Genomic DNA, 57,671 nt, shown 5'->3' with positions numbered 1-57,671 from the left:
CCGCAAACTGTTCACCAAAGTGGGCCAGCGGCACATGCCCAGTACCGATGGCAACTGGCTGTACCCGAAAGCTAAGGAACTGCTGGAACTGAACGACGGCATTTTCCGTGCGCTCACACCAGCGCCGTTAAGCGGCCGCTTGCGTTTGGGTATCCCTAATGAATTTGCCTCTACCCTACTTCCGGGTTTAATTGGTGAGTTCTCCAAGCGTTATCCTGACGTCTCTCTGGAAGTTACCTCTTCGTTAAGCCGGGATTTACTGCATGCCTCACGCCGTAATCAGTTCGATTTAATCTTGGCGTTAGTGAACCCTGATGCGAAATCTGACGACGGTGAACTGGTGCTGGAAGATGATGTGGTGTGGGTAGGCGATGCTAACCGGCCTTTTGTAGGCGAAAACATTCCGCTGGTGCTTGCACCAGATGGCTGTATGTATCGCAGCCGGGTTATCGACGAATTAAAACAGCAAACCCGTTCCTGGAAAATCAGTTATACCAATGCGGATTTGAGCGGTCTGGTGGCGGCTATTCAACAAGGTTTAGGCATTACCGCCCTCGCCCGCTCGAGTATGCCGGAAAACCTCACCGTGCTGAAAGACAACCGACTCCCCCATTTAGGCAAGGTGAACATTTGTTTGTTTAACCAAAGCATTCAGCATCCCGTGGTAAGCCGCACACTGGCAGACTTCATCAAAAGCCGGTTACAGGGGTAGTCTACAGCGGCCCGTTTACAATGCGTTTTTGTGTAAATGGGTGAACGTGAATAAGCACTGAATAGCGATCTGAATTGGATGAATTGTCGTTAAAGTGGAATGACTAAACGGTCTGTATTTCGGCCGTTTTTTTGATCCTCGTGGTACCCATCCCGATTTATGACGCTTTGGTGACACTTTTATGACTTTCAGCCTTGATCACCGACTGAAAATATTTACACTTCGCATTCCTTTTTTTCCGTCCTCAAGTTGCTCCATGTCTGCTTTTATATGTAAACGTTTAACTGCCCTATTTCTCATTATCTCTTTTAACGTGTCTGCATCGGGCTTATCTGATGCGCTCGCTAACTATGACGGTAAGGGCCTTATTTTCGAAAGTGACGACGGCCAATACCTGATGCAATTGCGCGGACGTGTACAAACTCGCTTTGCAAATCCTGGCCTTGGTCAGCCGAACGATCCCGGTGACTTCATTCGTGAAAGTGGTAACCAGTTTGACGTGAATCGTGCCCGCCTCAAAGTAGGTGGTCATATGGTGCGTGACTGGCTGAAATACTACTGGGAATACGAGGTAGCCGACGACCGCACACTTAATGCCACTATCATGGTGGAAAAATACGATGCGCTGAAATTCAAAGTAGGCCAATGGAAAGTGGAATATTCCCGTGAGCGCAGCGTAAGCAGTGGCGGTCAGCAAATGATGGATCGCTCCATTATCAACCGCATTTTCACCATCGACCGCCAACAAGGTGCCTCGGTGTACGGTCATCTCGATGGCGGCGGTGTGCTGAACATGAATTATTGGGCGGGCGTTTACACCGGTTCAGGCCGCGGCGAATACAATAACCATGATGGGGAGAACTTGTATTCGGGTCGCTTGCAGTGGAATTTTCTTGGCGAAGAAGTGGGCTTTAAAAACAGTGACATTAAACGCTCTGAAAAACCCAAAGCGGCACTGGCTATAGCAGGCGCAAAGTACCGCAGCATTTATACTCGATTCTCTTCATCCGGTGCCGGCGCATTGGATAATGTGGATATTGGTGAATCGGCCGGCCAGTATGACGTGAAGCAATACGTTATTGATGCGGCCTACTTTTACCAGGGCTTTAATGCGCAGGCTGAATTTCACGAAAAGTCAGTTACCGACAGAATAAACGGCGGTATGAAAACTCGCCTGACCGGTTACTACGGACAGGCTGGTTACTTTGTGCATGAAGCGTTTGATTGGTGGCCAGCGCCATTAGAAATTGCCGTGCGCTATGCCACCTACGACCCGAACACCGCCGATAATGCCGACGAATTCTTCGAGAAGTCGCTGGCGCTCAACTGGTTCATTCGCGGTCACGACAACAAGGTGACCGCTGAAGTTAGTCATATCAGTATGGAACAGTCAGACATTGAAGTGGGCGACCGCACCACCTGGCGCTTGCAATGGGACGTGAGTTTCTAAGCCATCGTGCTTAAACGGCCTAACGGCTTATCCAGACTTTCCGGGGGCTCGGTAAACCAGGCCGGGCCCGATTCAGTCATGTATAAACAGTCTTCTAATCGCACGCCAAACTCACCCGGAATATAAATACCCGGTTCGTTCGACAAACACATGCCTGGTGCGAGTTTGGTGGTTTCTCCGTGTACGAAATTTACTTTTTCGTGGCCTTCCATTCCAATACCGTGCCCGGTTCGGTGAGACAACCCCGGTAATGCGTATGCAGGCCCGTAACCCAAGGTTTCGTAATATTCGCGTACCGCATCGTCTACTTTGCCGGTTGGCGTGCCGTTCTGCGCTCTTTCAAACGCAATTTGCTGACCTTTATGCACGGCATTCCACACCTCGCGCTGTTTCTTCGACGGCTCGCCGAACACCCAGGTTCGGCTGATATCTGACTGATACCCGTGCACAGCACAGCCACAGTCCATAAGTACAGTTGACCCTTCGCTGATCACTTGCTTTTGACTGGTACCATGAGGGTAAGCGCTGGCTTCGTTGAACAGTACCAGGCCCCAAATGGATGAACCGCCTAATTGCTGCTGTGCGGCAGCCATAATTTGTTTAACATCACTTTGCGCCATACCAACTTCGAGTTGTGAGTACACATGCTCGTAAGCCTTTAACGTGACTTCGTTGGCTTTATGCATGAGTTGCAGTTCATGGGTACTCTTGTACATGCGGCAGCCCAAAATCACCGGTTCTGCAGGTACATGTTCACACCTTGTCATTTGCGACATCAGACCATTCAGTACGAAGTAACGAACGGTATTTTCAAAACCGATTTTGCCTTTATCAAGATTGCGGGCTTTCAGTGCTTCGTTTACCTGAACAAACGGACTTTCGTGCTCCTGCCACACCCGTACCTCGGCATCGATGGCCAGAGATTCTTTCACGCTCGGGGCTTCAAAAAATGGGGTGACAACAGCTGGCTGACCTTCTTGAGGGATAACCAGCGCCGTAAGACGTTCACTGCGCCACCATTGCATGCCACTGAAATAGGTCATAGATGCACCAGGCTCAATGACGAGCGCACTCAGCCCCTGCTTTACCATGAGTTGCTGGGCTTTTTTAATCCGCGCTTCATGCTCTGCTTTGCTAATTGGCTTTACGTTGCCGGTGATGGGTTGCAGTGCGTTAGATTGTTGCCCGGTGGTGGATACAGATGCGTTTGATGCCAGTGTCGAACCCATGGCAGTCATGGCGCCGAAACCGGCTGTAAGTTTCATAAATGCGCGTTTGTTCATTGGAATTCCCTTTTTAATTTTATACTTTTGTCTAAATTACCTGATATTTTCACGCAGTATACTGGTTGTCTTCTATTGTCGACGAAGCGCGAGTCTTTAGCGTTCAGTTTTGTCACAAATCCTAAACGCGCAACGATAATTATTGTCTTAGGCAATTACCATGGAAAACAAACTGGAAAGCAATCTGAAAGAGGTTAACTCTATTTTGTTGTCTGCCCTGTCCCGCTATTGTGACAACAAACGTCTGTTGATCAAGAGCATAGAGGATGCTTATGATCGTATGTTGGTTGCGGAACTGTACGACACTTCTGTACTAACTATTAAGCTTATTTCTGAGCTTGAGGCAGAGTACGAAATTTTTCATCCTCAAACCCAGAAACGAACGACGGAAGTCGCTGGGGTTTAATGTCCCTTTCGTGCTCGAATTCCTGTTCGGTGGCGCCCTGCTACCACCCCATTGCCTGCGCCAACCACTGACGCTTTAGTCCCGGTAGGGAATCGGTCACCACCAGTCCGGCTCCACGAATGAGTTTTTTCAGTGGATTATCACCCGCAAACAATGTTTTGAAACCGTCCATAGCGGCAATCACGGCAGCGGCATCCGCTTTCCTTGCACGTTCGAAACTACGTAACTGTGCCACATCGGTAAAATCCACATCTTGCTGTACACACGTTTTCAATGTGTCAGCCAATGCGAAAGCGTCGCGCATTCCCAGGTTCACGCCCTGCCCAGCAAGGGGATGGATAGTATGCGCAGCATCGCCAATGATCACTACACCGGGTTTCACCCATTGTCTGGCATAACGCATGGTTAGCGGAAAAGACATACGTTCACTGTCGAGGCTCAATAGACCCAACACACAGTCGCTGGTCGCCGTTAGGCGGTGGCTGAATGTCGCGTTATCCAGAGCGAGAATGTCTTGCGCCACTTCGTTACGTTGAGACCACACAATGGACACTTCATTGGGGTCCGCCAACGGCAACAAGGCCAATGGCCCGTCGGGTGTGAAAACTTGTCTGGCACATTGGCCATGGGGCTTTTCGGTGCGAATGGTGGCGACAATGGCAGTGTGGCCATAATCTTTAAATGCCAGCGGAAACTGGGCGTGTTGACGAATGTAGGAATTGGCGCCATCGGCCCCCACCAGCAATCGACAGGCAATCACTTCATCGTTATTCAGCATCAGCATGGTTTCACGCTGACCAGTGAGCACTTTGTCTATTGTCGCCTCGATCAATTTTACCGACGCTTGCTGCGCTACTTTTTCTGCCAGGGCGTTAGTGAGCAATTGATTCTCAATGATATGACCAAGCTGGGGCGCGGGGAGATCGTCGTGGCTGAAATCGATACGACCGAAGCTGTCTTTATCCCACACGCTCATGGTTTTGTAAGGGCTTAGACGGTTGCGGGGCATGCGTTCCCACACGCCTATGTCGGTTAATACTTGCTGATTCGCGCCGTTTATTGCACTTACGCGCAATGTGGGAACTTCCGGCATCGCTTGTTCGAAAGGCTGGTTGCTGATCACGGCCACATTGAGGCCACTGCCGTCTAATGCCGACGCGAGGCTTAATCCCACCATGCCACCACCAACAATGGCGATATCCACATTTTCCACTTACTTCTCCTTAAGCGCCAGGCGCAAATCCAGTGGTTTGTCTGACAAACGCCTGCTTCAACGACGGACAATTGTCCATGGCGACCAGTCCCACATTCCGAAGCCCGATAAGGCCACGGTTATTATTTGAAAATAAACGCACTAACCCATCAGTAAGCGTAATAGTGGCTTGCTTGTCTTTACTTCGGCTTTGCTGATATTCCCGCAAAACAGAAAACGCGCCAGGGTCGTCGGCTTTTGCCAAGGTTTTCACTAGGCCTATTGCATCCCGTAAACCAAGGTTGAAACCTTGCCCGGCAATGGGATGAAGTGATTGCGCCGCATTACCACACACCACCGCACGGTGCGTCACGGGCGCGGTCACTTGTTTAAGTACCAGCGGATAAGCGCTACGTTCACCGACTTGCGTAATAGCGCCCTGTCGCCAGCCAAAAGCTTGCTGCAATAATCGTTTAAAATCGTTATCGCCAAGCGACATAACGTTATCCACCTTTTCAGGCGGCACTGTCCATACCACAGAAAACCCCTGATCGTTTTCTTGTCCGCTCGCCAGCCCAGGGTCATAAGGTAAAAAAGCTAATGGCCCCTGTGAAGTGAAACGTTCGTAAGCTTTATGATTATGCGGTTTCTGGGTTAACGCATTAACAATGATGGCAGTTTGGCCGTAATCGTCTTCCTGGCGTTCGAATCCAAGCTGTTCATCCAGCCCCGAACGTCCGCCGTCTGCCAGCACAACTAATCGGGCCGACACTTGTTGCCCATCGCTAAGTGATAATAAAACACCATCCTGCTTACGTTCTACCGTATCCACAGTGAGGGGGCAAAGCAGCGTAAAGTCATCGGTGTCGGGAGCAATTTGAAGCGCCGCCCCAAGTTGATGCAACGACACCACTTTACCAAAGTGGTCTACATGAAAATCGGCCGCGTCGAGCTGACACAAACCTGCAGCCCCTTTATCTGATACCTGAATATGACGAATAGGCACGGCACCGGCATGACTAACGTCGATACCAAGGCTGCTGAGCTCATCAACGGTGCGTTTCGCCAAAGCGATAACGCGGGCGTCGAAGCCAGGATGATGGGCCGACGCTGAATACTGATTGGCTTCGACAAGTGCCACGGAAAAAGAAGTATGGGCAAGCAAACCGCGGGCGATAACATGACCCACGGCCCCGCCACCCACAATTACGATATCTGTCTGGATCACCAGTTAAGACTTCCTCATTAATGCTTCAATCTGGTCGATTTCTTTTGGTACATCAGATGTGATTACGTCTGCCCCGGTAGCCGTGATCACCAAGTTATCTTCGATTCGCACACCTATGCCGCGATACTGCGCATCCACATCGGCATCTGGGGCGATGTAAATACCTGGCTCGATAGTGATCACCATGCCTGGCTGTAGGGGCCGCTCTTCGCCATCCAGACGATAATCGCCCACGTCGTGCACATCCAGGCCGAGATAATGCCCAATGCCGTGCATGAAAAATTCGCGATACGACAGCGCCTCAAGATTTTCTGCCACCGAACCAGATAACAGTCCCAGTTTAATCAGCCCTTCGGTGATCACTTCGGCCGCCACATTACCGGCTTCAGTAAGGGTCATTCCTGGGCCGATGCGGTCCAGTATGGCCATTTGTGCATCTAACACCAGTTGGTAAATTTCCCGCTGGGGCTGCGTAAATGTGCCCGATACCGGGAAGGTACGCGTGATGTCGCCAGCGTAGCCGAAGTATTCCGCGCCGGCATCGATCAGGATCAAGTCGCCGTCTTTTACTTCATCGGCGTTTTCGGTGTAATGCAAGATACAGGCGTTGTCGCCACTGCCCACGATGGTGCCGTAAGCCGGACTTCGCGCGCCAGACATGGCAAATTCGTGATGCAGTTCGGCTTCGAGCTGATACTCGAAGCAGCCAGGATGGGCAAATTTCATGGCGCGGCTATGTGCGCGGGCCGATATTTTTCCTGCGGCCTTCATTAGCGCGACTTCACAGGAAGATTTAAACAGGCGCATCTCATGAATGAGTGGCAGGATGTCGTGTAGTGCACTCGGGGCGAGATTTTCTTTGTGCGCGGCTGCGAGAGTCGTGCAAGCGCGCTGTATTTCTGTACTTGCCGCCATATTACCGAACGGGAAATACACATGGTCGTGTCCGCCCAGCCATTCTTTTAACACATGGGACAATTCGTCTGAAACAAACGCTTCGTCGAGAGAAAATTCAGATAACCCGGCATCAGCACCCAGCCTTCTGCCCTGCCAGATTTCAGCTTGTTTATCTTTAGGGCGGAAAACCATAGCCCGGTACGGGTCGGAGAATTGGCTATGATTCGATAACAGCAGCCAGGAGTCAGGTTCGGCAAACCCGGTGAGGTACCAAAAATCGCTGTCCTGCCGGAATGTGTACTCGGTGTCGCGACTGCGGGTCACTAAACTCGCCGCTGGAATAACACAAACACTTTCCGGCTCGCACAATGCAAGCAGACGATGCTGTCGAGCTATAAATTCCTGCGGACTAATCATAACTAATGTACCGATGGTTTATCTTTTTGATCTTCAATGAGTGACTGACCCAGCTCATTGAAACATAGCAGTGCGGAAATCTTCACGTATTCCACCACTTCAAAAAGTGCTCGCTCTGATTCTTCATCTTCCGTCATGGGTTCTTCCATGCGCGCGATGTCAGAGAAGTCCTGCAGCGCTTCTTTTACATCTTCAGAGCATTGCATCATGTCTTGCTGATACAAACCAAAGCCCAGCATAAAGCCCTGTACCCAATTAATCAGGCCCAAACCGCGATCATTAATAGGCGCTTTATCGTCGGGCAGCATCAGACTGAGGGTAAATTCAGCTTCGACCAACTGCTGACATAAGCTATTAAATACATCGGTGAGCATATTTTCCAGCTCCGGCGGGAACGCCGCGCCCTGGTTCAGCGTGTCTTTTAATACATCCAGCCATTTGCGTTCCGATACCGGCATGCCGCCGCTTAACATACCGCAAAGAATACCCTGCAGCTCAGCGCCGTCGGCGATTACATCATATTGCGACAGCGTGTTAGTCACGCGGTCATAATCAAGTTGCTTTTCCACGAAAAAATTCCATTGGTTAATTGCCGCCATGCTAACAAAAAGGCGTATTAAAACCCAGTTTAACCCATTTTCGTGCTCAGCGATTGCGCACTTGAATCAATGCCTCTTTCAACCGCAACCGGAATGCTTTAGGATCGCTCCTGTTGACGATACAATCCTGTTTAATTAAGCACCAAGCTTAACCAGATGGTCAAGATGCGAACCCCTTACCACAACAGGCTTTGAACCAATAATTCAGTGTTTTTTACAAAGTAATGTAAACTTATGCAGGTGATCCGCTTCACGAAGCCTGTCGTTTGATATACTCTGTTGCGCTGTTTTTATAATCTATGTCTTCTGGAATGTTCGCCAGTTCATTCATGTCCCTGGCCGATGCTTTAAACCTAGGAAGATGACATTGTTGCTATTGTGCAAGCTCGGCGCGTATCGAGAAGCCTACGGCAACGACGAGTCTTCCGCCCTGAATCTTTCGGTTCACGGGCGAACGATGAACAGCGGCATTCTGGAAGGCGCCCTCTTTCGACGGAAGTAGAAATGGCAGTTATTAATTTTGGTTCAATAAACATCGATCACGTCTACCATGTAGAGCATTTCGTACGCCCGGGTGAAACCCTGGCCTCCACAAAATACAGTCAGTTACTGGGTGGCAAAGGTGCCAATCAGTCTATTGCACTGGCCTGCGCTGGCGCAGATGTGAAGCACGTAGGTGCTATTCACCAGTCAGATGCCGCTTTTAAACAAACGCTTATTCGCCACGGCGTGGATTGTCAGTATATGGGTTGCGGTGAAACACCGTCTGGTCATGCGATTATCCAAGTCACGCCCAGCGGCGAAAACGCCATTGTGCTGTTTGGCGGCGCCAATCAAACCATTACCGATGCCACCGTACGTAAAGCGTTAAGCGATACTACGTCTGCTGACTGGGTACTGACTCAGAATGAAACCAGCAGCATTGCAGACATTCTTTCACAAGCAAAAGAGAAAGGTCTGAAAGTGGCGTTTAACCCGGCGCCTATGAGCGAGTCGGTTAAGTCGCTGCCTTTGGAATGCGTTGATTTGCTTATTGTCAATGAAACTGAAGCCGCAGCGATTACCGGACAAGATGAGTTTGAAGACATCATCAGCTGGTTTAAAGAGAATTGGAAACAGGGCGAAGTGATCCTGACCATGGGTAAAGACGGTGTGATGATGCTGCGTAAGAGCGGTGACATCATTAAAGTGGATGCTTTCACCGTAGATGCGGTTGATACCACTGCCGCAGGAGACTGTTTTATCGGCTATTTTTTGTCGGCCTACAGTAATCACACCGATGCTAAACAGGCACTGGTGCGTGGCTGTGCGGCATCAGCCATAGCGGTTACCCGGGAAGGCGCAGCGCAATCTATTCCACAACAAAAAGAAGTCGATCGTTTTCTGGCTAAGCATGCCCGATAGTTCACAAGGATAATTATGACTCACAAAATTATTCTCGATACCGATCCGGGTATCGATGATGCAATGGCGATATTTTTCGCCTTCCAACACCCTGAAATTGAAGTGCTGGGCCTGACCACCGTATTCGGAAACGTACCGGTAACCATGTCTGCCCGCAACGCGCTTACCCTGTGTGAACTGGCTGGTGAAGATATTCCAGTAACGCAAGGCGTAGGTATGCCATGGGTTGGACCAGAATCGGGTTATGCCCACTTCGTGCACGGCGACGACGGCTTTGGTAATACGTTCCCGGATGCGTCGAAGCGCGAACTGGACCCACGCAGCTCTGCACAATTTATTGTCGACATGGCGCGCCAGCATCCTGGTGAAATTACCATTGTTGCGATTGGCCCGCTGGGTAACCTGGCATTAGCACTGCGTCTTGAGCCTGAATTACCGAAGCTCATTAAAGGCGTAAGCATTATGGGTGGCGCGGCGTTTGTGCCGGGCAACGTAACCCCGGTAGCCGAAGCGAACATTTGGAACGATGCCCACGCCGCAGCGATTGTTTTTGCAGCCGACTGGAAAGTCACCATGTTTGGTCTGGATGTCACGCTGAAAACGCCATTCACGCCAGCATTTTTGGATGAGCTGGAAGCCCGCAACGACAAACTGGGCGGCTTTGTGAAAAAAGTATCGCAGTTTTATGTGGACTTCTATTCAGCCAACCGCGACGAGCGCGTGTGTTTCTTCCACGACTCGTTCCCGCTCGCTCACCTGGTTCACCCTGAGTACTTTGCTATTACCAGCGGTCACGCCCGTGTGGGTACCGGCGAACTGGATCGCGGTCAAACCGTTATTGCACCGGCTGGCTCTACGCCAAGCCCGCTTTGGAATGAAGCAAACATGGTTGACGTGGCAGTGGATGTTGACCACGAAAAATTGGAACAATTGTTCATCAGCACCTACGCTTTATAAGCTAAGGGGCGATATTTCCATTTTGAAAAGCGCCTCCGGGCGCTTTTTTTGTGACTTAAGGACAATCACGAGGATTTATGATCCAGCCCCCATTACCGGAAAATGAAGAGGCTCGCCTGGCCGAATTACTCAGTTACGGTGTTCTCGACACCCAAAGCGAAGACCTCCTTGATGATATTACCGCTCTGGCCTCGGAGATCTGCGAAACGCCAATCGCGCTGATCAGCTTGGTGGACCCAGACCGTCAGTGGTTTAAATCTAAAGTCGGTTTAGATGTCTGCGAGACCCATCGTAATATCTCATTCTGCGGCCACGCGATTTTGAAAGATGAATTGATGGAAGTGAACGATACCCTGCTCGACAAGCGCTTCCACGATAACCCGCTGGTTACCGGCGAGCCTAACATTCGCTTTTACGCAGGCACGCCGCTTGTTACGCCAACAGGCTACCCGCTGGGCACACTTTGCGCCATTGACCGAGAGCCTCGCACTTTCACCGACTTGCAACGCAATGCACTTGCTACATTAGGGCGTAGTGTTATTGCACACCTGGAATTACGTAAACAAAACCATGTTCTGAAACAGGTGAATACCCTCAAAGCCCGGTACCTGAGCGATATTAGCCACCGATTCAAAACCCCGCTGAAATCGATTTGTACATTCAGCAATTTGTTGCAGGAAGAATCTCGTGCATCGGCATTGCCACCTTTGTTTCGCCATTCACTAGGCCTGATTGAACAAAGTGGCCTCGGCCTGATGCGGGCGGTGAACAGTATTCTTGCTACCGAAGCTGTCGCTGGGGGCGTTGAACACGCCGAAACGGATTACACCCCCACCCGGCCTTTTTTCCATCATATCTTTCATAGCCTGGAAGGATTGGCAAAACAGAAGAACATGAAGTTTCGCGGTAAGCTCAATGGTAAAGTGCCTGAAAACGTGCTTTTGGATGAAACCCAACTGGGCAAAGTCATCATGAAAGTCACGGGTAATGCATTGCAATATTCGCAAAAGAACATGCCCATTGAGATGAGTGTGCATTACTACCACAATGAATTGATCATTACCGTTAGAGACAACGGCCACGGTATGTCTGATGAGCAATTGCTCGCTTTCGTGTCGAACCGACAGGATGGGGCGCTGCCTAAGCTTGTTGAAATAATGCGCGGTAAGCTTAAAGTAAAATCCGCACCGGGCGCGGGCACCTTAGTGACTTTCTCCGTTGTGGTAGAGCCTGTTCACACGAAATCGGCACAAGACAACAGTGAAGAGCCGGATGCTACACCTTCAGATTCAATAAAGAAAATAATGCCGCTACTAATGAAATCGCCACGCATTCTTTTTGTAGAGCAAGACGAGGCACATCAACAGGAAATGGTGACAACCCTGGCAGACGTCCGTTTGCAAGCCGACCTTGCCGACAACGAGCAACAAGCCATGGCGCTGATTGATACACAACCCTACGATTTAGTAATTATGTCGGTGTCTACCTGTAGTCACGCAACACTGGACAGGGTACGCAAGCAGCATCCCTGCACTCCCCTTGTCGCTATAAGTGACGAACTGTTTGTGGATGAAACCAGTAGGATACCTGCCGATCACGTCACCGCCCGGCCGTTGAATGGTGATACACTATCGCCAATCTTAAGCTTTTACCTGATAGCAGATGGCAAGTTTACCCAGTAAAGGATTATCCCGAGGCGATTTGCGCAAGCGCTTACGTACCCAGCGCAACAGCCTGACACCGGAAGCACAGCAAGACGCAGCCCACAAGCTCGCAAAACAGCTCACCAAGCTACCAGAATGGCAGCGGGCGAGTACAGTGGCGGCATACCTTGAAAACGACGGTGAGGTCGGTTTACAGGCGGTGATAAATTCAGCAAATCAGGCAGACAAAATCCTTAGTCTGCCTGTTATCCACCCTTTTAACCGCCAGCATTTGCTATTTCTGCGCTACCACCAAAACACCGTACTCACCCGAAACCGTTTCAATATCCAGGAACCGGTTTTGCGGTGCCCGGACGTGGTGCCCTTTTCCCATCACCAGCTTATTTTAATGCCGCTAGTGGGCTTCGACGCTGATGGGAATCGTTTGGGCATGGGCGGAGGCTTTTACGACCGCGTGCTGGCGCCTTACCGACATAGAAAGAACCGCCCCCTCCTTATTGGTACGGCCCACGATTGCCAACACGTTGATCATCTGCCAATCGAACCCTGGGATTTTCCACTCGATATGGTGATAACGCCGTCACAAGTGTTCAGACCAGCGCGATAATCTTTCACACGCCTTTGGCCCTTGCTCGCCAGGGCTTATAGTGATGTGCAGATTCAGAACAAAAATAAACAGGTTGCGCATTTTTCGGTTAAACTTCAGCAAAACTTTGGAGAAACCCTATGGATCAGAACGCAAAGAAAAAGGCGGTGGCCGAGGCGGCCGTAAAATATATTAAGGCTGACACCATTGTTGGCGTTGGTACAGGCTCAACAGTTAACTTTTTTATCGACGCGTTGGCAGAGATTAAACATACCATTATTGGTGCAGTCTCAAGTTCAGACGCCTCTACCGAACGCCTCAAGGCCCACGGTATTGAAGTGTTTTCGCTGAATGAGGTGGATACACTGGATGTGTATGTAGACGGCGCAGATGAAGTTACCGAACATAAACACATGATTAAAGGTGGCGGTGCAGCGCTGACCCGCGAAAAAATTGTGTCAGCCGTAGCAAAAACTTTTGTCTGTATTGTGGATGACAGCAAACAGGTTCCCGTACTGGGCAACTTCCCGCTGCCTGTGGAAGTCATACCCATGGCCCGTTCTTACGTGGCCCGCGAACTGGTAAAACTGGGCGGTGACCCGGTTTATCGAGAAGGCGTAATTACCGATAACGGCAACGTTATTTTAGACGTTCACAACTTGTCTATTGTTAACCCACGTGAACTGGAAACGACTATCAACGGGATTGTCGGCGTGGTCACCAACGGCATTTTTGCAAATCGCGGCGCCGATGTTGTGCTGGTCGCCACTGAAAATGGCGTACTCACGCTGGATTAATAAATCACAGTCGTTCATCGGAAGACGCTAAAAATTGGCGTTTTCCGACTAAATAGCACTTTTAACCACCAACGATATCTGTTATTTTGCCCGTATAGACGTCCAGATGTCTTTTTGCAACCAACTAACCGAGATGTGAGGCAATGAGTAAAGTATCCCTACCTAAGGACAAAATCCGTATTCTGCTGCTGGAAGGCGTTCACCAGAGCGCGGTGGAAACCCTGGCTAACAATGGTTACACCAACGTGGAGTATCTTAAGACCTCCCTGTCCGAAGAAGATCTCATCGAGAAAGTCAAAGATGTACATTTCATCGGCATTCGTTCTCGCACTCAAATCACCGAAGCCGTGGTTGAAGCAGCGCAAAAGCTGGTTGCTGTTGGCTGTTTCTGTATTGGTACCAACCAGGTTGATCTGGAAGCCACACAAATTCGTGGTATTCCGGTATTCAACGCACCGTTTTCCAACACCCGTTCAGTTGCTGAGCTGGTACTGGGTCAATTAATTCTGTTGCTGCGTGGCGTCCCTGCTCGTAATGCAAAAGCGCACCGTGGTGAATGGCAGAAAAATGCCGAAGGTTCTTACGAAGCGCGTGGTAAAACGCTGGGTATTATTGGTTACGGCCACATTGGTACACAGCTGAGCATTCTGGCTGAACACTTAGGTATGCGTGTACAGTTTTACGATATCGAAGACAAGCTGGTGCTGGGTAACTCGGTACAGATCAAGTCTCTTGATACACTACTGGAAACGTCTGACGTAATTTCTCTGCACGTGCCAGAAACCGACTCTACCAAAGACATGATTGGAAAAGACCAGTTCGCGAAAATGAAGAAAGGTGCCATCTTCATTAACGCTTCCCGTGGAACCGTTGTCGATATCGACGCCCTGGTAGACACCCTGGAAGCGGATCACATTGGTGGTGCGGCAGTAGATGTGTTCCCGGTTGAGCCGAAGTCTAACAACGAAGAATTTGAATCGCCACTGCGTAAATTCGATAACGTTATCTTGACTCCACACGTTGGTGGTAGCACGCAAGAAGCGCAGGAAAACATTGGTATTGAAGTGGCGGGTAAACTGGCGAAATACTCTGACAACGGTTCAACCTTATCTGCAGTTAACTTCCCTGAAGTTTCTCTGCCAGATCACCCAGGCCGTTCACGTCTGCTGCATATCCACGAGAACCGTCCGGGCGTGCTGAACCAAATCAACCAGACGTTCGCAGCGAAAGGCATCAATATCGCAGCACAATACCTGCAAACTGTTGCTGACATCGGTTATGTGGTAGTAGATGTTGAAGCCAACAAAGCGGAAGAAGGTTTACAGGAACTGCAACACATCGCGGGTACCATTAAAACCCGTTTGCTACACTGATCCTTCAGTTAGCCCATTCCCCTTGAAATCCGGTCTTTTGACCGGATTTTTTTGATCTATTAAACGTCAGTCTAACGGCTTTCCTCCCCGCGAGTGTGATCTTTCGCGAATTCCACAGAGTACTTTCATCAATAGTAATAAAACCTATTGCCAAGTGAATGCTGCACGATTTGCTTTGCAGACATACACCTTTAGCAAGGACTGCGAATGCTAAAACACACGTCTCTGTATCTTTCTCTCAGTGCGATCACCTTGTCTGCCTGGCCGGTGATGGCTGCCGATGACATGCCGTTCAACTTAGGTGGACACATTCGGGTTAACTATGGTCACCGCGATTGGCAAGCCCCTGCCATACGCGATGGTTTTGAGTTCGAATCGCTAAAACTCACCATCGACGGCGAATTCGACGACTTCTCATATAAAGCGGATTATCGCTGGTATGAAAACACCGATTTCAACACCGTGCGCTATGCTGATTTAACCTACCACTACGATGAATACCTCGATGTCACCGCTGGTATCACGAAGGTGCCCTTCGGCTTACAGCCCTTTGCGTCAAACAGCTTTTGGTTCTCGGGCAACTACTACCTGGGCTTCGAAGATGATTATGATGCTGGCGTAGTGGCGAAGTACGAACGCAGAAACTGGACCGTTCACGCGGCCTACTTTCTCAATGATGAATATAACGACGCAGCCAAATTTGGACGCTATTCCTTCGATGTGGCAGACGATGCAGAGTATCGCAATCAGGAAGATGGACAGTATAATCTTCGCGTAAATTACGCCGCACACATTATCCCTCGCACCACTACCGATGTGGGGGTGTCATTCCAGCAAGGTGATATTTTTAATTTCGATACCCAGCACAAAGGTGATATGACGGCGTATGCCGTTCACCTTCGTCATAGCCAAGACCCAATAAAAATTGAACTGCAATATCTCGACTACGATTACGACCTCGCTGTCCCAGAGGGACAGTTAACAGATCGGTTAGCCATGTCTTCCTTCGAGGCGCCTTTCTTAATGGCTAGTGCGGGTAAATCGTATATGGCAAACCTTGTCTACACACTCCCCGTAAGCTTCCGCTCGGTGTCTGACATTAAATGCTACAGTGAATACACACTCATTGAGCCCGACGTGGAAAATGGCCGTGACAGCACGCAGTGGGTTAACGGTTGCAGCTTTGGCTGGTCGAAGCTATTTGTTTATGTTGATAGCATTCAAGGAAAGAACATGTGGTTTTCTGGCGGCTCGGGCATTGGGCTCGACTTTGCAGACGACCCGCAAAGCACTCACCGATTAAATATCAGTATGGGGATCTATTTCTAACATGCTTAAATCACTACTCATTAAGGCAAGCTTACTGACATTGGCTCTCATGCCTGCCCTTTCACAAGCTCACACGTGGATGACAATTCGCATCGCCACTACCGAATACGCGCCCTATACATCCTCTGAGATGGAGCATGAGGGCTATATGAATCACATTATCAGCGAAGCCTTTCTGGAAACTGGCGTTGAAGTAGAATTCGTATCCTTAAGCTGGGATGAAGCTTTAGAAGGTGCATTAAGCGGTAAGTTTGATGCGGTGTCTTACGGTAATTATGTTCGAGAGCGGGAAGATGAATTCTGGCACAGCGAACCGATTACCTCTGAAAACCTGGTGTTTTACGCGAATAATGCGTCTGGCCCGCGGATGTGGTCTGCCTTGTCTGACATGAAAGACTTTAAAATGGGGATCACCGAAGACTACCTGTACAACAACGAATTGGCTGCCTACATCAAAGAAGGCAAAAATGTGGTTGAAGCAAAAACCGATGTAGACAACTTTAATGCTCTCATCGACGGCGACATTGATGTATTTCCTATCGATGAGCTAACAGGCTGGTATTTGCTGGAGCGGGATTTCAATGATGCAGAACGTGACGAAATCATCGCTATCGAACCCATTCTTTCCACGGTAACCACGCACTTGTTGGTGCCCAAAGGCCGGGATAATCGCTTGGTGCTGGAGCTTTTCAATAAAGGGCTGCAAGAGCTTAAACGTGACGGTTCTTTGGACAAATTTAAGCGATTACTGCGGGAAGGCTATTATCAAGATCCGAAAAAGCCAGTGGATTTTGACAGACGCTAAACCAAGATTTCAGGCATGAAAAAGCCCGGTTAACCTAAGCAAGGTTACCGGGCTTTTTGCTATTGCTACAACTTAGAAGAAGCTATAAACCAGTGTTACTGCTGTGGCAGTGTCCAGCTTTTCAACACCTTCGTTAACCGTAGAGTTGTGATCAAGCTTAACCGACAACTTCATAGAAAGGTTACCGCTAATGGTAGCTGAAAGCGCTGATTCCGCACGAGATTTAGTATTCTCGCTACCCACCTCGGTACTGACCGTTTGGGTAAATTTAGCGGTATCAGAAATCAACCATTCAAAGGCACCAGAAGCACGAACGATGAAGCTGTTCTGTTCAACGTCTTCCTGTGTTTCAGCCCACGAATAACCCGGACCCACTGAGTATTCAAGAGAGGTTGTATCGTTTTCCCAAAGCTTTTGGTTCCAACCCGCAGCCAATGTTGACTGATAGTTGTAACTGCTGAAGCGGTCATCTTCGTATGAAGCAAATCCGAACAGGCGGTAATCAGGGTTTTCCAGTTTGTAGTTACCCTGGCCTGATGCGAAAAACTTCTGCGCAGACGTGCGGTTTACTTCTTCCTCATCAACCTCAACGGTTTCCTCTTTGTACAACCCTTCCAGCGTATAGTCGTTGCTCCATTTATCTAACTCCTGGTGGCCCACTAAAGACGCGTTAATTGACGTAGTCTCAGTGTTACCTGAAGTAAAGATAAAACCCAGTCCACCTTCAAGTGTGAACGGCTTAACGTCATCCTGTGCCATTACTGAAGTGGAGCCAAGAGCGGTGAGCAGAGCAACTGCTAAAACTTGCTTTTTCATTTGTATTCCTAATATAGGTTTCCATCACGCCGGTTTGTTGTACTTCTCTATCAACCTTTTAAATCCGACTTAGCGTAAATCATCCGTGATAGTGATTGTTCCCCGTCCCAAAGCGAAGTGCCGTTCCGGTGGCACTGCTAGTAGCGCGCTGTCGTTCAGCGACGTCTTTTATTATTTTTTAAAAAAACCGGTAAACGATAGATACCGAAGTTTCTGTGTTTAACCCTTCCACATCTTCCAAAGGAGACGTTTCATAGGCCAAATTGAAAGAAAGCTTCATTGCCAGAGAATCAAACAAGTTTGCAGACAACGCGGTGGTTGAACGGGTTTTGATATTCTCCGCTCCCACCTCAGCACTCAGGAACTGTCGTAACTGGGCACCGGTATTCCACATGTATTGATACTCGCATGAAGCCCGGGCGATAAACCCGTTATTTACGTTAGATTCAGTGCCATCTTCAACAGAAACGAAGGCATAGCCCGGACCGACGCTGTAAACAAAAGAGCTTTCGTCTTCGTTCCACATACGTTGCGACCACCCGGCTGCCAGCGACGCACGATAATCGTAACCGTTAAAACGGTCGTTCTCATAATCGGCGTACATGAAAGTACGTTGTCCCGGCGTCATAAGTTTATAATCAAATTGCGCAGCGCCAAAAAAACGCTGAGCGGTGACTTCGCTGGTTTCTTCGCCGTCGTCATTTTCAGTTTTACTTTGCTTATAAAGTAACTCTGCGGCGTAATTGTTGTTCCAACGTGCGGTTTCATGCTCAGAGCGCAAAGCGGCCTTCAATGAATTCGCGTTGGTATTACCTTTTGCGGCCAGCAAACCGAGTTCACCATCGAGGGTAAAACGCGGCTGTCCACCATCACCGATTTCGCCGAAATCGGTATGATACAGCGTTTGGATCAGGTTTCTATCGGCAGCCTGAGCCGTACACAGGCAGCCCGACAAACAGGCAGTCGCCAGTAGAAACCGGGTTATAAACGGATTTAACATGTTATATTTTTTTATTTAGCGCACTTGTTAAGAACCGTCCCTGGCGATTGATCATATTCTTACAGGATTAATGCAGATACCTTGAAGGTCTCTTGATCCGCGAATGCGATTGCATTACCCAGGGTCTCTCCCTGAACCACTAATTTATTAGTTATCTCAGGTGTGACAAGTTCAATCTCACCGTAATCTGCGTGCAGATTTTGACGAATTGTAACCCGCATTGAAGCGGCCAACAAACCAATATCCACATCTTCAGCTTGTTTATTACTTATGTGAACATTTTTTACCGGGTAATAAAGCGGCCTAGGCAGCTGCCAACGTTCCATGATCTCACCTGAGCATGCCGCAAAGGTAAATCCAAAATGGGTTTGCTGCTTCTCCCATGGCAAAAGTGCACTGTCATCTGCGCGGTATTTCAGATAACGCTCGGGATCTTTCTTTGCCACCACTAGCTCGCCAAAATGCGCCAAGATTCCCATGGCAAAAAACCGCTCATCCCCTCTCAATCCTGTGTGTCTGGCCAGATACTTTGCCAACATGCCGTTGTACACCGATACCTGCCAATGATTGGCCAGATTAATATACTCACTGCTGAAATGACTGAAAGCAGAATTGGCCGTTTCAGCAATAACCAGATTGTACAAGGCTTCACCACCAATAACGTTAACAGCCTTGGTGATAGAATCGATTTGAGACGGAAAACGAAAGAGCGCACTGTTCGCTAACCGGAGAATCTTAGCGGTTAATGATGGGTCAATCGCAATCAATTGCCCCACGTCATGCATGTCAGAACGTGCATCATCTAAGACTTCTCTGATTTTTACGCAGACAGTGGGGAATGTGAAGGACTGAGAAGCAAACTTTACATACTTTTCCATAAACGATGCACTTACCTGATTTGTTATTCTGATGCGTTTGCAATTCAACGTCGATTCAGACGCTGTACATGGGTGCTAGTCGCCTTCGGGGAACAAAGACTGTTGCTCTGGCGTATCTACACCGCCTGCGCTACCTGCATCATTAGATTGACGCAGGGCCAACGCTTTGCGACGCTGACAAGCACGAATGATAGTGCGTTTGGCAGCATCGTCTATTTTCAGCCAGTACAAGCGCTCATCCCGGCTACGATAGCAACCTAAACAATAACCCTTTGGCCCAGACTGGCATACACCCACGCAAGGACTGGGTACCGCAAAGATTTCTAGTTGATCAGGGTGATGTGCTTTTACCGCCATCTTTTACCTATTTGACTCATCAACACGCTTCTCTGCCAGTTCGTTGTGAAACAGTGTAGACGCTAAGCTACCCGCACCGCAATCAGATGCGGTCAGATTCAATGTCTTTACGATAACAACCTTAGCCAGATTAATGTGTGAAAGCGGCTTTTACGTGTAAGAATTGTGATGAATTATGTCGATGCCTCGGGCTGCTTTGGATTATCAAAATACCTTTCTCGCTCATGGATAACGATCCAGCCATCGATGTAGATACTCTTTGGGCGTCTGACATCGTAAATAATGCCTTGTTCAAACCAATCAACCACTTTTTCTGATGCGATGCTCAGTGTGCCGTCGCGGTAGAAATTTCGCAGTAAAAGCGGCCTATCGAACTGCATGTGCGTGCGTGGCGATACGGGCTTAGTAAAGGCAATATTCCCCACTTTAAAAGTGATATTCTCTTCGCCGGTATTCAGCACTTTCATAGGAATATAGCGGAAGCGCTTGTCGGACTCAGGATCGATAGCCTGATAGTCGATAAACACGAAGTCACTTTTGCGCAGCTCGTGGATGAGCGTCTGAGCCTGCCAGGACTGATACTGTAGGTAAAGCAGGTAAGCAACCAACAATCCCAAGATAACCAGGACATCGTTGTAAAGTTTTATGAGCCTCCATGCTTTCTCGCGCATTATTTATTCTCCGTCGTTTGTCTCCAATGTACCTTCTGCGCATTTATTAAACAACTGTTCTATGGCCTTCGGATCAGACGGACGATGGAAAAAATAGCCTTGAAATTCGTCACAACCATTCGTTTGCAGGAAATCAAACTGCGCCTGATTTTCCACGCCTTCGGCAATGGTGGTGAATCCAAGTGTTTCCGCAAGGCCGATAATAGTTGCACATATTTTTGAATCTTCCGGTGACGAGGCGCACTCGTCCACAAAGGAGCGGTCAATTTTAAGAATATCCACCGGCAGTGCTTTTAGGTAATTCAGCGAAGAATAGCCGGTACCGAAATCGTCGATGGCGATTTTAATACGCATCCCCCGAAGGGCATTAAGGACTTCTGAGCAGCGCTCTAAATCACTCAGGAATACCCCTTCTGTGACTTCAATTTCAAGCTGTTTGCCACTGATCCCGTGTACATTCATCGCACTCTTTATAAACGTAAGCAGCTCCCCGGATAGCAGATGTTTGCCGGAAATATTCACCGCAACCCGGGGAGCAGCAAAGCCATCAGCATGCCATTCGGCAATCTGAGTAAATACCATTTCAATAATTTTCTTTTCCAGCGGAATAATTAGCCCTGCTTCTTCAGCCAGTGGAATAAACTGAGCCGGACTCACCTGCTCACTGGTTTTAGTTTTCCATCTCACCAGCGACTCAATGCCTACAATTTCCATGTTGTGATTTACTTTCGGCTGGTAAACCATGTAGAACTCGTCGTCACGGATGAGTGCCTGACGCATGGCCTGCTCATAGTTAAAGTCCTGAGAGGCCTTGTTCGCCATCTCAGAACGAAATGCCTTATAATTATCACGACCATCCTGCTTGGCGTAATACATGGCAATATCCGCCTGCTGGATGAGACTTTCCGGTGTCACATTAGACTCGTCGCACAGGGTAAATCCAACACTGGTAGGGATCTTAAGCTCCTGCCCTGCCAGGGTGACGGGTTCTCTCATGCTAATAAGAATTTTTTCTGCCAGCGCCTCTACAGCCGACTGATTAAGTCCCCCGGTAATATAAAGCACAAATTCATCGCCGCCCCAGCGAGCGATGACGTCGTCATCCCGTGTCACTGAGCGCAGGCGTCTTGCGACCTCAATGAGTAACTCATCGCCAGCTTTATGACCCAGCGTATCGTTAACCTTTTTAAACCGATCAAGATCGAGGAAAAATACACACACCGAGGGCTGAATCGCTGACATCTGCTTCAGGGCCTTTTCCAGACATTCCAGAAAATAGGTGCGATTGAATAAACCCGTGAGGGGATCGCTGTAGGCTAGCTGTCTGAGCTTGTCCTGTACTTTACGCTGACGGGTCACATCACGGATATGAAGGGTAAACTCCTGCTTCCAGGGTTCTGTTGCTCCCGCGCCGGTGACCGTTATTTCCGCGGGAAAGGTATCCCCGCTGCTGCGGCAAAGCAGAAGTGTATTCCGGCGATTGATCAGCAGGCCCACGGAGGCGGTAAACTTGTGCTCAAGACTGGTATAAATCGCCTGACGGTGCTTTGCGGGCACCATCAGCTCAACAAAATTCTGACCGATGACCTGAGCCCGCAAACTGGCAAAGGTGCGTTCTGCGGCAGGATTAAACTCACAGATGGTTCCGTTCCGATCGAGAGTAATAATACTGTCCATGGAAGAGTCGAGGATGGCCGTTTTACGCTGCTCACTGGACCGGTAGTCTTCGAGCGCCTGCTGACGCTGATCGATTTCCGTTTGTACCCGTCCGATAACCCGGTTGTATTCCTGGGCAATCTGACCGACTTCGGTGAAGGGTTCTACCGGCATCCGGCGGTTAAAGTTGCCCTGACGGGACTGGGTTTTCATTACCCTCAGCAAATCGATAATTTCAGTAGAAGCCTGGTGCTCAGAAATGTTCATGCCCAACAGCTCGTCACGGGCCGACACCCTTAATGGAATGACCCTTTTCAGCGCCAGCAGGATACCCAGGGACGAAACAAAACTGAAAAATCCAATGACGGTGATGCCCAGCAGCTGCACACCGAGGAAACCTGCCAGCGATAATCCTTCCGGCAACACAGCAACGCAAAAAGGAACCGCAAGGGTGCCAAATATACCGGCTCCCAGGTGGACCGGCACCACACAAAGCACATCATCAATTTTATATCTTTCCAGCAGCTCGACACCCAATACCATTATCAAAGCGCCACCAATGCCGATGAGCATAGTCGCTAGCGGCGAGGCGACGTCAGCTGATGCGGTGATGGCAACCAGACCCGCGATCACGCCGTTTAACATATACGAGACATCCACGTAGCCGAACAGCATTCTGCAAACCAGTGTGGCAATCAGACCTCCCCAGGCCCCGGCCAGGCAGGTATTAAAAATTATCGCGGGCACATATTCATCCAACGCCAGCGCACTACCGCCGTTAAAACCGAACCAGCCTAACCAGATGAGTAAGGTACCGAGAACCGAAAAGGGCATGTTGCTGGCTGAGGGTTGCCGACGCCCTTTTGTGAAGCGTCCTAATCGCGGACCGATAACGATGATTGCCGCCAGTGCTACCCAGCCACCAACGCTGTGAACAACGGTAGAGCCGGCGAAGTCAACAAACCCCAGACTTTCAAGCCAGCCCTGATTTTCAGCATTAAATAATGATGCCCAGGCCCAGTGACCAACAAGCGGATAAATCAAACAGCAGAGAATGACTGAAATGGCAATGTAGCCACTGAATGACATGCGTTCAGCCACCGCACCAGACATCAGCGTAGCGGCAGTACCACAAAACATGAGTTGAAACAGGAAGAAACTGTATTGCCAGGCGGTATGCTGTGCACCAAAAAAGAACTCGCTCGCACCAACAATGCCGTCAGCAGAATCACCAAACATGACACCAAACCCGAAAGCCCAGAATGCAACGGCGGCAATAATAAAATCAGAAAGGTTCTTAGCAGCAACATTGATATTGTTTTTACTACGAATTTTCCCGGATTCGAGGCATAAGAAACCTGCCTGCATGAGAAAAACAAGAAATGCTGAAGCCAGCAACCACGCGGATTCTGCCAAAGATTGTCCCTGATTTTAAATTTTGTTTAGGATGATGCAATTAACATACACTAAATTGATTATTAACAGAATTCTTCTGTTTTCCTACAGGCATAAAAAAACGAGGCCGAAGCCTCGTTTTTATTAACCGTTTAAAGCGCTTATTTCTTTTTCGCTTTCGGGTTAGGCAGGTCAGTGATGCTGCCTTCGAAAATTTCACACGCCAGACCGATTGACTCGTTCAGCGTTGGGTGAGCGTGAATAGTCAGACCGACATCTTCTGCATCAGCGCCCATTTCGATAGCCAGGCCGATTTCGCCCAGCATCTCACCGGCATTGGTACCCACCATTGCGCCACCGATAACACGTGCTGTGTCTTTATCGAAGATCATCTTGGTCATACCGTTGGTTGCATCAGAGGCGATTGCACGACCAGAAGCAGCCCACGGGAAAGTGGCTGTTTCATAGTTGATGCCCTGCTCTTTCGCTTCTTTTTCAGTCAGACCAACCCAGGCAACTTCTGGCTCAGTGTAGGCAACTGAAGGAATGCAACGCGGGTCGAAGTAGTGCTGTTTACCGGCAATAACTTCTGCTGCCACGTGGCCTTCGTGAACGGCTTTGTGCGCCAGCATAGGCTGACCAACCAGGTCACCGATAGCGAAGATATGGTCAACGTTAGTCTTCATCTGCTTGTCTACATTGATGAAACCACGGTCATCAACATTAACGCCAGCAACGTCTGCGCCTACCAGTTTTCCGTTAGGACGACGACCAACAGCAACCAGTACCTTGTCGTAGCGTACGGCTTCTGCAGGGGCGTTCTTGCCTTCGAAAGTTACATACAGGCCATCATCTTTTGCTTCAACCGCGGTCACTTTGGTTTCCAGCATGATGTTGAACTTGTCTTTATAGTCTTTCATGAAGACTTTCATAATGTCTTTGTCAGCAGCAGGGATCAGCTGGTCAAGGAACTCAACCACGTCAATTTTCGCACCCAGCGCTTCGTAAACAGTACCCATTTCCAGACCGATGATACCACCGCCCAGAACCAGCATTTTTTCTGGAATGTCTTTCATTTCCAGCGCGCCGGTTGAATCGATTACGCGGTCATCTTCAGGGATGAAAGGCAGAGATACTGGCTCTGAACCCGCAGCGATGATCGCTTTTTCGAAAGTAATGGTGGTTTTACCGTCGTTACCTTCTACTTCCAGGGTGTTTGCACCGGTAAATTTGCCGTAGCCCTGAACATGCTTAACTTTACGCATTTTAGACATGCCAGCCAGACCTTTAGTCAGTTGGCCAACAACGCCGTCTTTATAAGAGCGGATTTTGTCCAGATCGATTTCAGGCTCGCCAAACGTCACACCGTGAGATGACAGGTGTTTAGCTTCTTTGATCACTTTAGCGACATGCAGCAGGGCTTTTGAAGGGATACAGCCTACGTTCAAACATACCCCACCCAACGTTTCACGGGCGTCTACGATAACGGTTTCAATACCTAAATCAGCAGCGCGGAAAGCGGCGGAATAACCACCAGGTCCTGCGCCCAATACTACTAACTGCGTTTTTATTTCGCTCATTGTGACCTCAAATCTGTCCAAATATTTGATAACTATGTGTTACGGATTGTAACTAGGGCTGTTAATGCCTGTAAAGCCGATACGGCTTTATGATCATAAAAATCACGAAGGGGAGGTATTTATTCCCTCCCCTTCACTTTTTTCTACAGCAGCATCTGGCGCATATCTTCCAGAACTGCTTTTAAGTGTACAGCAAAGCGTGCTGCCACCGCGCCGTCAATAACACGATGGTCGTATGACAGTGATAACGGCACCATCAAACGCGGTTCAAACTCTTTACCATTCCACTTAGGTTTAATGTCGCTCTTCGACACACCCAGGATAGCAACATCCGGCGCATTTACGATTGGCGTAAATGCCGTACCACCGATACCGCCAAGGCTTGAGATGGTGAAACAGCTACCTTGCATATCTGCAGCTTTCAGTTTGCCATCACGTGCCTTCACACTGATTTCCATCAACTCTTTGGAAATCTCCATGATGCCTTTCTTATCAACATCACGGACAACCGGCACGACCAGGCCTCCCGGAGTATCTACCGCTATACCGATATGGTAGTACTTCTTCTGAATTAAAGACTCACCGTCGGCAGAAAGTGAAGTATTAAATACCGGATACGCTTTCAGCGCATCGGCAACCGCCTTCATCATGAATACCAGAGGCGTGATTTTAACGCCCAGCTTGCGCTTCTCGGCAATCTTGTTCTGGTCTTTACGGAAGTTTTCCAGATCAGTGATATCTGCTTCTTCAAACTGCGTTACATGTGGGATGGTTACCCAGTTGCGGTGCAGGTTAGGACCAGAAATCTTCTGAATACGGGTTAACGGCTTCTCTTCAATTTCACCAAACTTGGAGAAATCAACTTTAGGCTGTGCAATAACCTGCAGACCACCACCGCCGTTGCCGGAAGATACTGAACCAGCAGTAGCTTTCGGACGTGACAGCTCATGTTTCACATAAGACTGTACGTCTTCTTTTACAATACGCCCTTTACGACCGCTCGCGTCAACCTGAGTGAGGTCAACACCAAATTCACGGGCCAGACGACGTACGGACGGAGACGCATGCACTTTACCAGACTTAGGCTTATTGCCTGCAGACGGGTGATGCGGAACCGGTGGTGCTTTCTGCTGTGGCGCTTGTGCAGCCGGAGCTGGAGCAGATGCCGCAGGTTTGCTTTCAGCTTTTGGAGCAGCAGGTTTCGCCGCACCTTTTACTTTCAGCATAATGACCGGCGTGCCCTGAGACGCTTTGTCGCCCTGCTTGATAAGCAGTTTGGTAACAGTACCGGCTTTAGGCGCTGGTACGTCCATGGTCGCTTTGTCAGTTTCCAGCGTGATCAGGCCGTCTTCCGCTTCCACGGTGTCGCCTTCAGCAACCAGAATTTCGATAACGTCTACGTCAGTATCGCCACCGATATCAGGAACCTGAACTTCAATTTCTTCTTCTGCAGCTTCTTCAGCAGGCGCTTCTTCTGCTGCCGGGGCAGATTCTGCAGCTGGCGCAGGCGTTTCCTCCGGTGCTGATTCCTGTGCAGGTGCAGCAGCTTCGCCACCGCCCACTTCCAGTGTTAGAACCAGAGAGCCTTCAGACACCTTGTCGCCCTCTTTTACTTTCAGGCTAACCACTTTACCTGCCTGCGGCGAAGGTACGTCCATGGTTGCTTTGTCAGTTTCCAGGGTGATCAGGCCATCTTCCGCTTCAACAGAATCGCCTTCAGCGACCAGAATTTCAATAACGTCTACATCAGCAGCGTCACCGATATCCGGTACAGTCACTTCAATAACAGATGAGCCGCCTGAAGCAGCCGGAGCTGCTTCCTGCCTAGGCGCTTCTTCTTTTGGTGCTTCCGCTTTTGGTGCTTCAGCAGGCTTTTCTTCAGCTGCAGGCGCACTGTCAGCAGCACCCGCCGCTTCTAGTTTCGCCAGCAAATCGCCTTCGGAGATCTTATCGCCAACTTTAACACTCAGCTCAGATACCTTACCGGCAAACGGTGCAGGGATATCCATGCTGGCTTTGTCGCTTTCTACTGTAACCAGTGCGTCTTCCGCTTCTACGGAATCACCCACTGCTACGCAAATTTCGATTACTTCTACCGAATCTTCACCCAGATCCGGTACCAGTACGTCTTTAATATCTGCCATGTTCGTTAGTCTCCCTTAGCTTATGCGTAAAGTGGGTTAACTTTCTCGGCATCAATACCCAGATCTGTCATCGCTTTTGACAGTGTCTTGGCATCAACAGAACCCGCCTTGTACAGTTCATACAATGCAGCGTAAGTCACGTATGCAGCGTCTACTTCGAAGTGACGACGCAGATTCGCACGGCTGTCAGAACGACCGAAACCATCAGTACCCAGTACACGGTAAGCGCCTGGCACGAAGTCACGTACTTGCTCGCCGTAGTTCTTGATGTAGTCAGTTGCAGTGATAGTCGGGCCATCGTTACCTTCGCTGAGTACTTCTGTGATGTAAGGTACTTTCGCTGTCGCTTCAGGGTGCAGCATATTGTGACGGTCACAGTTTTGACCATCGCGTGCCAGTTCGTTGAATGACGTTACACTGTAAACTTCTGCTTCTACGCCGTAGTCAGACGCCAGTTTCGCAGCCGCTTCGCGCACTTGCTCAAGGATGGTACCAGAACTCAGCAGTTTCACTTTCTTATCGCTGCTGCCCACAGTATCCAGCTTGTAGATACCTTTAACGATACCTTCTTCAACGCCTTTAGGCATTTCAGGCTGCTTGTAGTTTTCGTTCATTACTGTCAGGTAGTAGAACACGTCTTCCTGATCTTCCAGCATACGACGCAGACCGTCTTGAACGATAACAGCAACTTCGTAACCGTAAGTTGGGTCGTAGCTCACACAGTTCGGGATTAATGCCGCCTGGGTATGAGAGTGACCATCTTGGTGCTGCAGACCTTCGCCGTTCAGCGTTGTACGACCAGCAGTTCCACCAACAAGGAAACCACGGGTACGTGAGTCACCTGCTGCCCACGCCATATCGCCAACACGCTGGAAACCGAACATGGAGTAATAGATATAGAAAGGTACCATTGGCAGGTCGTTAGTGCTGTAAGAAGTACCTGCTGCTAACCACGATGCCATTGCACCCAGTTCGTTGATACCTTCCTGCAGTACCTGACCTTTCTGGTCTTCACGGTAATAAGCAACCTGATCAGAATCCTGTGGTTCGTATTTCTGACCTTGTGAAGAGTAAATACCCACCTGACGGAACAGACCTTCCATACCGAAAGTACGGGCTTCATCTGGAATGATAGGTACGATGCGCTTACCGATTTGCTTGTCTTTAAGCAGTGCAGTCAGTACACGTACGAACGCCATTGTGGTAGAGATTTCACGGTCGCCAGAACCTTTAGTGATCGCGTCGAACGCTTTCATTGCTGGCGCTGGTAAATCTTCAGACGCTTTAGCACGACGTACCGGCATGTAACCATGCAGGGCTTCACGACGGGCGCGCAGATATTTCATCTCTTCGCTGTCTTCGTCGAACTTGTAGTACGGCAGATCAGCTAATGCTTCGTCAGATACAGGGATGTTGAAACGATCGCGATACTGCTTAACCGCGTCTTTATCCATTTTCTTAACCTGATGGGCAATGTTCTTACCTTCACCAGATGCACCCATACCGTAACCTTTAACGGTTTTAGCCAGAATTACCTGTGGGCGACCTTTAGTTTTAGTGGCACGGTCGTAAGCTGCATAAACTTTAACCGGATCGTGACCACCACGGTTCAAACGCCAGATGTCTTCATCTGACATATTAGAAACCATTTCTTTCAGCTCTGGATATTTACCGAAGAACTTCTCACGGGTGTACGCGCCGCCTTTAGCTTTACAGTTCTGGTATTCACCATCGATGGTCTCGTTCATCAGATCAAGCAGTTTGCCTGATGTGTCGCGGGCTAGCAGAGGATCCCAGTAGCGACCCCAGATAACCTTGATAACTTCCCAGCCAGCGCCACGGAAGGTACCTTCCAGTTCCTGGATAATTTTGCCGTTACCACGTACAGGGCCATCAAGACGCTGCAGGTTACAGTTGATAACGAAAGTCAGGTTGTCCAGGCCTTCGCGAGCTGCAAGACCGATAGCACCCAAGCTTTCCGGCTCATCACACTCACCGTCACCCATGTAGCACCATACGCGCTGTTCAGAACAGTCTTTAATACCGCGATCAGTCAGGTACTTGAGGAAGCGGGCCAAATAAATCGCCTGCATTGGACCTAAGCCCATAGAAACAGTCGGGAACTGCCAGAAGTCAGGCATTAATTTAGGGTGTGGGTAAGAAGACAGACCTTTGCCGTCTACTTCCTGACGGAAACCATCTAGTTGTTCTTCGGTCAGACGACCTTCAATGTATGCACGGCTGTAGATACCTGGTGAAACGTGACCCTGGTAAAGTACGAAGTCACCGCCGTCTTTTTCGTTTGGTGCACGGTAGAAGTGGTTGAAGCCCACATCATACAGCATGGCAGAAGACGCGAAGCTTGAAATGTGACCGCCCAGCTCTAAGTCTTTCTTAGAACCACGCAGAACCATCATCAGGGCATTCCAACGCAGGGCGTTACGGATTTTGCCTTCAATAGTCTGGTCACCAGGCATGGTTGGTTCTTGCCCCGGTGGAATCGTGTTGATGTAAGCCGTGGTTGCGTCGTACGGCAAGTGGGCACCATTTCTGCGTGCTTTCTCAATCAGTGATTCTAATAAAAAGTGCGCTCTTTCAACGCCTTCTTCTTCTAATACTGACTCTAACGACTCCAGCCATTCTTGTGTTTCTTGTGGATCCACATCTTGGTGCATCATTTCAGTCATGGTGCCATCCTATTGTTGCTGATAGTAAAAATCATCCCGCATGGCGAATCCATGGAGGATGAAAGACTAAACTAGGTTGTACTTTGAGCAGGCCTAAGCGGCTCACCCTTTTTCTTTTCTTACCTACTGCTAACCGGCAAGGTATTTTTACTTTAAGGCCAGGCCTTATATCTCCAGACGTCGCAACGCTCGCTGAACGCGACTGTCGCGTTGATTGATGTCGAGGAGAGTTTTTTCAATTAGCGCCAGGTGAGCATTACATGCCTGCCGGGCCGCTTCAGGATCTCGCGCAACAATGGCTGCAAGGATAACCTTACGTTGTTGCGCGACTTCCCGGTAGACAGCCTCCTCGCCACTTTCGTGTAGAGCAAGCATGTCAAAATTTCGTTCGATATTGTCAACCAACATGTCTTTCATGGTGCTCATAACGTGCAATAACACCATGTTGTGTGAAGCGCGGGCCATAATCATGTAGAACGCGGTTACCGCTTCGGCCATGTCACGTTTGCTTCCACCCGGTTTCAGCGCAGGTAAGTTATCCAGCGCTTCCTGAAGGGCTTTATAGTCTTCAGGCTGGCCCCGTAACGCTGCGTAGTAAGCAGCCATACCTTCCAGCGCGTGACGAAACTCCAACAAATCAAATTGGGTTTCAGGACGACGGCTGATAAGGGCCATAAGGGGGTCGGTAATGGCGGCATTAAGATTGCGGCTTACAAAAGTGCCACCACCTTGTTTGCGTTCAACCAGACCACGGGCTTGAAGGTTACCGATTGCTTCACGAAGTGAGGGGCGGGATACATCAAACTGGATAGCCAGTTCACGTTCTGGCGGTAGCTGTTGCCCAGCCAACAGACTGCCATCAAGAATCATCGATTCGAGTTGTTCAGTAATGACATCTGATAATTTTTTCCGGCCGTCACGCATACCGTTGCGGTTCCTCGCTTACGAAATTAGACGGCCAATATGTAAACAAAGTTACATGCCACCGCCACATTGGTAATACCATTTTACCTATCTAGTTTAGGATAGATCGAAATGTAGGTAAATAGTCACTCATCGAAAGTAACTTACATTTAACCTTTTGATTGAGCTAACAATTGAAATTGTTGAAATTTTTTTACAGTCCAATCTGGTCTGACGAGTGAAATAAAGATGATTTTATGAACGGAACAGGTTGATTTAACAACCATTTTTGTGCAGGTGCAGCATAAATAAAAACGGCGTTTTCATCATGAAAACGCCGCGCTTTATACTGTAATAGTGGTAATCCGATTAGCAGGCTTCAATGGTCTACCACTGCATGGTTATGCTAACCAACCGCCTAACGTGAGGAGTGAAGTAACAACCAGTAAAAAGATGATATTACGCTTTGCTAACCGCACGCCAGCCTGTACATGAATGAGCGCCGCGGCTTTTGAGTAGCCTAAACTTCCCTCATCATCTATTACTTCTGCTTCACGGGCCACAGACCAGAGCACATCAGCGCTGTCGTTTGCGGTATTTGTGATCGACTCAAGCCATACCCCTGCCGCTTTAGAGAAATGACCCACAATTAAATAACCCAGTGTGGTTGCACGGGCAGGTAGCCATTCCAGAGCAAATAACAGGCGATGCGTCACTCGTGCAGCAGCATGTTGATGCTCGCGGTAATATTGATGGGCTTCTCTCACACACATATAGAATAGTGCACCCGGCGCGCCAAAGAAGATAAAGAACAATATTACTGCACCGAAATAGCGGAAATTCGCAAGCAGTAACAAACGCTGCATACGGGTACCGTCGTCAGGGGTCGATTTTTTATCCCGTTTGCCAAGTAGTCCGAGATGTAGTTGCCTTTCATACAGATCGCACGCTTCGGCATCTTCACGATGAGCTGCCTGGATCCAGGATTTATAAATATCTCGGAAACGGGTACAACTGATCGCAATGAACAGCACGATTGTTTGCTCTATAAAGGTAAGAAAACCACCTAAAACGTAAGTTTCTAACAGTGCCAGTACAAGTGCAGGCACGAATAAGTACAACCAAATACGGCGAGAAGCCTCATCCTGTTGTGCTGAAATGTTAAATTTACGCAGACCAGCACGAACCCAAACAGCAGACTGCCAGTACTTCGTTCGGGTTACCATTCTGTCCAGCGCTAACGCGAGTAATAAACTAATCAGAATCACTTCATTATTCCCTTATTAAGGATGCTCATTTTTTATTGCCAAAAGACAGCGCCTGTCTGTATCGGCTCCAGTCAAAAAATTCACCTGGGTCTGTCTTTCTGCCAAAGGCAATATCACTATGGCCAATGATACGGCCTGCGGTAATTAACGGAAAGCTATCTATTATCTTTTGTGTGACACGGATCAGGCTTTGATACTGTGCATCGGTAAACGGTTCAGTATCACACCCTTCCATTTCTATACCTATGGCATAATCATTACATCTGCTACGCCCCTGGAACACAGAAAGACCAGCATGCCATGCCCTTTTTGTCAGCGGCACGAATTGTTCAACCTCACCGGTGCGATAGATGACGCAGTGGGCAGACACCTTTATACCCGCTAAGTCGTGATAACTGGGATGTGCGTTACAATCAATGGTGCCCATGAACAACCTTTTTATATCCCCGGTGCCATACTGGCCTGCCGGTAGCGATATATTGTGGATCACCAGTAACGACACCTGCTCGTTGTCAGGTCGTTCGTCATAAAAAGGTGAAGGTGTAAACTGGCAATCTGCAATTAAGTCCATATAAAAAGGGTTCGATACTTATTTATAAGCAAGTTTGACACCTGCGGCAGTGTTACTCAAGAGAGCGAACCACCACTGCAGAAACAAAAAGAGGCAGAAATGAGTAGTAATCAGAGTACAGGGAAATGGATGTATGCGCTGGCCTGGGTCTGTGGGCTGGGTTTACTGACGTTTGTATTTTCGGATTTGCTCGACAGACAGGAAAACCCCAACCGTGAGCCAGAATCCGTGCGACTAGACAACCAAACAGAAGTCCGGTTAAAGCAAAACCGGGCCGGCCATTATGTGACGAATGGGTTTATTAATGGCGAAGAAGTCACCTTTTTAGTCGATACCGGTGCTACCGATGTTGCCATTCCGGCTTACCTGCAAGAAAAGCTGGGATTAACCGCCACGGGATCTGGCATGGCACAAACGGCAAATGGTGTGGTTCGTGTGGCCCGTACAAGTATAGATACGTTACGCATTGGCGACATTGAGCTGCATGATGTGCGTGCGAACCTTAATCCCGGTATGAATGATAACCAGATCCTCCTTGGAATGAGTGTTTTGAGGCAGCTTGAGTTTACTCAGCGCGGAGAATGGTTAATATTGCGTACACTTTAATATAAGCAGAGTTTCAGTATGACGACACCGACTTTGGACGACATAAGACAGCAGGTCACGCAGGCCCTGGCAGAAGACTTAGGCGGCAGCGCCGACGCCAGTCAAGACATTACCGCAAATCTGATTAGCGCCGATACCCAGGCCACCGCTACGATTATTACCCGCGAAGACTGCATTGTATGTGGTATGGAATGGGTGAAAGCGGCTTTTTCTCTTATCGATGAAAGTATTGAAGTCAACATTCTTATCGATGACGGCCAACAAGCCAAAGCCGATGATGTGCTGGTTTCGCTGGCAGGCCCTGCGCGCGGTATCCTCACTGCAGAGCGAACTGCACTGAACTTTTTGCAAACCCTGTCTGCTACGGCGACGGTATCACATCATTATGCGTCGATACTTGCCCCTTACCCAACCAAGATTTTGGACACCCGTAAAACCTTACCCGGCCTGAGACTCGCACAAAAGTATGCAGTGGCCTGTGGCGGGGGTAAAAACCACCGAATCGGATTGTTTGATGCCTTTCTGATTAAAGAAAACCATATCTTCGCCTGCGGCTCTATTGAAAAAGCGGTGGCAACGGCGAAACAAAATCATCCAGACAAGCCTGTGGAAGTTGAAGTAGAGAACCTGCAGGAATTAAAAGAAGCACTCGAAGCCGGTGCAGACATTATTATGCTGGATAATTTTAGTAATGATCAGATCCGAAGCGCAGTCGACATTACGAAAGGGCAAAGTAAACTCGAAGTTTCTGGCAATATCACGGATGAAAGATTGCAATCTTTAGGAAAATTAGGTGTTGACTTTATATCTTCTGGGGCTTTAACCAAAAACGTAATGGCTGTGGATTTGTCGTTACGAGTGGCAATGAAAGATTAAAAACTGCTTTAAGATCAAATAAGTGGGTACTTTAACTTTCTCCCCTAAAGGTATCCACGCTCATCCCCTTACCGCCGTACTTCCTATCCATATGTATATTTCTGAATACTTGTCAGTTGGCTTGCTCCGCCTATACTGAGCATCAAGTACCGGGGACGTTCAATAAACGACTCAGGTATAAATCGTAACTTTGAATGACCCAATTTAATTTCGCGCATTATACGCAAACCCGGAGATATACCATGACTAAATTTAACGCAAAAAACCAAAAAGGCTTTACCTTAATCGAACTGATGATCGTTGTTGCTATCATCGGTATCCTGGCTGCAGTAGCTCTGCCAGCTTATCAGACATACACTTCTAAAGCGAAGTTCTCTGAAGTTGTGCTGGCGACCTCTGGTCACAAAACAGCTATCGAAGTCTGTGCACAGGCAACTGGTGATATGACACAGTGTGTTAAGAAAACTAACGGTGTTCCAGATGACCTGGGTGCAAGCGGCAACCTGGCAAGCTTAGGTTGGGATGCTGCAACTGGCAAAATGACTGCAACTGCATCTACTGGTGGTGGTCTGAATGGTGAAACCTACATTCTTAACGGTGTACTAGCTAACGGTAAAGTAACCTGGTCAGTAGATGCAACTAGTACTTGTACCGCTGCAGCACTGTGTTAATCGACTGATTTTCTAAAAAGCCCGAGCTCTGCTTGGGCTTTTTCATTGGAAGGGGATTGTAATGGCAAAAGTCGCAACTACCTTTGTCTGGCAAGGAAAAGATAAGCAAGGTAGCAGCCGTAAAGGCGAAATCTCGGCTCTCACTTTGTCTGAAGCCAAAAGTTTGTTGAGACGACAGGGCATATCGGCGCATAAAGTCAGTAAACAGAGCAAACCGCTGTTTGGTGGCGAGAAAAAAGTTAATGCGGCAGATATCTCTGTGGTTACCCGTCAGATTGCTACCATGTTAGGTGCTGGCGTAACCCTCATTCAGTCTTTAGATATGATTGCCCAAGGCCACGATAAGTCGTCCATGCGCAAGTTACTGTCTGAAATTGCTACCGAAGTAAAATCCGGTAATCCCCTTTCCAGTGCATTAAGAAAACACCCGCTCTATTTTGATGATCTTTATTGCGATCTGGTGAAAACCGGTGAACAGTCTGGTGCACTTGAAACCATTTTTGATCGCATTGCGGTTTATAAAGAAAAAGCCGAAGCACTCAAATCCAAAATTAAAAAAGCCATGTTCTACCCCATTGCGGTAGTAGTCGTGGCGTTTATCGTTACTACCATCCTACTGGTTTTTGTTGTTCCACAGTTCGAAGAAATATTCAGTAGCTTTGGTGCCGAACTACCAGCCTTTACCCAATTTGTGCTTGGCATTTCTAAATTTGTACAAAATTACGGCATATTTATCGGTGCTGGTATCGCCGCTGCTATCTTTCTTTTCATTCGTGCGCACAGGAAATCTCAGGCACTTAGAGATAAAGTGGATGCTGCCGTCCTAAAAGCCCCTGTGGTTGGCGACATTCTGAAAAAGGCCTCGGTTGCCCGTTTTGCCCGTACATTATCGACCACCTTTTCAGCCGGTGTTCCGTTAATCGGCGCACTGGATTCCGCCGCAGGTGCGTCAGGTAACGCTATCTACCGCGATGCGATTTTATTCATTAAGAAAGAAGTCGCCGGTGGTTTGCAAATGAATACCGCCATGCGCGCAACGAACGTATTCCCTGACATGGTGACACAAATGGTCGCCATTGGTGAGGAGTCCGGTGCCGTTGATGAAATGCTGGCAAAAATTGCGTCTATTTATGAAGCTGAAGTTGATGACATGGTTGACGGACTCACCAGTCTACTTGAACCGATCATCATGGCCGTTCTTGGCGTGGTAATTGGTGGTTTGATCATCGCCATGTATCTGCCAATCTTCCAGATGGGTAGCGTGGTTTAACCGAGGCAGTGTATCGCCCGTTAAAATATTCATTGTGGCAAGACGGCTTTTCAGGCAGTCTTGCCACAAGCCATCCGGTCTACTCTAACCCACAGAAAAGCAAGAACTATGGACGCAATCTTTACCCTGCTTCAGCAAAGCACACCACTTTTTCTTACCACTATTTTTATTTTTAGCCTGCTGGTTGGCAGCTTTTTGAATGTGGTGATTTATCGTCTTCCCATTATGATGGAACGAAGCTGGAAAGCAGAGTACGAAAGTTACTTCCACCCCGACGACGCCGCTGCGGCCGAGCAGGCACCGTTTAACCTGGTAAAGCCGGATAGCACCTGCCCACACTGCAAACATAAAATTCGCGCCTGGGAAAACATTCCCCTTATTAGTTACGCCATGCTGGGCGGCAAATGTGCCGGTTGTAAAGCGCCGATTTCTATCCGCTACCCGTTAGTAGAACTCTTTACCGCGCTGGTGTGCACATTTACGGCCTGGCATTTCGGTGCAACTGCACAGGGATTATGGGCTGTACTTATTGTGTTTGTGTTGATCGCTCTACTGTTTATAGATTTAGACAAAATGCTGCTGCCAGACCAGCTGACTCTGCCCTTGATGTGGTTAGGACTCATTTTAAGTACCCTGAATGTGTTTGTGGGCACTACCGATGCCATTATTGGCGCTGCTGCCGGTTACTTAAGTTTATGGTCGGTTTACTGGCTATTTAAATTGCTGACCGGCAAAGAAGGCATGGGCTACGGCGACTTCAAATTATTGGCGGCACTGGGCGCTTTTACAGGTTGGCAAGGGTTGCCTATTATCATTTTACTCTCATCCGTGGTGGGTGCCGTTGCAGGCATTGCACTCATGGTGGCCCAGCGCTCGGGTAAATCACTGGCGATACCGTTTGGACCCTATCTGGCGGTTGCGGGCTACCTCACGCTACACTATAAAGCTGAAATTATAGATGCCTATTTAGCTTGGGCATTCGGCGCATGAGTAAACCTTTTGTTGTTGGTCTCACTGGTGGGATTGGTAGCGGTAAATCTGCGGTTAGCGATTTATTTGCACAACAGGGCATCGATATTGTGGATGCTGATGTCGTCGCCCGCCAGGTTGTCGAACCGGGAACGCCTGCGCTTCAGGCAATCATCGACCACTTCGGCGAGGCTATTATTACCGAGAATGGTAGCCTGAATAGACCCGCTTTACGCAAACGGGTGTTCGAAAACGACCTTGACAAACAGTGGCTGAATGCCCTGCTCCACCCAGCTATTCGCGCGGAGATGCAAACCCAACTTCAGGAAGCCACCAGCCCCTATGTGGTTTTTTCAGTTCCGCTGCTCATTGAAAATGGCCTCGACAGTATGGCCGATACTGTGCTGGTTGTAGATTGCAGTGAAGAAACACAACTCGCCCGGGCAACACGTCGCGATGGCAGCAATATTGAAACCATAAAAAGCATAATGGCGTCTCAGGCCACCCGTCAGCAACGCCTCGAGAAAGCCCAAAATGTCATCGACAACAACGGTGAACTTTCTGCCTTGCCTTTACAGGTAAAATCTCTGCATCAGCAATATATGCAACAATCCGCGCAAAAAAGTGGCCGCTAACCCTCCGATCCCGGCTTAAAGCTTGATATTTTTGTACTTTTGCGCTGTAGTGCAAGAGTCTGGTGATCTTCGCTGTTCGCTAACGGTACATATAGACCAGTTTCTTACAACCACGCTTACCAGTTTTAACCATGCAGAGAGGGCCCATGACGACCACCATTTACGAATTTCCACTTAAAGAAAAAGTGCGGAATTACCTGCGTATCGAGCATTTGTTAGCGCAGTTGAAAACCGGTGCGTCGGTGCAAAACCCTGCATTACAGATATATTTCTTTGAACAACTGTTCACCCTGATGGACTTACTCGATCGCCTGGATTTGCGTACCGATTTGGTAAAAGATCTCGACGTTCATGAGCGCAATCTGGTGCACTGGTCACAGCATCCCAACATCGACACCAATGCGCTGGAACAATCTTTAAAATTGATCATTCAACTAAAAAGTAAATTGAAAGAAGAACGCAAGTTCGGCACTGCACTGAAAGACGATAAATTTCTCGCCTCTATCCGTCAGCGTTTCAGCATTCCTGGTGGTACATGTAGTTTTGATTTACCCAACCTGCATTACTGGTTGAACCGACCGCAAGACGACATACACGAATCAGTAAAAAATTGGTTGTCATCGCTGAAGCTGCTCGATGAAACCGTCTCTGTATTGCTTTCGTTTTTGCGTGAGCGTGGACAATTTAAACCCTTCGAAGCCAGCAACGGCTTTTACCAGGGCGTGGCCGATGACAAATGCGGGTTAATGCGAATTCGCTGCGACAGTAATCAAGGCTATTACCCCACTTTTAGCGGTAACAAATACCGCTACGCCATTCGTTTCATGCTGTTTGAAAGCGCCGCGGGACAATCGCCCTCGGTAGAGAACACAGTGTCTTTTGCTATGGCGTCCTGTTAAACTCCGAACACGTTTTATCCGCATTATTTTGTAGCGCAAAGGTGAATACTTGTGAAAGTGAAATGCCCTATTTGCAGTGCTGACGTGGAATGGTCGGAAGAAAGTGAACACCGCCCTTTTTGCTCAAAAAAATGTCAGCTTATCGACCTTGGCGAATGGGCGGGTGAAGACCGCTCAATCCCCGGTCCTAAACAACATTCTGATACACCTCCGGGTCTTCCGGACATTGAAGACATAGAAGCAATGCTGAGCCAGCAGCAGGACGACTTTTTCAAGCATTGATCGCCCTGCCCTGTCCGGCTGATTTCCCGGGAAGCTAACAACGCACTTCCCTTCTACTGATGAGGTCACCAACCCATTATGCTTAATACCATTACTTTGACGGGTGGCACACACGGCAACGAAACCAGTGGCATCCAGCTTATTCGCAACTGGCTTAAATTCGGCCTGCCTTCCCGCTTTTCTGCCCTTAATGTCGATTGCTCACTGGCGAATACAGCAGCGATTGCGGCAAACGTACGCTTCTTAGATGAAGATCTTAATCGCCAGTTTACTGCTGAACGTCTTGCGGGAGACAACCCGGCACGTGAAGCGGTTCTGGCCAAGGAACTGAACCAGAAATTCGGTCCTAAAGGCTATACACGCACAGATTTTTTTATTGATATTCATAACACCACCAGCAACATGGGCGCTACCCTGATTGTACTGGAAAATGATGATTTCAATGTGAAGCTGGCACGTTTCGTAAAACAAGCCATGCCAGAGGCCAACATTCTGGTTGAAGATGAAAAAGCATTCGCAGAACACGGCTACCTTTGCACAGTCGGTAAAAAAGGGGTGATGATAGAAGTCGGCGCACAACCTCAGGGCGTGCTGCGGGAAGATGTCTATCAGTTAACGCTTACCATGGCAGAAGCCATCCTGGATTTTTGTGTGGCCTGGAACAATCAGGACGCAGCACTGAACGAACTGCCGCCTTGTGAAGCTTTCCGTCTTGGCTATGAACTCAAATTCCCCCTCGATGAAGACGGCATGCGAAAAGCCATGATCCACCACAGCATTCAGGATCAGGATTTCATCCCACTCTTACCTGGCGCTCCCATGTTCCGCGGATTCGATGGTTCTGATTATGTATGGGATGGAGAGAAAGAAACCTATCCTCACTTTGTGAACGAAGCGGCTTATCACAAACTTGACGTGGCATTTTCGACGTCAGAACGCATAGAGTTCTGATTTTCGAATTAAATGCTTAAGGTCACCTCACCGAATAACATTGTTCAGCTTTGACGAGGTGACCTTCGAATGATTTCAATTACGGCTTAAATGCCGTCGTATCGCTTCCGCCAGCGCACACTGAATATGCGCCAGTGCGCTCACGTCTTGTTCGTTTGCCAACATCAATTCTGTCAACCATTTCTGCTTTTCAAGCAATGCCTTTATTTCCAGACGCCACGCAGTGTGAGATTGATCTGTTGATAGCGGCGTAACCGGCTCACCATCAATCGCGTTCACCGCCATCAGTTTTGCCCGTTCTGTCTCTGCGGGTTCAGGGTTAAAAGAAAGCAGGTACAAGAATCGTTCGAGTGACGCCGGTTCAAGGGCCAATTGTTCGATCCCCGCATAAATCACTTTCAGCGGCGCGCAATCTTCATATTCACTGAAAAGGAGGCCGCTGGCGCACGCAACCTGCTGGGCATCTTCCAGCGCTAACATGTCGTTGAGGTATTCCGCTTTTTCAGTAAGCAATGCTTCTCTGATGATGTGACTACAAAAAGGAAAAAGCTGGTAAACAGACACTGTTGCCACTTCCACTTGCTCATACAGCGGGGAAAGGTAGTTAAGCAGTTCGTCGTCGCCGATGGTGAAGATGAATATATCCAAATGACAGAGGAACACATCTTCTGGCCCCTCTATATAAGGTTTCGCTTTTATGCGCTGACCAATAAATCCAGGGCAGGCGCTGGCAATGGCGTACGGGTCTTCGCCACGAAAGAAGCAATCTGGATCAGGGCGATAAATAACAATTTGCAATGGTTTATCGTAAGCAAGGGAAGTGAAAAGCGCGTCGCACAGAAGTTTGTTGTGACAACCGACCAGCCATGCGTTAAGAAAATCAGGTAATGGCTCAACATGATTTTCTTTTGCGCGATCCAAATTATCAAGGGCTGCCCGGGCAGCATTTCTGACGGGTTCTAAAGCTTCATCAGCTTGCCCACAAAAAGCTTCAGCCTGATGAAGAAAAGTGGGTTCGTCGAAATCTGGCCCGTCGCATTGCTCAAGAAACAGTTGCAGCCTATCAAATACCTGACAAAGCACATCATGAACCTCGTCGGTATAAAGAAATTCGCCGTTTTGTAGCGCTTTTAGCACCTCTGTAGCGAACTGCGTAAGCGTATTCATGGCGTCGGATGACAGTAGCGCCGACAACGTGGTAAGGGTTTCGGTATGTTTAATGACAAACGAGGAGGCAGTCAGCGATGGGTTATCAGATTCTAATGTTGACAGGCACTGTCGTGCCTGGGCGAGATTGCGCATTGCCTGTGCAATAATGCTCGTCTTGAGTTCGCCCATGTTTACTCCTCAGCCTACCTCCGCTAATCTGAAACGGATAAGACATTATTCACCTTTAATTCCGAGCAGCCAGGTTTTACGAATTAAAGACTGCCGCGTATAAGCCACTGCAAATTGAATATAGTCGCTATAGTGGAATCGTGCAGCTATACGATTGAGTAATGGTAGCGTTAGGCTGTTGCCTACATCACAAAGCGCCTCAATGGCACGACCCACGACTTGCTCACTCTGATCTTCCAGTACAATGCTGTGCAACCAATAGCACGCTTCATCCCGTTCACAGAACAACACCAGTTCGATGGCGAGTGTGCGCACTTCAACATCGTCGTGATAAAGCATAGGACTCACATAGTCGATGAGCAAAAGCGGCTGAAGTTTTACAACTTGAATAGCGGCCCGGCGCATTTGCAAACTCTCTGAGTTTAGTTGCTCAAACAAAACAGCGGTAACTTCTCCACGACATATTTTTTTCCCTTGTGGAAATAATAGTTGTTTTACCGCCTCAGCGTCTTTTACATCGCATTCAGGTAAACCGGCAATGGCTTCGCTCAATTGATTGAGTAAATCATCTTCCGCCCATTCTTTTACGGATTCGCAGGACTGACGAAGCTGTGTTAACAACTGATCCAGTTCTTCGCTGACTTTCTGAAATTCGTCGTGCTTTGGTAATGCGCGTTTTGAATTCTGACTCATGAAGTCCTCCAACTACCGTAATAATGGTGAAACATATTGCAAAAGTCTGGCAGCTCTCCAAACCCGGAAGAGAAGCTACCAGCCTTTGCACGACTTAAGCATGAGCCACTTTGGACGGAAATAATGTATTAATTGAGATAACATTGTATGAAATGCATTCTGGTTTTATTCCGCAAAACTACCGCTTACCTTGCCAGCACAATATAGTCACAAATGTCACCAATTACACATCTGCAGTAAAAATAAACACTTATCGTTAGGCTTTTTGCCCGTAGAATAACCAATGATATGTCAATTAACCTTTAGAGAATGCGAAATATTCGTCACACTTTTTTGTTAGTTTAAGGGGTTACAGAGGTGAGTTTATAAAAGAAAAAAGCCGCTTGATGTAGGAGTCCATGCTGCTGCGAGTGCGACTGGTTGTGAAGCTAACGGTGCGGCTAGTTGTAAAGACGAGAGTTCGGCTCATTGAAACAGCGACCGGCACTGCAGCACGGTCGCATTGTTTGTCTGTATATTGCCTGGATAAAAAGCGTAGTGCCTGGATTAGAAGAGTTCTATTTTTGGCTCACGGGTCTCCTCAACGACATCGCGCTTTTCACCATCAGAGTTCGCCAAATCAAAATGTATACGACGCTGGTCCTCCATCACATACTTTTCAAACATTTCAGCGGTACTCAGGTTAAACGAGTCGTCAAAGGCTTTGCGTCCATCGATGTACTCTGAAAACTGTCCGAAAAGACTCACCAGTGCCTCGTGTTCCAGTTTTACGTTTTCAGCTCGCTGCCGGATAATATCCTGAAACTGGATCTTTCCTATCGCCCCACTCACTTTGCCTGCAATATCTTTCGCCACCCCACTAAAACAACTCAGCATACGTGGGCTAAACTCTTCCAACCTACGATAATGGTCTGTCATATTGGCCAAAGAACCGGAGAATGAAGTCAAAAGATCGCAGGTTTCCTGGCTCTGATTGGTAGATAATAACTTTTCACCATGCACCTTGGCGGTTTCCATCGCTGAGCGAATGCCTGTTTCGATTTTCTCTGCGGCTTCAGAAGATTGTGAAGACAAGGTTCTTACCTGTTCTGCTACCACGGCGAACCCGCGACCATAGTCACCGGCCCGGGCTGCTTCAATAGCCGCATTGAGTGCAAGCAGGTTTGTTTGGAAAGCGATATTTTTTACAAGCTCAGTGAGCTCTTTCAGTTTGTCAATTTCACCGAGCACTTCCTGAATCGCCGCAGTATGTGCCTTGTCGTGTTCTTGCTGGCTATGTATTAGCTGGGTAATTTCTTCTAGCCGCTGATTCGCATCTTCAATTTCTGCGGCACTTTCCGCTTTAAACGAGGCCGTATTGCGCTGAGACATTTCGATACTGTCGATACCGTTGTGAATCACTTCTTCAATCTGATACAACGCACTCATCAGGTCGACAGAAGCCTCTTCCGTAATATTGGAAATACCATCGATCTGGCCGCTGAGAATTGCGGCATATTCATCCACCTGTTTATGGGTGGTGTGCAGCTGCGCAGACGTCATGTCGAGATAATCATTGGCTTGTGCAAGCGCCTGTTTAAGCTCGGCATTATTAGAATTTTCACTGGTAAGTAATTGCTTACCAATCCAGAAAGCACTGGTTACGAGACTACAAACAACAGCAACACCTACTGAGAATTGCGCGCTAGTGAATACGTTTACCGCCACCACACCAGACAACGCAAATACGGCGCCCAGCACTGAGAGTAATACTGCTTGCACAGTTGGGTTTTTGAGTCGCTGAGAACGACGTAACCGCGCAATTACTTCAAGCCCTGTTTCTCGCAAATTAATCATAAAGCCTCCTACGGCACCAATTGTTTTACAACGGCTATCAATTGATCAGGTTCGACCGGTTTTACCAGCCATCCAGTGGCGCCAGCGCGTTTGGCTTCCTCACGCTTAGTTTGTTGAGATTCAGTGGTTAACATAAGAATAGGCGTGAACCGAAACTTACTGTTCTTCTTAATCTCTTTGATTAACTCAATGCCATTCATACCTGGCATGTTTAAGTCTGTGATAATTAATTTTGGTGTAGCAGTCTGTAACATTGTGAGTGCGACTTCGGCGTTCTCAGACTTAATAACATCATAGCCCGCACGTTTGAGTAGCATTTCCATACTCATCAGCATAGTGGCTGAATCGTCTACCAAATGGATGGTCTTCATTGATCACCTCTTTTCTATGAGAATAGTCTGTCACAAAGGCAACGGTAGTCTTCTGCCCCGGCGGAAAGCGGCGCATACTCAGACACCGGCAAATGCACCGCAAATGCCTCTGCCACTTTAACGTTACGGCGTATTGCAGGAAGAATCCGCCCTGCACCGAACTTTTGTTGCCAAAGCCCCAGCGTCTGCCGGTGAATTCGCAATTTGCCGTCAACCATCACAGGTAAAATATCAATGGTTGTGGCTCTGAAATGTTTATTTTGAATCGCCTTCATACAGGCGTTCAGCAGCTTGTTTACGCCATCTGATGCCAATGGTGTAGGTTCAGCCGGAATAACAATTTTATTGGCTCCCGCCAGGGCAGAGAGTAAACGCGGCCCAAGGGTTGGCGGTGTATCGACAAGAATAATATCAAACTGATTTGTGCTGCTTATGGCATCAAACATAGAACTGAATCTGTCAAGTTTGTACGCTGATTCGTCAAATGCACTATTGGTATGGGCCAGCACAAGCTGAATGTTCTCGCTGTAACAGAAAACGCCTTTGAATTCCTCAAAGCTACTTAGCCAATCAGGCATGGATAATTGGGCGCCCTGGGCATCGCCTGCACTGAAACCAAATTCAACGTGGCCCTGATTATCCAAATCGATGACCAGCACCTTCGCGCCACGCTCACTTAATGCATAGGCCAGGTTCACCACGGTGGTGGTTTTCGCTGTGCCGCCTTTTCGATTCGCAACAACCAACACATCGCTCATGGGTTCGTCTCTTCATCGTACAATTTGCTATCAATGGCCACTTTTAGCCAGTGCCAGTCCTGATCATCTGCAGGCCACACCGAAACCGATATGCCATGCTTAATCATCACCTGATAAATTGCAGTATGTGCGTGGGTCAGACTTTTCAGATTGAGTTGTCGTTTAGGATTTTCCGCTAACCAGGCATCCAGTTCTTCTGCAAGATCCACCTCACAGTTTCCGTCCAGAACAGCAACTTTTTGTTTGTAGGTTATCGGCATGACAGTAACTCCGGTACATTAACGATTAGCAAAACACGTCCGTCGCCAAGTAAAGCAGTACCGCTGAAGTGGGAGTAACCCGCCATCACACCTTCCAGAGGCTTCTGAATTACATCAATACCTTCATGAAACTTATCGATAACTAACCCCATATCACCATTTCCGGTATTTACTACAAGGATAGACTGCTCTTCGACATTTTGCGTTTGTAATTCGAAACCTAAATATTCGCGCAGGTCGTGAAGGGGGACCAACTTGTCACGGATAACCAGAACCTGATGATTTTTGATTTGCTGAATTTCATCAGGACGCACTTTCACCGTTTCTACAACGCTGTCCATGCTTACACCGAACATTTGCTCATTTACTTCGAACATCATGACCCGGTTCACAGACATAGTTTGTGGCAGCACCAGACGAAACTGTGTGCCCTTGCCCACTTCAGACTGCATTTCTATATGACCGCCGGCCTGCGTCACCATGGTTTTAACGGCATCCATACCCACGCCACGACCCGATAAATCTGAAACTTGCTCGGAGGTAGAGAAACCGGGGGCAAAAATGAGTTGCAGGGCTTCTTCGTCGTTTATCGATTCGAGTTGCGATTCAGTAATAACGCCTTTCTGGTAGGCCAGCATTTTTATTTTTGCCGGGTCGATCCCTTTTCCGTCATCGCGGATCTCAATGACGACGTTATCGTCTTGTGGCGTAGCAATCAGCTGTATACAGCCAGATTCATTTTTACCTGCAGCGAGCCTGTCGGCGGGCGCCTCAATACCGTGGTCAATGCTGTTTCTCAACAAGTGAATGAGCGGTTCCGACAGCGATTCGATGAGGTTTTTATCGAACTCGGTATCTTCCCCCTGCATTTCCAGCTCGATCTTCTTATTCAGCTTGCGGGCTAAATCTCTCACCAAACGAGGATATCGTTGGAACACATGCGATACCGGAACCATGCGAATTTGTAGAACCGCACTTTGTAGTTCTTCGGTAAGACGATTCACGATAGTGAAATGTGATTTAATTTGTTTGCTAAGCTTACGACTGCCGCCATCTTCCTCGGCTTGCCTCGCCAGATAAGGTAAAGAGTTTTTTGCTACCGTCAGTTCGCCCACCAGATCCATCAGGTAATCAATTTTTTCCTGATTCACCTTTAATGTGCGAGGCACCTGACGCTCTGCAGGCTTCGCCGACGTTTCACTGACGGGTTCAGGTTTCACCTTTGCCGGTTCAGCCTGCGTCGCTTCAGTGGCAGGTTTGTTCTCACTGGCACTGTCATCATTCATGGCCGCAGCCTGTTCGCTGGCCACGGGCGCTTCTGCATCAGTAACGGCAAGCGCTTCAGCGCCGGTAGAATCTGGCGCTTCCTGACTGTCATTCTGCGCGCCCTCACTTGCGATGACGCGCAAAAGATCTTCCGGGGTTCTGTCGACGACATCAAGATTGAGGATACGGCTCACAATTAAGTTTATCGATGCCAACGCTCCCTGATTTCCTCGACCATCGATCAGTCTGATTAATACCGTTTCCTGCTGCTTAAGCATGGCCAGAGCATTTTCAGACAGCCCTTCGCTTTCTGCTGGCTGCGTGGGGGCAGCTTCAGCAATGGGTTCCTCACTAACGTCATCTGTAACCGGCGTTTCATCGGTCTGTGCAGTGTCAGGCGTAGCAAACAAGCACTGACAGAATGCGCTAAGCATTGCTGGGTTTTCAGTGAGCCGCTCAATACCTGCGCAGAATTGCCATACCACTGAATCAGGGTTTGTGGATGCACAAATAAAATTACAGATCCTGGCGATTTGTTCCGGCCCTTCGTTTTCTAATGCCTGTGCCAGTGTCTCGACTTCTTCTTCATGCAGAATTTGGCTAATCAGTGGCGCACATTGCTGATACACCTGCTCGGCACTGATTTGGGTATGCTCATATTGCCCTTCATAATAAGCAAAGTGTGACGACAGCGAATCCCAGTCGGCACTACTTAGGAGCAGAATATCCAGATGACACAGGAAGACATCTTCAGGGCCTTCAACGTGCGCTTTACGTGTGATGGTATGGGTAAGCAGCCCCGGTGTCGCCAGACTGACATTAAATGGGTCTTCTCCACGGAAAAAACAGTCTGCATCCGGCGCGTAATGGAAATAGTGTAGCCCGGTAGATTCCTGCGATTTAAAAAACAACGTAAGCCGGGCCGTATCCGACATTGACGATAACCAGTTGGCGGCAGTTTCCGGTAATGCGGCGACTGGCGCTGCGAGTCCCGCAGGAGCTTCAACGGCATTCTCCGCTGGCTGAGTAGCCTCAATGCCGGAAGGAGCTTCTGCGGTGTTCATGAAGTTTCTTAAACGACCGGCCAACTCTGCAGATACGCCCTCCCATTGGGAGAGTTGATGTGTACCGGCTTCGAGTTCGTCAAAGAAGGTACTGATTTGATCAAAACTCTCGAGTAAAACATCGCCTAATTCATCGGAGAACGGGATGTCCGAAGCACGCAAACAGTCGAGTAAATCTTCAGAAGCATGGGCTAAGCGTGTCAGAGGTTTAATATCGAATAAATCAGACGAACCTTTGATCGTGTGAATATCACGAAAAATCGTATCAACGGCCTGAGCGTCATACCCGACGCTTTGCAACGTGATCAGTTCCTGACTGGCCGACTCCAGGTTTTCCCGGGACTCTCCGATAAACGTATCTAACAGCTCGCTCATACTATTCTTCTCCCAACATCAGAGACACCATGTCGTTTAACGTGGTGCCGTCTACCGGCTTAGTCATGTAGAAATTAGCACCGCAATCAAACGCTTTGGTGGCATCACCAGCCTGCGACTCCGTACTGATCATGATAATCGGTACCTGATTGAGCGCGTCGTCACGACGGATTTCCTGGCAGAGTCTGTAGCCATCCATTTTGGGCATGTTCACGTCTACCATAAACAGATCGATTTGCTTACCCATGGCTTTTTCGAGCGCTTCGACGCCATTTTCAGCTTCCTCTACCTGACGTTGTGCATTGGCAACAATCATTCTGTGGTAAGTTCTGACGGTGTTTGCATCATCCACTATCATGATAGTTTTCATCTGAACGCTCCCTCATTAGTGGGCTTTTGATAAACGATAACATCGCCAAATTTTTTCACTTTAAACAGCGAGCAAATGCGGCTCATTGATTCACTGTGACCTAAGAAAATATAGCCACCGGGCTTTAATGCGTCATACAGCACCTGTGCTGCTCTGCGTCGCGAATCATCATCAAAATAGATCAGCAGGTTGCGGCAATAAATCAGGTCGAATGAGCGGAAGCGGCCAGGCACTTCTGCACCGAGAATATTTGCCAGGCAAAGAGTGACCGAGTCTTTAATGTCACTGCAAAGATGGAACTCGTTACCATGCTGGGTAAAATAGCGCTGACGCATGGTGAGTGGGATATTCTGCACCGAACGCTTAGAGTAGATGCCGCGCTTGGCGTGCTCTAAAACGCTAGTATCGATATCCGATGACACAATTTCGACATCGCGATGCTCCAATCCTTTCCAGTACTCCAGCAAGTAGATGGCAATAGAGTACGGTTCTTCACCCGTGCTCGAAGGCACTGACCATATTCGTAAATCTTCGCCAGCCGGGCGCATATCATCCAGTTCGTCCATTAAATGGCGGCACATGGTTTCAAACTGATAATCTTCGCGGAAAAAATAGGTTTCGTTCACCGTCATCGCGTTGACCAGGCTTTGTAGTTCATCGCCTGATGCCTGAAAACGCATAAATGTGAAGTAGCTTTTAAACAACGTATGACCCGTTTGTTTCATACGCTCTTTTAAGCGTTTATCGACGAAGTAACGTTTTGAATCTTCAAAATAAATACCGGTTTTTCGGTAAAACATCGAACGAAAACGGTCGAAGTCGGCGTCAGAAATTTCCCCAGCCGCCGCTGCGGCTCCAATGCTGGTCATATTTCCTCTCCTGCAACGGCATGACGAACACATTGGATCGCAAACTGGATATAAGCTTCGTTCGAAAAGCGCGCCGAGACTTTTTCAAGCACATCGAGGGTTTCGCTGTTACCAATTTCTGAAAGCTTGTCGATTGCGGTGCCGACCACGTTGATGTTTTTGTCGTTCATCACAACGTCGTGTAACCATAACGCGGCGTCGGGATGACGAATCGCGCCAATGACGTCCACAGCAAAAATGCGAACATCACTGTCTTCGTCATTCAACAGCTCATTAACGTGACTGGCGAATAACACAGGCTTATTTTGCAGCAACTCTATGGCACCATTACGAACCTGCGCATCTTCAGACTTCAGTTTAATCAAGACCTCACCGGCAACCTCTTCGTCACACATGTCTTCGATTGCACTGAATAACGCTTCGAGTACCATAGGCTCATGCTCAACATCGATGCGATCCAGTAAAGCCCTGCGCGCCTCAAGATTGTTTGAAAGATCACGGGCGGCCCAGCGCCGTACATCAGCAGCTTCGTTTTGCAGATCGTCAATAAGAGACGTGAGATCTCTGCTGCTTTGACGGCGATCTGCCTGAGCGGCAGATTCACCTCGGCTTTTTCTCAGTCCCATGGCGTTCTCCTACTGTTTACAAAGATGATTAACGCGTTGCGCGATGGCGTGACTATCAAGGATATGCGTCGCGCATCCCGCCTGTATAAGTTCTTTTGGCATGCCGAACACGGTGGCTGTTACCTCACTCTCGGCAATGGTGATTGCACCGCGGCTATGAGCCTTAGACATTGCCGCGACACCATCACACCCCATACCGGTAAGCTGAACACACAGCATGTTTTTAGCATCGAAACATCCCAATGCCGATTCCACCATGCGATCCACGCTGGGGTGCCAGAGGAAGTTAGGGCTGGCCGGTATGGGTCTGACAAAAACCATATTCTGGTTTTTCACGAACGACACATCGGCATCTCCTTTGGCGATATACACTTTGCCGGTTTCTAATGGCATACGGCTGCTGACTTCCACCACCTCAAGGGGGCACAAATCATTCAGCCTTTTCGCCAGCGCGGCGGTAAATGCCTTTGGCATGTGCTGCGCTACCACAACCGGGCAAGGAAAATGCGCAGGAAGCTGAGACAATATTTGCTCAAGCTTCCTTGGCCCACCGGTAGACACGCCAATCATGACCACCTGAACCTTGCCACTTTTTACCGGCGCTGCCGTTGCTTTTGCCACTGCAGCTTGCTGTGGCGAGTGCATGGGCTTCGACGGCGCTGCCGTTCGCCGAACGTTTGCAGTAAGCGCTTCTATTTTGCAAATCAGCTCATCTTCAATATCGCTTATATCCGCACTTACCGTTCCGCCGGGCTTCAAGACAAAGTCTGCCGCTCCCAGTGCCAGCGCTTCTAGTGTCACCAATGCACCTTTCTGCGTCAGCGAAGACAACATCAGTACTGGGCACTGGTGAAACTTTCTTAGCAGGCTGAGACAGGTCAAACCATCCATCACCGGCATGTTGATATCTAAAGTAATCACATCAGGTTTAAAAGCCGCTGATTTCGTCAGTGCTTCCTCGCCATCGCGGGCTGAGTCAACCTGATAGCCCCGTGCAGTGAAAACCTGTGTGAACAGTTTCCGCATCAAGGCAGAGTCATCTACCACTAATACTTTGACTGCCATCTTCCCGTTAACCCCCGTTTACTTTTGCAATATCGTTGTCGTTCAGCAGTACCGACGGCTCGATGAGCTGAATGATGCGCTGCTCTTTGTTGAGCTTGATGAGCTTGTTTAACAGCTCAGTTTGCTCATCAGACAGTGAAGGCGCATCTTCGATAGAATCGGTAATAACGGTTTTAACTTCTGCCACGCCATCCACAATAAAGCCGGTTTTTTGCTTGTTCCGGGTAAGCACCACAATACGCTGACGGTCAGTGGCTTCCGCTTTGGGTAATCCCAATCGCGTGCGTAAATCAATCACAGGCAGTACCGTGCCCCGCAGATTGACAATGCCTTGCAGGTAGTCCGGTGTATTAGGCACACTTTCCAACTTGTCGGGAATGCGTGTTATTTCCTGGGTATCTTCGATGCTGACCCCGTACTCCTGACCGGCAATGGAGAAGATCACGTATTGGGCATAGTCTTCTTCGGTCAGCACCCCTTCGTCCTGATCAGCCATATCAGAAACCTCATCTTGTAAATCAACCTGGCTCAGCGCCTGGCTTAGGGAGCGTTGGAAAACGCTGTGCAAGTTAACGATAGATATGAGTCGCTTGGTGCCTTCCACACGGTACACGGCTTCCAGCGCGCCATCGGTATATCCGTCGTTACACACAGACGGAACAGGCTCCAGCGCCGACGGTGATATACTCACCACATTGCTGACTTTCGCGACCACAAAGCCCACAGCAGACTGACTGCTGTCGCTGCAGTTAACGATGATGATGCGGGTAGCATCGTTCATTTCGCAAGGCTGCATGCCAAGATTCATGGCCAGATCGACGATGGGAATAATTCTTCCCCGCAGATTAACCAGCCCCAGTACCGAAGGATTACTATCGGGTAAGGCGGATATGTCGTCGGGAACCCGCACAATCTCACCCACATCATGGAGATAAAAGGCAAATTCTTGCCCGGCAATGGAGAAACACACCAGTTGCTGCAAATCATCTTCGGCTTCGCTGTTGTTGTCTTGCGAACCGGTGCGGTTTTGCTGAAGTTGCAGGCCAGAGCCGTCTTTTTTATGACTGACGGTTAACTGTGACTGCACCAGATTTTCAACATTGAGGATCTGCTCCAGCGGTTCGTTCTTTTGCTTAATCAACCCTTGCAGGTAGTCATAAGAAATTGACGAATCGCCTTGTTTGTCATTAACCACGGTGTCTTTCGGCACACTGTAAACACGGTTTACTTTGTCAACCAGAAAGCCCGTCATACCGAGTGTTGACTCCACAACGACAACGCGGGATGTTTCAGTTTGTTCTGCTGCACACGACAGCAAAATAGCCCGTAAATCGTAAACCGGCAGTACGTTACCCCGCAGGTTTGCCAGTCCCATCATCTGGTGGGGTCCCAGCGGAACCCCCACCATCACGGGTACACGAATAATTTCGCCAACAGACTGCATGGGAAATGCAAATTTCTCTTTTCCAATCTGGAAAGAAACAAACTGCAGCTCGGTGTCTGTTGCGGTAATTTCCTGAGTTTCCATTTCTTGCATGGTCTCACCTCACCTTTAACTCTGAATCAACCGGCCTTAGCTATTTTGCATTTCATCAGCGACAGAGGAAATTTCCTCAATAGAGCGGGCCAGGATTTCCACACCTTTGGTCTGCTGCTCTGCGGCAGACAATGCCTGCTGACAGTTACTGCTGGCCTGTTCATTCGCTGCGGCAATTTGCTCCAGGCCTTTTTGGGCCTGCGCTACAGCAGCTGCAATTTCTTCACCGGCTTGCTGCATTTCTTTGTTGTAAGAAAGTACTTCAGCCATATCTTTGGCAATACCAGCGATATCCTCAGTGGTTTGCTTCGCTTTTTGCACCTCACGGTAGGCACTTTCTGCCACGTTGGTCAGATCAGTTTTTACATTTTGTGTCTGATCCTGAATGGCTTTGATGAGATCTTTGATTTGTTCAACATTCTCAGCGGCCTCATCGGCCAGGCTTTGAATATCGGCAGATACCACGGCAAAACCTTTACCGTATTCACCCGCCCGGGCCGCTTCTACAGCACCGTTAACGGCAAGCATGCTGGTTTTCACTGACACGGTTGTGATGGTATCGATAACTTTGTCGATAGTACGGGTCATTGATTCCATATCAGTAATGGCGGATACGTTCAATTTACTGGTTTCCAGTGCGGTATTGATGCCTTCCACCATTTCTTCGATAAGTGCACGGTTCTCTTTCAGCAGTTCTGTTATCGCCGCGCCACGGGTAAGCGCGTTTTCAGACTGATTAGAAGCTTCCGCTACACCATCCCGGAGGGTATCGATGTTGCTCACTGCCTGATCAACCGCCGATGCTGCCTGTTGTGCACCGTTGTTAATCTGGTTTAGTGCCGTGGATATTTCTGTGGTTGAGCGGCTGATTTCCTCCATGCTTGCAGATAACTCTTCTGCCGAGGACGCCACTTCTTCCGCACTTTTATTTATGTCGGTGCTGTTTTTCAGCTCTTCAGTGATAATTTCCAGAGACTGGGCAGCTTGCTCAGCTTGTGACAGAGCGCTACTTTGTTCAGATACGTTACTGGACACTTCCTGGGCAGCAGAAGACTGTTCGTCGGCAGCACAGGAAATGGCTTCAGACCCGGCCTGGATTTCTTTGGCAGCATTGTCCATTTCGCGAATTTTGGTTTGCAGCGTTTCAGAGCCGGTAGCAATGATCTGCATATCTTCTTTAATTGTGGCCAGCTGGCTGGTTACCGCTTCGCCTTTTGTGACTTCTTCCAACGCGGCTTCCGATGATTGCTTTACTGCATCAGAAACCTGATTTGACTGCTGCTGAATTTGCTCAATTTGCATGGCGATGTCGGCAGCGCTCTTGTCCGATACTTCAGCCAAAGCACGTACAGTATCGGCCACTACCGCAAAGCCTTTGCCGTGTTTACCGGCGCGTCCGGCTTCAATTGCGGCATTTAATGCAAGCAGGTTGGTCTGATCAGCAATGCGGGTAACTTGTTTAACCGCTTCACCAATATTGGATGCTTGCTGCTCCAGCTCGCTCATCATCACCACAGAGCGTGACTGGTGTTCAGACGCTGTTTTTACGCTATCCATCATATTGCCGAGGTTGCCCATAACACGGTCAACGAAGGTTTGAAGCACATTGGTTTTATCCAAGGTCTGTCCGGACAACGTAAGCTGTGACACCAATGAAGACGAAATTTGAGTAATTGCCGCCAGACTCTCCTGACTTGCACTGCTTGACTCTTCTGCACCGGCTGCAATTTCGTTGATGGCAGTGCCTAACTGATCGGTCGCGCTAGCAGACTGACTAATACCACTGGCCAATTCAGCCGTCGCTGTCGCTACCCGCTCGGCAGCTTGTTGTTGTCTGGCGAGCGTGCGTGCTTTTCTTCGCTGCTCTTCTGCTTCTCTGCGTAGTTTCGCGTCAACTCTTACGGCTGGTGTGGCCGGGCTGGCCTCAGTGCTTTTTTTCAGTGCCATGGAAAACCTCGGAATTTACTATGAATGAACGATTGCTTAACAGCGCATTTAGTAAATGTTTAGAGCATCAGAAAAATATTTAGGTATAAAACAGAATACGCAGGTATAGGCGGGAATCTATAGCGTGCATGACGACACAAGTAAGGCACCCTTGTCATCTTATGCACAAATGTCACCAAAAGGAGATTTAGCAACTAATGTCAGTTACTTAGCATCATTTGTAAAGCAAGTTATGGTTGCCAAACGCTGTCAATTTAGTCTTTTGGCGTAGTGTTACAAAAAAGACCTAACTTTTTTACTATTGATTTCAACATTACATGCATGTAATGAAATTTATTACTTTAAATACAAAAAACCCCGGACTGAAAGGCCGGGGTTTTAAAATAAAGCGTTTAATTCGCCAGAAATTACTTTGTGAGTTTCTCAATGATAGCGACATTTGCGGCAGGAAAGTCTTCTGGTACTAGGGCACTAAGCTTTACCCACTTCCCTTCCTGACCTTCGCGCCCCTCAGGTTCACCGGTAAATTCAGGCACCGTACGCACATCAAGCAGAACCCGCTTGTCACCATAGTCGTGGCTGATTACGGTTAGCGGAGAACTGGCGTGAACAGTAATGCCGACTTCTTCATCCAGCTCCCGGGCAAGGGCTTGCGTAACGGTTTCGCCAGCATCCACTTTACCACCGGGAAACTCCCACTTGCCGCCCTGGTGCTTGTCGTCGGGGCGTTTACAGATATATACCTGTTGATCCCGCAGGATCACGCCCACTGCTACGTACACTTCTTTCATTAAGACAGCTTACCGTGGCACTGCTTGTATTTCTTGCCTGAACCACATGGGCACGGATCGTTTCGGCCAACTTTCGGACCCTGACGCATTTCAGAGCGTACGGCCGCTTCACCAGACGCTTCCGGCTCTTGCTCAGGCGCCGTAGTGTGTTCAAAGTTCTTCGGCACGTCGTCAGCCTGACGGCGTTGCTCTTCCACTTTTTCAACGTCAGATTCAGCTTTTACCTGTACACGGCTAAGAATGGTAATCACTTCAACCTTGAGGTTTTCGAGCATGGCAGAGAACAATTCAAATGCTTCACGCTTGTATTCCTGCTTCGGATTCTTCTGCGCATAACCACGCAGGTGAATCCCCTGACGTAGGTGATCCATCGCTGCCAGATGCTCTTTCCAACTGCTGTCAAGGTTTTGCAACATAATAGCTTTTTCAAACTGACGCAGTACGTCTGGGCCAACCATGTCTTCTTTTGCTTTGTAAGCGCCTTCGACTTCAGTCAGAATGCGTTCACGAAGGCTGTCTTCATACAACTTGTCATCGTCATCCAACCACTTCTGAACCGGCAGTTCCACTTTGAAGTCAGCCTTCAGACGTTCTTCCAGCGCAGGCACATCCCACATTTCTTCCAATGATTGCGGCGGAATATATTCATCTACCACGCTGTTCACGACATCGGTGCGTATAGCCTGAATAGTTTCACTGATATCCCCTTCGTCCAGCAGTTCATTACGCTGTTCGTAAATCACCTTACGCTGGTCGTTCGCGACGTCATCGTATTCCAGCAGCTGCTTACGAATGTCGAAGTTACGGCCTTCCACTTTACGCTGGGCATTTTCGATAGCGCGAGTTACCCACGGGTGTTCAATGGCTTCACCATGTTCCATACCCAAACGCTTCATCATGCCCGCCATTTTCTCAGAAGCGAAAATACGCATCAGCGCATCGTCCAGAGACAGGTAAAAACGGCTTGAACCCGGATCGCCCTGACGACCCGCACGACCACGAAGCTGGTTATCGATACGACGTGACTCGTGACGCTCGGTACCGATGATGTGCAAACCGCCCGCATCAAGTACCTGTTTATGCAACTCTTCCCATTCCGCTTTCAGCTTCTGGAGCTGGGCTTCAGTCGGGTTTTCAATTTTTTCCGCTTCGGCTTTCCAGTTACCGCCCAACACGATGTCGGTACCACGACCGGCCATGTTAGTCGCGATAGTCACGGCACCAGGCTTACCGGCCTGCGCGATGATGTCGGCTTCCTGAGCGTGGAATTTGGCATTCAGTACTTTGTGCGGCACTTTTTCTTTTTTCAGGAAACGTGACAACAGTTCTGAATTCTCAATGGATACGGTACCCACCAGTACAGGCTGACCTTTCTTCACGGCAACACGAATATCGGCCACAATGGCGTCGTATTTTTCTTGCGCGGTGAGGTAGATAAGGTCGGCCATATCTTTACGGGCCATGGGGCGGTTCGTTGGGATAACCACGGTTTCCAGACCATAAATCGACTGGAATTCGAAAGCTTCGGTATCGGCTGTACCTGTCATACCCGCAAGTTTGTCATACAGTCGGAAATAATTCTGGAAGGTAATGGAAGCCAGGGTCTGGTTTTCGTTCTGGATCTTCACGCCTTCTTTGGCTTCTACAGCCTGATGCAAACCTTCAGACCAACGACGGCCTTCCATCGTACGGCCCGTGTGCTCATCAACAATGACGATCTGATCTTCTTTCACGATGTAATCTACATCTTTCTGGAATAGCTTGTGAGCACGTAGCGCCGCATTAATGTGATGGAGCAGGGAAATGTTTCCGGCTGCGAACAGCGATTCGCCTTCTGGCAGAATACCGTTCTTTTGCAGAATCTCTTCTACACGAACCTGACCGCGTTCTGTCAGATGGATTTGACGGCCTTTCTCGTCGACAGTGTAATCTCCGTCGCCTTCCTGCCCTTCTTCGTCTTCTTTCTCCTGTTGAACCAGCTCAGGAATAACGGTGTTAATGGCTTTATACAGGTGAGAGCTGTCTTCGGCGGCACCGGAGATAATGAGCGGTGTACGGGCTTCGTCGATAAGGATGGAGTCAACTTCATCCACTACCGCATAGTGTAGCGGACGCTGTACGCGATCCTGAGGGCTGAACGCCATGTTGTCACGTAAGTAGTCGAAACCGAATTCGTTGTTAGTGCCGTAGGTCACATCAGCATTATAGGCAGCGCGCTTCATTTCTGGTGACATACCCGGCACGTTACAACCCACTGTCATGCCAAGGAATTCGAACAGTTCACGCGACCAATCAGCATCACGGCGAGCCAGATAATCGTT

At 48.7% G+C, this 57,671-nt stretch carries 52 protein-coding genes and 1 other RNA gene (2 of these 53 cut by a window edge); 21 read left to right on the top strand and 32 right to left on the bottom strand.

Translation table 11 applies throughout. From position 1 onward, the window contains the following. Both ACXAFQ_RS10720 and ACXAFQ_RS10715 read left to right on the top strand, forming a co-directional pair. A protein-coding gene (locus tag ACXAFQ_RS10720; protein ID WP_474821421.1) for a LysR family transcriptional regulator crosses the window boundary here: on the top strand, nucleotides 1–712 show its 3' portion. It extends 140 nt beyond the left edge of the window; the window shows 712 of its 852 coding nt (coding positions 141–852); its start codon lies off the left edge, out of view; it ends in the stop codon at nucleotides 710–712. A 256-nt stretch (nucleotides 713–968) separates the two neighbouring features. Further along, nucleotides 969–2,162 (top strand): porin, encoded by a 1,194-nt coding sequence (locus tag ACXAFQ_RS10715; RefSeq protein WP_474821419.1) that lies wholly within the window; start codon nucleotides 969–971, stop codon nucleotides 2,160–2,162. Here the strand turns inward: ACXAFQ_RS10715 and ACXAFQ_RS10710 are convergent. After that, nucleotides 2,159–3,445 carry a M24 family metallopeptidase gene (locus tag ACXAFQ_RS10710; RefSeq protein ID WP_474821415.1) on the bottom strand — a complete coding sequence of 429 codons (1,287 nt, stop codon included), beginning with the start codon at nucleotides 3,443–3,445 and terminating at the stop codon, nucleotides 2,159–2,161. The two genes, ACXAFQ_RS10715 and ACXAFQ_RS10710, sit on opposite strands and share 4 nt — an antisense overlap. 160 nt (nucleotides 3,446–3,605) lie before the next feature. Between ACXAFQ_RS10710 and ACXAFQ_RS10705 the strand changes: the two genes are divergently transcribed. Next, nucleotides 3,606–3,851: a hypothetical protein gene (locus ACXAFQ_RS10705; RefSeq protein ID WP_474821412.1), complete on the top strand. Its 246-nt coding sequence runs from the start codon at nucleotides 3,606–3,608 to the stop codon at nucleotides 3,849–3,851. A 40-nt stretch (nucleotides 3,852–3,891) separates the two neighbouring features. Here the strand turns inward: ACXAFQ_RS10705 and ACXAFQ_RS10700 are convergent, their stop codons facing one another. The 4 genes from ACXAFQ_RS10700 to ACXAFQ_RS10685 are packed head-to-tail and all read right to left on the bottom strand — an operon-like array spanning nucleotide 3,892 to nucleotide 8,154. Next, on the bottom strand, nucleotides 3,892–5,064 hold the full coding sequence (locus tag ACXAFQ_RS10700; protein WP_474821408.1) for an FAD-dependent monooxygenase: 1,173 nt from the start codon (nucleotides 5,062–5,064) through the stop codon (nucleotides 3,892–3,894). A 10-nt stretch (nucleotides 5,065–5,074) separates the two neighbouring features. Beyond that, a complete protein-coding gene (ubiH, locus tag ACXAFQ_RS10695; protein ID WP_474821405.1) occupies nucleotides 5,075–6,271 on the bottom strand; it encodes a 2-octaprenyl-6-methoxyphenyl hydroxylase in 1,197 nt (398 codons plus the stop codon). 3 nt (nucleotides 6,272–6,274) lie between these two features. Then, nucleotides 6,275–7,585 carry a Xaa-Pro aminopeptidase gene (pepP, locus tag ACXAFQ_RS10690; RefSeq protein WP_474821401.1) on the bottom strand — a complete coding sequence of 437 codons (1,311 nt, stop codon included), beginning with the start codon at nucleotides 7,583–7,585 and terminating at the stop codon, nucleotides 6,275–6,277. A gap of 2 nt (nucleotides 7,586–7,587) precedes the next feature. Beyond that, nucleotides 7,588–8,154, bottom strand: coding sequence for a UPF0149 family protein (locus tag ACXAFQ_RS10685; protein ID WP_083272975.1), 567 nt, complete (start codon nucleotides 8,152–8,154; stop codon nucleotides 7,588–7,590). A gap of 330 nt (nucleotides 8,155–8,484) precedes the next feature. On the opposite strand from ACXAFQ_RS10685, the gene ssrS reads away from it, so the two are divergent. From ssrS to ACXAFQ_RS10640, 9 genes are all read left to right on the top strand, one after another. Further along, nucleotides 8,485–8,667, top strand: a non-coding RNA gene (ssrS, locus tag ACXAFQ_RS10680) — 6S RNA. Nucleotides 8,668–8,688: 21 nt separating this feature from the next. Continuing rightward, the gene (locus tag ACXAFQ_RS10675; protein ID WP_474821395.1) at nucleotides 8,689–9,588 is read left to right on the top strand and encodes a ribokinase; all 900 of its coding nucleotides are present in this window, start codon (nucleotides 8,689–8,691) and stop codon (nucleotides 9,586–9,588) included. 15 nt (nucleotides 9,589–9,603) lie between these two features. After that, entirely contained in the window at nucleotides 9,604–10,545 is a 942-nt protein-coding gene (locus tag ACXAFQ_RS10670; protein ID WP_474821392.1) for a nucleoside hydrolase, read from the top strand. A gap of 77 nt (nucleotides 10,546–10,622) precedes the next feature. Beyond that, on the top strand, nucleotides 10,623–12,227 hold the full coding sequence (locus tag ACXAFQ_RS10665; RefSeq protein WP_474821388.1) for a GAF domain-containing protein: 1,605 nt from the start codon (nucleotides 10,623–10,625) through the stop codon (nucleotides 12,225–12,227). Then, entirely contained in the window at nucleotides 12,208–12,816 is a 609-nt protein-coding gene (locus ACXAFQ_RS10660; protein ID WP_474821385.1) for a 5-formyltetrahydrofolate cyclo-ligase, read from the top strand. Before ACXAFQ_RS10665 ends, ACXAFQ_RS10660 begins: the two co-directional genes overlap by 20 nt. Before the next feature lie 119 nt (nucleotides 12,817–12,935). Then, nucleotides 12,936–13,592 (top strand): ribose-5-phosphate isomerase RpiA, encoded by a 657-nt coding sequence (gene rpiA, locus ACXAFQ_RS10655; RefSeq protein ID WP_474821381.1) that lies wholly within the window; start codon nucleotides 12,936–12,938, stop codon nucleotides 13,590–13,592. A 143-nt stretch (nucleotides 13,593–13,735) separates the two neighbouring features. Continuing rightward, on the top strand, nucleotides 13,736–14,965 hold the full coding sequence (gene serA / locus ACXAFQ_RS10650; RefSeq protein WP_474821377.1) for a phosphoglycerate dehydrogenase: 1,230 nt from the start codon (nucleotides 13,736–13,738) through the stop codon (nucleotides 14,963–14,965). A gap of 207 nt (nucleotides 14,966–15,172) precedes the next feature. Beyond that, a complete protein-coding gene (locus tag ACXAFQ_RS10645) occupies nucleotides 15,173–16,294 on the top strand; it encodes a porin (RefSeq protein WP_474821374.1) in 1,122 nt (373 codons plus the stop codon). A 1-nt stretch (nucleotide 16,295) separates the two neighbouring features. Further along, nucleotides 16,296–17,099 (top strand): substrate-binding periplasmic protein, encoded by an 804-nt coding sequence (locus ACXAFQ_RS10640; protein ID WP_474821371.1) that lies wholly within the window; start codon nucleotides 16,296–16,298, stop codon nucleotides 17,097–17,099. Between the two features lie 72 nt (nucleotides 17,100–17,171). Here the strand turns inward: ACXAFQ_RS10640 and ACXAFQ_RS10635 are convergent, their stop codons facing one another. The 12 genes from ACXAFQ_RS10635 to ampD all read right to left on the bottom strand — a co-directional run bounded on the left by ACXAFQ_RS10635 (nucleotide 17,172) and on the right by ampD (nucleotide 33,025). Next, on the bottom strand, nucleotides 17,172–17,915 hold the full coding sequence (locus ACXAFQ_RS10635; protein WP_474821367.1) for a DUF481 domain-containing protein: 744 nt from the start codon (nucleotides 17,913–17,915) through the stop codon (nucleotides 17,172–17,174). A 178-nt stretch (nucleotides 17,916–18,093) separates the two neighbouring features. Continuing rightward, nucleotides 18,094–18,915 carry a DUF481 domain-containing protein gene (locus tag ACXAFQ_RS10630; protein WP_474821363.1) on the bottom strand — a complete coding sequence of 274 codons (822 nt, stop codon included), beginning with the start codon at nucleotides 18,913–18,915 and terminating at the stop codon, nucleotides 18,094–18,096. A 59-nt stretch (nucleotides 18,916–18,974) separates the two neighbouring features. Next, on the bottom strand, nucleotides 18,975–19,793 hold the full coding sequence (locus ACXAFQ_RS10625) for an HDOD domain-containing protein (protein ID WP_474821359.1): 819 nt from the start codon (nucleotides 19,791–19,793) through the stop codon (nucleotides 18,975–18,977). Between the two features lie 75 nt (nucleotides 19,794–19,868). Then, a complete protein-coding gene (locus ACXAFQ_RS10620) occupies nucleotides 19,869–20,150 on the bottom strand; it encodes a DUF1289 domain-containing protein (RefSeq protein WP_474821355.1) in 282 nt (93 codons plus the stop codon). A gap of 173 nt (nucleotides 20,151–20,323) precedes the next feature. Next, nucleotides 20,324–20,821 carry a hypothetical protein gene (locus ACXAFQ_RS10615; protein WP_474821351.1) on the bottom strand — a complete coding sequence of 166 codons (498 nt, stop codon included), beginning with the start codon at nucleotides 20,819–20,821 and terminating at the stop codon, nucleotides 20,324–20,326. Nucleotides 20,822–20,824: 3 nt separating this feature from the next. Further along, the gene (gene amt / locus ACXAFQ_RS10610; protein ID WP_474821348.1) at nucleotides 20,825–23,893 is read right to left on the bottom strand and encodes an ammonium transporter; all 3,069 of its coding nucleotides are present in this window, start codon (nucleotides 23,891–23,893) and stop codon (nucleotides 20,825–20,827) included. Between the two features lie 140 nt (nucleotides 23,894–24,033). Beyond that, on the bottom strand, nucleotides 24,034–25,452 hold the full coding sequence (gene lpdA, locus ACXAFQ_RS10605; protein ID WP_474821346.1) for a dihydrolipoyl dehydrogenase: 1,419 nt from the start codon (nucleotides 25,450–25,452) through the stop codon (nucleotides 24,034–24,036). Between the two features lie 143 nt (nucleotides 25,453–25,595). Continuing rightward, nucleotides 25,596–27,596, bottom strand: coding sequence for a pyruvate dehydrogenase complex dihydrolipoyllysine-residue acetyltransferase (aceF, locus tag ACXAFQ_RS10600; protein WP_474821344.1), 2,001 nt, complete (start codon nucleotides 27,594–27,596; stop codon nucleotides 25,596–25,598). 20 nt (nucleotides 27,597–27,616) lie between these two features. After that, the gene (aceE, locus tag ACXAFQ_RS10595; protein ID WP_474821342.1) at nucleotides 27,617–30,283 is read right to left on the bottom strand and encodes a pyruvate dehydrogenase (acetyl-transferring), homodimeric type; all 2,667 of its coding nucleotides are present in this window, start codon (nucleotides 30,281–30,283) and stop codon (nucleotides 27,617–27,619) included. 165 nt (nucleotides 30,284–30,448) lie between these two features. Continuing rightward, nucleotides 30,449–31,207 carry a GntR family transcriptional regulator gene (locus ACXAFQ_RS10590; RefSeq protein ID WP_474821338.1) on the bottom strand — a complete coding sequence of 253 codons (759 nt, stop codon included), beginning with the start codon at nucleotides 31,205–31,207 and terminating at the stop codon, nucleotides 30,449–30,451. A 380-nt stretch (nucleotides 31,208–31,587) separates the two neighbouring features. Beyond that, nucleotides 31,588–32,454: a regulatory signaling modulator protein AmpE gene (gene ampE, locus ACXAFQ_RS10585; protein WP_474821334.1), complete on the bottom strand. Its 867-nt coding sequence runs from the start codon at nucleotides 32,452–32,454 to the stop codon at nucleotides 31,588–31,590. Between the two features lie 25 nt (nucleotides 32,455–32,479). Then, nucleotides 32,480–33,025 carry a 1,6-anhydro-N-acetylmuramyl-L-alanine amidase AmpD gene (ampD, locus tag ACXAFQ_RS10580; RefSeq protein WP_474821331.1) on the bottom strand — a complete coding sequence of 182 codons (546 nt, stop codon included), beginning with the start codon at nucleotides 33,023–33,025 and terminating at the stop codon, nucleotides 32,480–32,482. A gap of 99 nt (nucleotides 33,026–33,124) precedes the next feature. On the opposite strand from ampD, the gene ACXAFQ_RS10575 reads away from it, so the two are divergent. The 9 genes from ACXAFQ_RS10575 to ACXAFQ_RS10535 all read left to right on the top strand — a co-directional run bounded on the left by ACXAFQ_RS10575 (nucleotide 33,125) and on the right by ACXAFQ_RS10535 (nucleotide 40,184). Next, complete coding sequence (locus ACXAFQ_RS10575) at nucleotides 33,125–33,631, top strand: retropepsin-like aspartic protease family protein (protein WP_474821327.1); 507 nt, start codon at nucleotides 33,125–33,127, stop codon at nucleotides 33,629–33,631. An 18-nt stretch (nucleotides 33,632–33,649) separates the two neighbouring features. Beyond that, a complete protein-coding gene (gene nadC / locus ACXAFQ_RS10570; protein WP_474821324.1) occupies nucleotides 33,650–34,507 on the top strand; it encodes a carboxylating nicotinate-nucleotide diphosphorylase in 858 nt (285 codons plus the stop codon). 242 nt (nucleotides 34,508–34,749) lie between these two features. Next, on the top strand, nucleotides 34,750–35,178 hold the full coding sequence (locus tag ACXAFQ_RS10565; RefSeq protein ID WP_474821320.1) for a pilin: 429 nt from the start codon (nucleotides 34,750–34,752) through the stop codon (nucleotides 35,176–35,178). 61 nt (nucleotides 35,179–35,239) lie between these two features. Continuing rightward, nucleotides 35,240–36,448, top strand: a complete 1,209-nt coding sequence (locus ACXAFQ_RS10560; protein WP_070125043.1) for a type II secretion system F family protein — start codon at nucleotides 35,240–35,242, stop codon at nucleotides 36,446–36,448. A 108-nt stretch (nucleotides 36,449–36,556) separates the two neighbouring features. After that, complete coding sequence (locus tag ACXAFQ_RS10555) at nucleotides 36,557–37,438, top strand: prepilin peptidase (RefSeq protein ID WP_474821315.1); 882 nt, start codon at nucleotides 36,557–36,559, stop codon at nucleotides 37,436–37,438. Next, entirely contained in the window at nucleotides 37,435–38,052 is a 618-nt protein-coding gene (gene coaE, locus ACXAFQ_RS10550) for a dephospho-CoA kinase (protein WP_474821312.1), read from the top strand. The genes ACXAFQ_RS10555 and coaE overlap by 4 nt, the downstream gene beginning before the upstream one ends. A gap of 146 nt (nucleotides 38,053–38,198) precedes the next feature. Next, the gene (zapD, locus tag ACXAFQ_RS10545) at nucleotides 38,199–38,951 is read left to right on the top strand and encodes a cell division protein ZapD (RefSeq protein ID WP_474821309.1); all 753 of its coding nucleotides are present in this window, start codon (nucleotides 38,199–38,201) and stop codon (nucleotides 38,949–38,951) included. A 51-nt stretch (nucleotides 38,952–39,002) separates the two neighbouring features. Beyond that, nucleotides 39,003–39,233, top strand: a complete 231-nt coding sequence (gene yacG, locus ACXAFQ_RS10540) for a DNA gyrase inhibitor YacG (protein WP_474821307.1) — start codon at nucleotides 39,003–39,005, stop codon at nucleotides 39,231–39,233. A gap of 78 nt (nucleotides 39,234–39,311) precedes the next feature. Further along, complete coding sequence (locus ACXAFQ_RS10535; protein ID WP_474821302.1) at nucleotides 39,312–40,184, top strand: aspartoacylase; 873 nt, start codon at nucleotides 39,312–39,314, stop codon at nucleotides 40,182–40,184. A gap of 75 nt (nucleotides 40,185–40,259) precedes the next feature. Here ACXAFQ_RS10535 and ACXAFQ_RS10530 read toward each other — a convergent pair whose 3' ends face one another. The 15 genes from ACXAFQ_RS10530 to secA all read right to left on the bottom strand — a co-directional run. Then, nucleotides 40,260–41,522, bottom strand: a complete 1,263-nt coding sequence (locus tag ACXAFQ_RS10530) for a hypothetical protein (protein WP_474821300.1) — start codon at nucleotides 41,520–41,522, stop codon at nucleotides 40,260–40,262. 45 nt (nucleotides 41,523–41,567) lie between these two features. Next, a complete protein-coding gene (locus ACXAFQ_RS10525) occupies nucleotides 41,568–42,215 on the bottom strand; it encodes a hypothetical protein (protein WP_474821297.1) in 648 nt (215 codons plus the stop codon). A gap of 546 nt (nucleotides 42,216–42,761) precedes the next feature. Further along, nucleotides 42,762–44,051 (bottom strand): methyl-accepting chemotaxis protein, encoded by a 1,290-nt coding sequence (locus tag ACXAFQ_RS10520; RefSeq protein ID WP_474821293.1) that lies wholly within the window; start codon nucleotides 44,049–44,051, stop codon nucleotides 42,762–42,764. 8 nt (nucleotides 44,052–44,059) lie between these two features. Then, entirely contained in the window at nucleotides 44,060–44,422 is a 363-nt protein-coding gene (locus ACXAFQ_RS10515; protein WP_070125032.1) for a response regulator, read from the bottom strand. A gap of 14 nt (nucleotides 44,423–44,436) precedes the next feature. Beyond that, nucleotides 44,437–45,180, bottom strand: coding sequence for a ParA family protein (locus ACXAFQ_RS10510; RefSeq protein ID WP_474821288.1), 744 nt, complete (start codon nucleotides 45,178–45,180; stop codon nucleotides 44,437–44,439). Further along, nucleotides 45,177–45,440 (bottom strand): hypothetical protein, encoded by a 264-nt coding sequence (locus ACXAFQ_RS10505; protein ID WP_474821284.1) that lies wholly within the window; start codon nucleotides 45,438–45,440, stop codon nucleotides 45,177–45,179. The genes ACXAFQ_RS10510 and ACXAFQ_RS10505 overlap by 4 nt, the downstream gene beginning before the upstream one ends. After that, a complete protein-coding gene (locus ACXAFQ_RS10500; RefSeq protein WP_474821280.1) occupies nucleotides 45,431–48,145 on the bottom strand; it encodes a chemotaxis protein CheA in 2,715 nt (904 codons plus the stop codon). Before ACXAFQ_RS10500 ends, ACXAFQ_RS10505 begins: the two co-directional genes overlap by 10 nt. Nucleotide 48,146: 1 nt before the next feature. After that, nucleotides 48,147–48,515 carry a response regulator gene (locus tag ACXAFQ_RS10495; protein WP_474821276.1) on the bottom strand — a complete coding sequence of 123 codons (369 nt, stop codon included), beginning with the start codon at nucleotides 48,513–48,515 and terminating at the stop codon, nucleotides 48,147–48,149. Beyond that, nucleotides 48,512–49,384, bottom strand: coding sequence for a CheR family methyltransferase (locus ACXAFQ_RS10490; RefSeq protein WP_070125021.1), 873 nt, complete (start codon nucleotides 49,382–49,384; stop codon nucleotides 48,512–48,514). Before ACXAFQ_RS10490 ends, ACXAFQ_RS10495 begins: the two co-directional genes overlap by 4 nt. Then, nucleotides 49,381–50,010 carry a HEAT repeat domain-containing protein gene (locus tag ACXAFQ_RS10485; RefSeq protein ID WP_474821272.1) on the bottom strand — a complete coding sequence of 210 codons (630 nt, stop codon included), beginning with the start codon at nucleotides 50,008–50,010 and terminating at the stop codon, nucleotides 49,381–49,383. The genes ACXAFQ_RS10490 and ACXAFQ_RS10485 overlap by 4 nt, the downstream gene beginning before the upstream one ends. A 9-nt stretch (nucleotides 50,011–50,019) precedes the next feature. Continuing rightward, the gene (cheB, locus tag ACXAFQ_RS10480) at nucleotides 50,020–51,075 is read right to left on the bottom strand and encodes a chemotaxis-specific protein-glutamate methyltransferase CheB (protein ID WP_474821270.1); all 1,056 of its coding nucleotides are present in this window, start codon (nucleotides 51,073–51,075) and stop codon (nucleotides 50,020–50,022) included. Between the two features lie 7 nt (nucleotides 51,076–51,082). Next, entirely contained in the window at nucleotides 51,083–52,612 is a 1,530-nt protein-coding gene (locus ACXAFQ_RS10475; protein WP_474821267.1) for a chemotaxis protein CheW, read from the bottom strand. A gap of 36 nt (nucleotides 52,613–52,648) precedes the next feature. Next, complete coding sequence (locus tag ACXAFQ_RS10470) at nucleotides 52,649–54,559, bottom strand: methyl-accepting chemotaxis protein (RefSeq protein WP_474821264.1); 1,911 nt, start codon at nucleotides 54,557–54,559, stop codon at nucleotides 52,649–52,651. A 407-nt stretch (nucleotides 54,560–54,966) separates the two neighbouring features. After that, nucleotides 54,967–55,350 carry an 8-oxo-dGTP diphosphatase MutT gene (gene mutT / locus ACXAFQ_RS10465; protein ID WP_474821262.1) on the bottom strand — a complete coding sequence of 128 codons (384 nt, stop codon included), beginning with the start codon at nucleotides 55,348–55,350 and terminating at the stop codon, nucleotides 54,967–54,969. Continuing rightward, nucleotides 55,350–57,671: the 3' portion of a preprotein translocase subunit SecA gene (gene secA, locus ACXAFQ_RS10460; protein ID WP_474821258.1), read on the bottom strand. The gene runs 393 nt beyond the window's last position; the window shows 2,322 of its 2,715 coding nt (coding positions 394–2,715); the start codon falls outside the window, past its right edge; its stop codon occupies nucleotides 55,350–55,352. Before secA ends, mutT begins: the two co-directional genes overlap by 1 nt.

The organism is Alteromonas sp. ABH2_165 (genome assembly GCF_056159945.1).
This window is presented reverse-complemented; position numbering and strand designations above follow the sequence as displayed.

Excerpts from the sequence above, each read along its gene's own strand:
- ACXAFQ_RS10715 (WP_474821419.1), top strand. The coding sequence starts at position 969 with ATGTCTGCTTTTATATGTAAACGTTTAACTGCCCTATTTCTCATTATC.
- ACXAFQ_RS10710 (WP_474821415.1), bottom strand. The coding sequence starts at position 3,445 with ATGAACAAACGCGCATTTATGAAACTTACAGCCGGTTTCGGCGCCATG.
- ACXAFQ_RS10705 (WP_474821412.1), top strand. The coding sequence starts at position 3,606 with ATGGAAAACAAACTGGAAAGCAATCTGAAAGAGGTTAACTCTATTTTG.
- pepP (WP_474821401.1), bottom strand. The coding sequence starts at position 7,585 with ATGATTAGTCCGCAGGAATTTATAGCTCGACAGCATCGTCTGCTTGCA.
- ACXAFQ_RS10675 (WP_474821395.1), top strand. The coding sequence starts at position 8,689 with ATGGCAGTTATTAATTTTGGTTCAATAAACATCGATCACGTCTACCAT.
- ACXAFQ_RS10670 (WP_474821392.1), top strand. The coding sequence starts at position 9,604 with ATGACTCACAAAATTATTCTCGATACCGATCCGGGTATCGATGATGCA.
- ACXAFQ_RS10665 (WP_474821388.1), top strand. The coding sequence starts at position 10,623 with ATGATCCAGCCCCCATTACCGGAAAATGAAGAGGCTCGCCTGGCCGAA.
- ACXAFQ_RS10660 (WP_474821385.1), top strand. The coding sequence starts at position 12,208 with ATGGCAAGTTTACCCAGTAAAGGATTATCCCGAGGCGATTTGCGCAAG.
- rpiA (WP_474821381.1), top strand. The coding sequence starts at position 12,936 with ATGGATCAGAACGCAAAGAAAAAGGCGGTGGCCGAGGCGGCCGTAAAA.
- serA (WP_474821377.1), top strand. The coding sequence starts at position 13,736 with ATGAGTAAAGTATCCCTACCTAAGGACAAAATCCGTATTCTGCTGCTG.
- ACXAFQ_RS10645 (WP_474821374.1), top strand. The coding sequence starts at position 15,173 with ATGCTAAAACACACGTCTCTGTATCTTTCTCTCAGTGCGATCACCTTG.
- ACXAFQ_RS10640 (WP_474821371.1), top strand. The coding sequence starts at position 16,296 with ATGCTTAAATCACTACTCATTAAGGCAAGCTTACTGACATTGGCTCTC.
- ACXAFQ_RS10635 (WP_474821367.1), bottom strand. The coding sequence starts at position 17,915 with ATGAAAAAGCAAGTTTTAGCAGTTGCTCTGCTCACCGCTCTTGGCTCC.
- ACXAFQ_RS10630 (WP_474821363.1), bottom strand. The coding sequence starts at position 18,915 with ATGTTAAATCCGTTTATAACCCGGTTTCTACTGGCGACTGCCTGTTTG.
- ACXAFQ_RS10625 (WP_474821359.1), bottom strand. The coding sequence starts at position 19,793 with ATGGAAAAGTATGTAAAGTTTGCTTCTCAGTCCTTCACATTCCCCACT.
- ACXAFQ_RS10620 (WP_474821355.1), bottom strand. The coding sequence starts at position 20,150 with ATGGCGGTAAAAGCACATCACCCTGATCAACTAGAAATCTTTGCGGTA.
- ACXAFQ_RS10615 (WP_474821351.1), bottom strand. The coding sequence starts at position 20,821 with ATGCGCGAGAAAGCATGGAGGCTCATAAAACTTTACAACGATGTCCTG.
- lpdA (WP_474821346.1), bottom strand. The coding sequence starts at position 25,452 with ATGAGCGAAATAAAAACGCAGTTAGTAGTATTGGGCGCAGGACCTGGT.
- aceF (WP_474821344.1), bottom strand. The coding sequence starts at position 27,596 with ATGGCAGATATTAAAGACGTACTGGTACCGGATCTGGGTGAAGATTCG.
- aceE (WP_474821342.1), bottom strand. The coding sequence starts at position 30,283 with ATGACTGAAATGATGCACCAAGATGTGGATCCACAAGAAACACAAGAA.
- ACXAFQ_RS10590 (WP_474821338.1), bottom strand. The coding sequence starts at position 31,207 with ATGCGTGACGGCCGGAAAAAATTATCAGATGTCATTACTGAACAACTC.
- ampD (WP_474821331.1), bottom strand. The coding sequence starts at position 33,025 with ATGGACTTAATTGCAGATTGCCAGTTTACACCTTCACCTTTTTATGAC.
- ACXAFQ_RS10575 (WP_474821327.1), top strand. The coding sequence starts at position 33,125 with ATGAGTAGTAATCAGAGTACAGGGAAATGGATGTATGCGCTGGCCTGG.
- nadC (WP_474821324.1), top strand. The coding sequence starts at position 33,650 with ATGACGACACCGACTTTGGACGACATAAGACAGCAGGTCACGCAGGCC.
- ACXAFQ_RS10565 (WP_474821320.1), top strand. The coding sequence starts at position 34,750 with ATGACTAAATTTAACGCAAAAAACCAAAAAGGCTTTACCTTAATCGAA.
- ACXAFQ_RS10560 (WP_070125043.1), top strand. The coding sequence starts at position 35,240 with ATGGCAAAAGTCGCAACTACCTTTGTCTGGCAAGGAAAAGATAAGCAA.
- ACXAFQ_RS10555 (WP_474821315.1), top strand. The coding sequence starts at position 36,557 with ATGGACGCAATCTTTACCCTGCTTCAGCAAAGCACACCACTTTTTCTT.
- coaE (WP_474821312.1), top strand. The coding sequence starts at position 37,435 with ATGAGTAAACCTTTTGTTGTTGGTCTCACTGGTGGGATTGGTAGCGGT.
- zapD (WP_474821309.1), top strand. The coding sequence starts at position 38,199 with ATGACGACCACCATTTACGAATTTCCACTTAAAGAAAAAGTGCGGAAT.
- ACXAFQ_RS10535 (WP_474821302.1), top strand. The coding sequence starts at position 39,312 with ATGCTTAATACCATTACTTTGACGGGTGGCACACACGGCAACGAAACC.
- ACXAFQ_RS10530 (WP_474821300.1), bottom strand. The coding sequence starts at position 41,522 with ATGGGCGAACTCAAGACGAGCATTATTGCACAGGCAATGCGCAATCTC.
- ACXAFQ_RS10525 (WP_474821297.1), bottom strand. The coding sequence starts at position 42,215 with ATGAGTCAGAATTCAAAACGCGCATTACCAAAGCACGACGAATTTCAG.
- ACXAFQ_RS10520 (WP_474821293.1), bottom strand. The coding sequence starts at position 44,051 with ATGATTAATTTGCGAGAAACAGGGCTTGAAGTAATTGCGCGGTTACGT.
- ACXAFQ_RS10515 (WP_070125032.1), bottom strand. The coding sequence starts at position 44,422 with ATGAAGACCATCCATTTGGTAGACGATTCAGCCACTATGCTGATGAGT.
- ACXAFQ_RS10510 (WP_474821288.1), bottom strand. The coding sequence starts at position 45,180 with ATGAGCGATGTGTTGGTTGTTGCGAATCGAAAAGGCGGCACAGCGAAA.
- ACXAFQ_RS10505 (WP_474821284.1), bottom strand. The coding sequence starts at position 45,440 with ATGCCGATAACCTACAAACAAAAAGTTGCTGTTCTGGACGGAAACTGT.
- ACXAFQ_RS10500 (WP_474821280.1), bottom strand. The coding sequence starts at position 48,145 with ATGAGCGAGCTGTTAGATACGTTTATCGGAGAGTCCCGGGAAAACCTG.
- ACXAFQ_RS10495 (WP_474821276.1), bottom strand. The coding sequence starts at position 48,515 with ATGAAAACTATCATGATAGTGGATGATGCAAACACCGTCAGAACTTAC.
- ACXAFQ_RS10490 (WP_070125021.1), bottom strand. The coding sequence starts at position 49,384 with ATGACCAGCATTGGAGCCGCAGCGGCGGCTGGGGAAATTTCTGACGCC.
- ACXAFQ_RS10485 (WP_474821272.1), bottom strand. The coding sequence starts at position 50,010 with ATGGGACTGAGAAAAAGCCGAGGTGAATCTGCCGCTCAGGCAGATCGC.
- cheB (WP_474821270.1), bottom strand. The coding sequence starts at position 51,075 with ATGGCAGTCAAAGTATTAGTGGTAGATGACTCTGCCTTGATGCGGAAA.
- ACXAFQ_RS10475 (WP_474821267.1), bottom strand. The coding sequence starts at position 52,612 with ATGCAAGAAATGGAAACTCAGGAAATTACCGCAACAGACACCGAGCTG.
- ACXAFQ_RS10470 (WP_474821264.1), bottom strand. The coding sequence starts at position 54,559 with ATGGCACTGAAAAAAAGCACTGAGGCCAGCCCGGCCACACCAGCCGTA.
- mutT (WP_474821262.1), bottom strand. The coding sequence starts at position 55,350 with ATGAAAGAAGTGTACGTAGCAGTGGGCGTGATCCTGCGGGATCAACAG.